The following is a 54,756-nucleotide window of genomic DNA, read 5'->3' as shown; positions in this document are numbered from 1 at the left end:
CGGTGGGTGCCAGCTGCAGGCCGGTTTCCTCGGCCATCTCGCGCATGGCGGCACCGGCCAGCGCGTCGGGGTCGATGGCGGCGGCCGTCACCGGATGCGCCGCCAGCCGTGCCCGGCAGGCGTCCGACAGCGCGTCGCGGCAGCCCTCGCCGTCGCCGGGATCGACTGCGCCGCCGGGAAACACGTATTTCGAGGGCATGAACGCCGCCCCCGCGCCGCGCATCCCCATCAGCACCGACGGCCCGTCCGCGCGGTCGCGGTCGACCAGGATCACCGTGGCGGCGTCGCGGATGCGGTCGGGGGCGGGTTTTGTGTCTTGGGCCGGGGCAGCGGGTGCCAGCCCGGCATCGCCGGGGCTTCGGGGCAGCGGCGCCTCGGTCATGGTTCGGGGGTCCGGTCGGGCTGGCCGCCGAATCCGTGCATCCGCTTGGCCCATTGCATCCCCACGAACCCGCCCTTGATGATCGGCAGCAGGATCAGCGAGGCGACCAGCGCGCCCCCCAGGAAGGTCGCCACCAGCAGCTCGGTCGAGGGGCGGTAGATCATGTAGATCGCCAGCAGCAGCGCGGTGGCGATATGCGAGACGATGAGGATGGTCAGATAGGCCGGCCCGTCATCGGCGCGGTGGTGGTGCAGCGCTTCGCCGCAGCCGCTGCAATGGTCCTTGACCCGCAGATAGCCCGAAAACATCCGCGCGTCCCCGCAGGACGGGCAACGCCCCGAGGCGCCGCGCCGCATCGCTTCCCCGAGAGGCCGGTCGGGAAGCGCCGGATCGCTGAGTGCAGTCATGTCATTCCTTCGGCATTGTTCGGAAGGAAAGATAGGCACTGCCCGCGCCGGACGCCACCGCCATCTGCAACATTTCGCCGCAGAGGTGGGGGGGGGCGGCCTTCTGCGCTGGACACGGCGCATCTAACCATCTGGCAGGAACGCTCGTGGGCGGGGGTTTCCGATCCGCCTTTTATCCGGGCGTTCGGAAGCCTGGAATATCTGGCAAGAGGGCAGCGTGGCGGATCCGGCGTCGCGGTCGGACGGGGGCGGTGCCTCGGGCCGGCCGCGGCCTTCGTCGCTGACAACGGTCCACTACACCATCCGGCGGGAAAACAGCCTTCCATTGCGGGCGCTCGGAAAGCCCCCGGAATATCTCGCAAGAGGGCAGAGCCGCGGACCCAGCGCCACGGCCTGCCCGGGGCACCGCCCCGGGCCGCTGCCGCGGCCTTCCTCGCTGAAAACGGTCCACCGGACCATCCGGCGGGAAAACAGCCTTGGAAGCTGTTTTCTGATCCGCCTCCTATTCCGGGCGCCCGGAAGCCCCGGGATATTTCTGCAAGGAAGAAGGAGCGGGGGCCGCCGAGGACGGAAGGTGGGGCTGTAGGGACGCAGCAGCGAATCGGCACGGCCGGAGGAGGGGGCGACCGGCGTGCGGTCGCCCCCGTCGCGGTTCAGCCGCGCAGGATCGAGCGGCCGGCGTATTCGGCGGTGGCGCCCAGCATTTCCTCGATGCGGATCAGCTGGTTGTATTTGGCCAGCCGGTCCGAGCGGGCAAGGCTGCCGGTCTTGATCTGGCCGCAGTTGGTGGCGACGGCGAGGTCGGCGATGGTGGCGTCCTCGGTCTCGCCCGAGCGGTGCGACATCACCGAGGTGTAGCCCGCGCGGTCGGCCATCATCACCGCGTCCAGGGTCTCGGACAGGGTGCCGATCTGGTTGACCTTGACCAGCAGGCTGTTGCCGCAGCCCTTGGCGATGCCTTCGGCCAGCCGTGCGGGGTTGGTCACGAACAGGTCGTCGCCGACCAGCTGCACGCGATCGCCCAGCCGCTCGGTCAGCAGTTGCCAGCCGTCCCAGTCGTCCTCGGCGCAGCCGTCCTCGATCGACAGGATCGGATAATCGGCGCAGAGCGCGGCCAGATAGTCGACGTTCTCGGCCGAGGTCAGGGTCTTGCCCTCGCCCTTCATCTCATAGCGGCCGTTCTTGAAATATTCGGTCGAGGCGCAGTCCAGCGCCAGCATGATGTCGTCGCCGGGCTTGTAGCCGGCCTTTTCCACCGCCCGCAGGATGAAATCCAGCGCGTCTTGGGCCGAGGACAGGTTCGGGGCAAAGCCGCCCTCGTCGCCGATGCCGGTGGACAGGCCCGCGGCCGAGAGTTCCTTTTTCAGCGTGTGGAACACCTCGGCGCCCATGCGCACGGCCTCGCGGATATTGTCCGCGGAAACCGGCATGATCATGAATTCCTGGATGTCGATGGGGTTGTCGGCGTGTTCGCCGCCGTTGATGATGTTCATCATCGGCACCGGCAGGATGCGGGCGCCAGTGCCGCCGACATAGCGGTAGAGCGGCTGCGAGGTCGCGTCGGCCGCGGCCTTGGCCACCGCCAGCGACACGCCCAGGATCGCGTTCGCGCCCAGTCGGGACTTGTTGGGGGTGCCGTCCAGCTCGCACATCATCAGGTCGATGGCGCGCTGCTCGGTCGCGTCCTCGCCGATCAGGTTCTCGGCCAGCTCGCCGTTGACGGATGCCACGGCTTCCAGCACGCCCTTGCCCAGATAGCGCGCCTTGTCGCCGTCGCGCTTTTCCACCGCCTCATGCGCGCCGGTGGACGCGCCCGAGGGCACGGCGGCGCGGCCCATGGTGCCGTCTTCCAGCGTCACGTCGACCTCGACCGTGGGGTTGCCGCGGCTGTCGAGGATCTCGCGCGCGAAGATGTCGATGATGGCGGTCATGGGGCAAGTCCTGTGCTGAGAGGCGGGATTTGCCCGCGTCTTAGCCGCTTGCCCGCCCCGGAGGAACCCCGTCCGCCGCTGTTTGCGCAACCAGCGCGCGGTTGTAGTCGGAAACATTGTCGGCCGCACGCAGCGGCCGGTCGTCGGGCAGCGCCGGGCGAGTGACATGCAGGTCGGCCCAGATCGGCAGGTGGTCCGAGGCCATGCGCGCGAGCGGCGTGTCCAGCACCCCGCTGGCCGCCACGGTGACGCCGGGCGACACCGCGATCCGGTCCAGCCGCAGCTGCGGCGCCAGCGCCGGCCAGCTGCGCCCCGGGGCGATCACGTCCAGGTCGGTCAGCGCCTCGAGCCCGCGTTCGCCGTGCCATTCGTTGAAATCGCCAGTCAGCACCACCGAGCCGCCGTCCAGCCGTCCCGCCTTGGCCGCCAGCCGCGCCAGCTGCGCCCGGCGGGACGAGCGCATCAGCCCCAGATGCACCGCCATCACCGTCAGCCCCGGCAGGTGCAGCGCCACCGCGCCGCGCGGCTCGATCCCCGGCAGCGCCACGGGGCGCGAGCGTGCCACCGCCGCCAGCTCCGGGCGCAGCAGGATGGTCTGCCCGTGCCAGCCCAGCGACTGGTCCGAGGTGCGCCGGTGCTGCATCGGCACCAGCCCGGTGCGGGCCTGGATCAGCTGGCGGGGCAGGGCCTCGGGGCGGTCGCCCATGCGGAAATCGACCTCTTGCAGCGCCACGATATCGGCGCCCAGTTCGGCGATCACGTCGAGGTTGCGTTCGGGCGCAAACGGGCCGAACGAGCCGCGGCATTTATGCAGGTTGTAGCTGGCAAGTCGAATGCGCATGGGTCTTTCCCGGTCGGTCAGGTGCCGCAATAGGTGACGCGGACTTCCTGTCCCGGCGCGGGCGGATCGGCCAGGTCGGCCCAGTCCGGGCGGTCGTCGAAGGGCTGGGTCACCGCCGCGACCAGCCGGTGGAAGGGCGCGAAATCGCCCGCCAGCCCGGCGTCGATGGCTTGCTGGATGCGGTGGTTGCGGGGGATACGAACGGGGCTGGCGCCGGCCGCAAGCTCAAGGTCGGGGCTGCGCGCCTGCCAGTCCTGCGCCCAGGCGTCGAAGGGGGCGGGGTCGCGGAACTCGTCGCGGGCGGCGCCGGTGGCGAGCCCGCGGAACACCCGGGTGAAATCGGCCTGCTGCGCGGCCATCAGCGCCAGCAGCCGCTCGATCAGCGCCCGGTCGGATTCGGCGGGTTGGGCCAGCCCCAACTTGGCGCCGAAGCGCCTCAGCCAGGCGGCGTCATACAGCGCGGGAAAGCCGTGGACGATGCGGGTGGCCTGCGGCACCGCGGCATCGGGGTCGCCCATCAGCGGCAGCAGGCAGGAGGCAAGCTGCGCCAGATTCCACACCGCCACATGCGGCTGTTCCGACCAAGCATAGCGCCCGGCCCGGTCGATCGATGAAAACACGCGGTCCGGGTGGAACCCGTCCATGAAGGCGCAGGGGCCGTAGTCGATGGTTTCACCTGAAACCGCCATGTTGTCGGTGTTCATCACCCCGTGGATGAACCCCAGCGCCATCCATTGCGCGATGGTCTCGGCCTGCGCCGCGACCACGCGCTCCAGCAGCTGCATGGGGGATTGCGCCTCGGGGTAGTGGCGGGCGATCACATGCTCGGCCAGCGCCCGCAGCCGGTCCACGTCGCCGCGAATGGCGAAGAACTCGAATGTGCCGACGCGGATATGGCTGGATGCCACGCGGGTCAGCACCGCGCCGGGCAGGGGCGCCTCGCGCCACACGGTCTCGCCGGTCAGGGCGGCGGCCAGGGCGCGGGTGGTGGGGACGCCGGCGGCGGCCATGAACTCGCTGACCGCATATTCGCGCAGCACCGGACCCAGCCACGACCGCCCATCGCCGCAGCGCGAAAACGGGGTCGGGCCGGAACCTTTCAGCTGCAGGTCGAAGCGCGCCCCGTCGGGGGCCACCACCTCGCCCAGCAGCACCGCGCGCCCGTCGCCCAGCTGCGGCGACAGCCCGCCGAACTGGTGGCCGGCATAGGCCTGCGCGATGGGCTCGGCGCCGGGGGGCGCGGCGTTGCCCGCCACCATCGCCAGCCCCTGCGGGCCGCGCAGCCAGTCGGGGTCGATCCCCAGCCGCCGCGCCAGCCCCTGGTTCACCGCGATCAGCGCCGGTCCCGGCACCGGGGTCGGCGCGGTCCGCGTATAGAAGCCGGGGCCGAGCCGGGCATAGGAATTGTCGAAGGCGATGGGCTGGGTCATTCCGAGCATGTGGGTAAAGCGGCCGCGGATTGTAAGGGCGGGACGCGTCGGGTGGGGGCTCTGCCCCCGCGCTGCGCGCTCCCCCGGGATATTTGGGACCGCCCGAATCTGCCAGAGCCGCTGCTTGCGAACGGGGGGCGGCGCGCGTATCCCTGCAAGACCATGCCAGGGAAGCCGCGATGAAGTTCCTCGATCTAGCCAAGGTCTATATCCGCTCGGGCGGCGGCGGGGCGGGCTGCGTGTCCTTCCGGCGCGAGAAGTTCATCGAATACGGCGGCCCTGACGGCGGCGACGGCGGCCGCGGCGGCGATGTCTGGGCCGAGGCGGTGGACGGGCTGAACACGCTGATCGATTTCCGCTACCAGCAGCATTTCTTCGCCAAGTCCGGCCAGCACGGCATGGGCAGCCAGCGCACCGGCGCCAGCGGCGACGACATCGTGCTGAAGGTGCCGGCCGGGACCGAGATCCTCGACGAGGATCAGGAAACGGTCATCGCCGACCTGACCGAGCCGGGGCAGCGGGTGCTGCTGGCCAAGGGCGGCAACGGCGGCTTTGGTAACCTGCATTTCAAGACCTCGACCAACCGGGCGCCGCGCCGGGCCAACCCCGGGCTGCCGGGGGTCGAGCACACGCTGTGGCTGCGGCTGAAGCTGATCGCCGATGCCGGGCTGGTGGGGCTGCCGAATGCGGGGAAATCGACGTTTCTGGCGGCGGTATCGAATGCGCGCCCCAAGATCGCCGATTACCCGTTTACCACGCTGGTGCCGAATCTTGGCGTGGTGGGGGTCGACGGGCATGAGTTCGTGATGGCTGACATCCCCGGGCTGATCGAGGGCGCCAGCGAAGGCCGCGGCCTCGGCGACCAGTTCCTGGGCCATGTGGAACGTTCCAACGTGCTGCTGCATCTGGTCGACGGCACGTCCGAGGACGTAGCGGCGGACGCGCGCACCATCCTGACCGAGCTGGCCGCCTATTCCCCGGTGCTGGCGGAAAAGCCCCGCATCACCGTGCTGAACAAGATCGACGCGCTGGACGACGAGACGCGGGCCGAGCGTCTGGCCGCGCTGCAGGCCGAGATCGGCGGCCCGGTGATGACCATGTCCGGCGTGTCCCGCGAAGGGGTGACCGAGGTGCTGCGCGCGCTGTGGGCGCAGATCGAGCCGACCCGTGCCACCCGGGCCGACGATGCGGAGCCGTGGCGGCCATGAGCCTTGCGGCAGAAGCGGCAGTGGCGACCCCGGACATCGCCCGGGCCCGGCGGCTGGTGGTCAAGATCGGCAGCGCGCTGCTGGTGGACGACGCTGGGCTGCGCGAGGGCTGGCTGCGCGGCTTGTGTGCGGATGTAGCCGAATGGCGCGCGCGCGGGGCCGATGTGGTGCTGGTCTCCTCAGGCTCGATCGCGCTGGGGCGGCGGGTGCTGGGCCTGCAGGCGGGGCCGCTGACGCTGGAACAAAGCCAGGCGGCGGCGGCGGTCGGGCAGATCCGCCTTGCCCGCGCCTATGAGGAGATGCTGGCCCCGCATGGGGTGATCACCGCGCAGATCCTGGTGACGCTGGAAGATACCGAGAACCGCCGCCGCTACCTCAACAGCCGCGCGACGGTGGAAACCCTGCTGGGGCTGGGGGTGGTGCCGATCGTGAACGAGAACGACACCGTGGCCACCGACGAGATCCGCTATGGCGACAACGACCGGCTGGCCGCGCAGATCGCGGTGACCTGCGGCGCCGACCAGCTGCTGCTGCTGTCGGATGTGGACGGGCTGTATACCGCAAACCCCAAGACCGACCCCGCCGCCCGGCATCTGCCGGTGGTCGCGCATCTGACGCCCGAGATCGAGGCGATGGGCGGCGACCCCGTCTCGGGGCTGTCCAAGGGCGGGATGAAAACCAAGCTGATGGCGGCGCGCACCGCCGTGTCCGGCGGCTGTGCCATGGCGATCGCCGAGGGTTCGGTGATCCGGCCGCTGTCGGCGGTGGCGCAGGGCGCGCGGGTCACGTGGTTCCTGCCCGAGGGCGACCCGCAGGCCGCCCGCAAGCGCTGGATCGCGGCGATGAAGCCGAGGGGAGAGCTGGTGGTGGACGCAGGCGCCGCAAGGGCGCTGGCCAACGGGCGTTCGCTGCTGCCCGCGGGGGTGCGGCAGGTCAGCGGCGTGTTTCACCGCGGCGATCCGGTGCTGATCCGCGGCCCCTCGGGCGCGGCGCTGGCGCAGGGGCTGGCGCGCTACGATTCCACCGACGCCGCCCGCATCGCCGGAAGGCGCAGCGAGGAAATCGCCGCGATCCTCGGCGGCAACATCCGCGCCGCGCTGGTCCACCGCGACGACATGGCGGTCAATCGCTGAACTGCCGCAGGGGGGCTGTCTGCCCCCCATCGCCTGACGGCGATTCCCCCCGAGGATATTTGCGGACAGAAGAGGCGCGCCGCGGCGGCCCTGTCTTTGGTGTGAAAATATCCCGGGGGATCGTCGTATACGACGATGGGGCTGGCCCCCGCTTGCTGCGGCTCAGGCGCGGCCGTAGGCCTCGGCCATGGCGATCTCGATCGCCTCTTGCGGCGAGGGCTGGCCCCAGCAGGCCAGCTGGAAGGCCGGGTAGAAGCGTTCGCAGGAGTCGATGGCGCGGCGGATCATGTGGTCGATCTGCTCGGTGCCGGCCAGCGCCTCGCCCGCCAGCACCAGCCCGTAGCGCCACACCATCAGCCGCTGCTGCGTCCAATAGGTGAAGCTGCCGTCCCAGACCTCGTCATTGGCCAGGTTCAGCACCTCGTAAAGCGCCGGCATCCGCGCCTGCGGCGGGTCGAGGTCGAAGCTGCAGATCAGCCGCAGCATCTCTTCGCGCGGCGACCAGGCGAGGGTCAGGGAATAGTTGCGCCACTGGCCCTCGACCGCCATCGCGATCTGGTCGTCGGCCAGCCGGTCGAAGTCCCAGGCGCGGCGGGCGGCGACGATCTCGGCGATGTCGATCGGGTGGATCTCGTCGCTGTGGATGAAGTGGTCCAGCTGGGCCATGTTGCGCTCGCCTCTGTATCGGACATCGGGGTTTATCCCCAACCTGTTGTCGCGCCCACAATACCGCGAGGTGCTGGGCCTGCCTCATACCATATATTGGTCTGGCAGAATGGGCGTGAAGTAAAGCGGTATTTCCGCCGCGCTGCGCGGGGACGGCGGATTTTTGCGGCCGTCGGGCGCCGGTTTCCGGGCCGGAAAAGCCGCCGGCGCCTTGCATCATTCGCCCCCTCTTGCCACATCGGGGCGACGACAGGGGCAGGGACCACAGGCAGGACCGACCGTATGCAGAAGATCCCATTGGCCGAGCGGCCCGGCTGGCGCGAGCGCGCGGCCGAGCTTGGCTTCACCTTTGCCGACATGGGCGGCGAGCCCTATTGGGACGAGACCTCGGCCTATCGCTTCACCCTGTCCCAGATCGAGGACGATATCGAGGACCCGTCGACCGAGCTGCACGGGATGTGCCGCGAGGCGGTGGCCCATGCAGTGGGGTCCGAGGAATGGCTGACCCGGCTGGAGATTCCCCGCGCGCATTGGGATTTCGTCGAACGCGCCTGGAGCAATGGCGAGCCCGAGCTTTATGGCCGCTTCGACCTTGCCTATGACGGCAGCGGTCCGGCGAAGCTGTTGGAATACAACGCCGACACCCCGACCTCGCTGTACGAATCCGCCTCGTTCCAGTGGCTGTGGTTCGAGGAAAGCCGCGATGCCGGCGTGCTGGGCCCGGGCACCGACCAGTTCAACCGCATCCACGAGGCGCTGGTCGAACGCTGGGCCGCGATCTGCGCCCCCGGCGAGGACGTGCATTTCGCCGCCGACAAGGACAACCCCGAGGATTACGCCACCGTCGAGGCTCTGGCCTGGGCTGCGCGCGAGGCGGGGCTGGGTGCGCATTTCACCGCGCTGTCGGACATCGGGCTGACCGACGAGGGCCAGCTGGCCGACGACCAGGACCGGGTGATCGGCACCCTGTTCAAGCTGTATCCGTGGGAAGACATGCTGCGCGACGAGTTCGCGCCGAACCTGCAACCCTCGCAGACCCGCTTCATCGAGCCGCCGTGGAAGGCGGTGCTGTCGAACAAGGGGCTGTTGCCGCTGCTGTGGCACCTGTTCCCCGACCACCCCAACCTGCTGCCCGCCTTCTTCCAGGCGGATATTGAGGCCGCGCGGCGGGGCGACGCGACGCCCTTTGCCGACGCCATCGCCGCGGCCGGGCCGGTGCTGGCGCGCGGCCATGTGGTCAAGCCGATCTTCTCGCGCGAGGGCGCCGGGGTGGTGATGGTCGAGGGCGGCAGGGAAACCAGTCGCGCCCCCGACGACAGCTATTCCCACCACCCGCGGGTGGTGCAGGCGCTGGCGCTGCTGCCCGCGTTCGACGGGTTCCACCCGGTGCTGGGCGCCTGGATCGTTGGCGAGGACTGCGTGGGGCTGGGGCTGCGCGAGGACCGCGCCCGCATCACCCACAACCTGTCCCGCTTCAAGCCGCATTTCATCGAAGGGTAAGGCCATGACCGCAACCTCCGACCTCGCCGAAACCGCTACCCCGCGCCGCAAGCGCTCGCGCCATGTCGCGCTGATGCTGGCGGGCGCCGCCGTGCTGACGCTGGCCGCCTGCGAAGAGGACAAGGTCGACGCGCAGGCCTTCCCCGATCTCGACAGCTGCCTGGCGGCGGCGCAGACGGACGGGCTGTGGTTCACGGCGGACGACTGCCGCAACCAGTTCGCCGCCGCGGCGCAGGAACATCTGGAAACCGCGCCGCGCTATGAATCGCGCGAGCTGTGCGAGCAGGAACACGGCGCCGGCGCCTGCGGGGCCGACCCGGCTGCCGGCGGCGAACAGGCCGCACAGGGCGGGGGCGGCGGCTTCAGCTTCATGCCGCTGCTGGTGGGCTACATGATGGGCTCGATGCTGTCGCGGGGCGGCGGCGTCTTCAGCCAGCCGATGGTGCGCACCCCGACCGGCTATTCCACCCCCTCGGGCAACCAGAGCTTCGCCAGCAACTCGGGCGCGGGCAGGGTGCCGGCCACCACCTTCAACCGCGCGCCCTCGACCATCGGCAAGGCGCCGATGACCCGTGCCCAGGTTGCGCAACGCGGCGGCTTCGGCGCCGCCGCCACCTCGCGCACCGCGACCGGAGGCGCCCGCAGCTCGGGCGGCTGAGCCCCCGCGGCTGTTTCATCTTGCCTCGGGTATCTCGGGCCTTCGAGCGCCCGGAATGGAAGGCGGATCGGAAAACAGCCCCCAAGGCTGTTTTCCCGCCGGACGGTCCGGTGGGCCGTTTTCAGCGAGGAAGGCCGCAGTAGGGGGCGGGGGAGAGCTCCGGCCCTGGGGGGGAACGGGAGGCGGATCCGGAAACAGCCCCTGGCTGCCCTCCGCACCCCCGCGCGCGTCCGCCCTTGCACCTTGCCGCCGATAGTCGCAGGGTCCGCCGGTATTTCGTCCGCAAGCAGGCCCGCCATGACTCCCGCCGAACAATCCGTCCGAATCCGCGAAATCTGTGCGCTGGCGCCGGTGATTCCGGTCCTCGTGATCGAGGACGCCGCTTGGGCGGTGCCGCTGGCGCAGGCGCTGGTCGCGGGCGGGCTGCCGGTGCTCGAGGTGACGCTGCGCACCCCCGATGCGCTTGCGGCGATCACCGCCATGGCCGCGGTGCCGGGTGCGGTGGTGGGGGCGGGGACGGTGCTGAACGCGCAGGACGCGCGCTGCGCCGCCGCGGCCGGGGCGCGGTTCGCGGTCTCGCCCGGGCTGACGCCCACGCTGGCCGCCGCCTGCACGGATTCGGCGCTGCCGCTGCTGCCCGGCGTCGCCACCGCGTCCGAGGCGATGGCGGCGCAAGAGGCCGGGTTCGACGCGCTCAAGTTCTTTCCGGCCGGGCCTGCGGGCGGCGCGGGTTATCTCAAGGCCCTGGCCGGGCCGCTGCCGGCGCTGGGCTTCTGCCCGACCGGCGGGGTGTCGGCGCAGAACGCCACCGCCTATCTCAGCCTGCCGAACGTGCTCTGCGTCGGCGGCAGCTGGGTCGCGCCCGAGGCGATGATGCGCGCGGGCGACTGGGCGGGGATCGAGGCGCTGGCCCGCCAGGCAGCCGAGCTGGGCGCGGCCGAGCCGGGCGCCGGGGCGGGAAAATGACCGCCGCGGTCGCCGACACCCCCGAAAACCGGCGCCGCGCCTGGTCGAACCTGTGGGTGCTGACCACCGCGCAGGCGCTGATCGGGGCGCAGATGTCGATGGTGTTCATCACCGCCGGGCTTGCGGGTGCGATGATCGCGCCGAACCCGTGTTTCGCGACGCTGCCGGTGTCGATGACCATGCTCGGTTCGGCAGTATCGGCGCGGCTCTTGTCGGGGTTCATGGCAAGGCACGGGCGGCGGCTGGGGTTCACCCTGGCCTGCATGGTCGCGGCGCTGGGGGCGGGGGTGGCCTTTGCCGGGCTGCAGAAGGGCAGCTTCGTGCTGTTCACGCTCGGCTGCACCCTGATTGGCGCCTATATGTCGGCGCAGGGGTTCTTCCGCTTTGCCGCCGCCGATGTGGCGCCCGAGGCGCTGCAGCCGCGCATGATCAGCCTGGTGCAGGCGGGGGGGCTGGTCTCGGCGCTGATCGGGCCGCAGCTGGCCAGCATCACCGCGGAAGCCTCGGCCGTGCCCTTCGCGACCACCTTTGCCGCCATCATCGGGCTGAACCTGCTGGGGCCGGTGATCTTTTCGATGCTGCGGATCCCGGTGCCCGAGCGGCGCGGCGCGAATGCCCCCGGTGCCGGCGGGCGCAGCACCGCGGAACTGCTGCGCACCCCGGAAATCGCCGTCGCGATCATCTGCGCGATGGTGTCCTATGCGCTGATGAACCTGGTGATGACCTCGACGCCGCTGGCGATCGTGGGCTGCGGCTTCGGCACCTCCGAGGCGGCGAACGTGACGGCGGCGCATATCATCGCGATGTTCGCGCCGGCGTTCTTCACCGGCAGCCTGATCACCCGCTTCGGCGCGGAACGGGTGGTCGCGACCGGGCTGGTGATCCTGGCGGCGGCGGGGGCGGTGGCGCTCAGCGGGGTGTCGCTGGACAAGTTCTACCTGGCGCTGATCCTGCTGGGGCTGGGCTGGAACTTCGGCTTCATCGGCGCGACCGCCATGGTCACCGCCGCCCACCGTCCCGAGGAACGCGGCCGCGTGCAGGGCATGAACGACACCATCGTGTTCGGCGGGGTGTTCCTGGCCTCGCTGTCCTCGGGGGCGCTGATGGGCTGTAGCGGCGGCACCGCCGAGCAGGGCTGGTCGGCGGTTAACATGGCGATGGTGCCGTTCCTGATCCTGGCCGGCGGGGCGCTGATCTGGCTGACCCTGCGCCCGCGCGAGATCGCCTGAAACCGGCAGCGCCGCAAAGGATTGCGCGGCCGGATTGGGTATTTGGGCCAGAAAGAAACCCCCTCTCCCCTCAACGGCAGGGGCTTCTTTCTGGTCCAAATACCCATGCAACCGCGACGCGGGCGCAAGGATGCCGTCCTGGCGAGTGTCAGAACAGCGAGCCCTGGTCCGGTTTCGGGCGCTTGGCGCGTGCAGGGCGCGCGGGCGCAGGCTCGGCCGCGGGGCGCGCCGGAACCCGGCCGTCGTGGAACTCCAGCTCCAGCGCTGCGGCGCTGGCGGCAGCGGCGGCCGAGGTGAGCAGCTGCCCCTCGGGGCCGCGCACGATGGCGAAGCCGCGCTTGAGTGTCTCGGCATGGCCCAGGGTCTGGCGCAGCCGGTCGAGGGATTCCAGCGCCGCGCGGCGTTCCGCCGTCAGCTTCGGGGCCAGCGCGTCGAGCCGCCGTCCGGCCTCGGCCAGCCGGGCGCTTGCGTCCAGCTGGCTGCGCCGTGTCCGGGTCTGCACCGCGTCCAGCCGCGCGGACGCCGAGGCCAGCCGCCGCTGCGCCGCAATCTGCGCCACCCTTACCGCACCCGGGCGCAGCACTGGCAGCGCCGCCCGGCGGCGCTGCAGGTCGCGCGCGGGGGCCTGCGCCAGCGCCATCCCGGCGCGGGTCAGGGCCTCGCGCCGGCTGGCCATGAACTGGCGCAGCGCCGACAGCGGCAGATGCAGCGAATCGGCGCGGTGGCGGCAGTCGCGCACGAAGCCGCGCAGCGCCGATTCCAGCCGCGGCCCGGTCAGGTCCAGCCGCTGCCGCGCCGGTTCCGTCAGCGCCTGCGGCCGCCCCAGCGCGCGGCCGAGATCGCCCAGCCGCTGCGCGGGCAGCTCGATCCGCGCGCGCACGCTGCGCAGCAGCCGCGCCTGTGTCTCGGTCAGCCGCGCGGCCAGATCACCCAGCACCGGCACAGCCATTTCCGCCGCCGCCGTCGGCGTGGGCGCGCGCAGGTCGGCGGCGTGGTCGATCAGCGTGGTGTCGGTTTCGTGGCCCACCGCCGAGATCAGCGGGATTGTCCCCGCCGCCACCGCGCGGACCACCGCTTCGTCGTTGAAGCCCCACAGATCCTCGACCGAGCCGCCGCCGCGGGCGACGATGATCAGGTCGGGACGCGGCACCGGCCCGCCCGGCGCGATCGCGTTCAGCCGGGTGATCGCGTCGGCCACCTGCGGCGCGCAGGCGCTGCCCTGCACCGCCACCGGCCAGATCAGCACCCGCGAGGGAAAGCGGTCGCGCAGCCGGTGCAGGATGTCGCGGATCACCGCCCCCGAGGGCGAGGTCACCACCGCGATCACCCCCGGCAGGAACGGGATCGGCCGCTTGCGGGCGGGGTCGAACAGCCCCTCGGCCGCCAGCGCCCGGCGGCGCTGTTCCAGCATCGCCATCAGCGCGCCCACGCCCGCGGGCTCGACCTGCTCAACGATCAGCTGGTATTTCGACTGGCCGGGATAGGTGGTCAGCCGGCCGGTGGCGATGATCTCCATCCCCTCTTCGGGGCGATGCGCCAGCCTTGCGGCCTGCGCGCGCCAGCAGATCGCGGCGATGCAGGCATTGTCGTCCTTGAGGTCGAAATAGAGGTGCCCCGAGGCCGGGCGCGACACCCGCCCCACCTCTCCGCGCACGCGCACGCGGCCGAACTCGCCCTCGATCACGCGCTTCACCGCGCCGGAAAGCTCGGAAACGCTCAGCGCCGGGGCATTGCCGCCCCCTCCTTCGGGGGTGTCGGTTTCGAACAGGTCCATCCCCGCTAGATGGACCGGCGCGGCGCGCGGGGCAAGCCGCGGGGTCTGGACAGCGCGGCGCGGATCGTTACCCCTTGGGCCCTGAACAAGCTTGGAGGGGAAGGGCCGATGGACCTGACGCATCTGAACCAGCGCGGGCTGGTGCTGGTCGGCTGCGGCCGCATGGGCGGCGCGCTGTTGCAAGGCTGGCTGGCGCGCGGGCTGGCGCCGGGGGCGGTGCATGTCGTCGACCCCAATGCCCCCGCCTGGGTGGCGGAACGCGGGGTTTCGGTCAACGGGGCGCTGCCTGCGGACCCGGCGGTGCTGGTGCTGGCGGTCAAGCCGCAGATGATGGGGGACGTGCTGGCGGGGCTTGGGGGCGCTGCCGGGACGCTGGTGATCTCGGTCGCCGCGGGGGTGACGCTGGCGGCTTACGGGCGCGCCTTTCCGGGGGCTGCGGTGGTGCGGGCGATGCCGAACACCCCGGCCGCGATCGGGCAGGGGATCACCGCCATCGTCGGCAATGCGCAGGCCGATGCCGCGGCGCTGGATCTGGCGCAGGCGCTGATGGAGGCCGTGGGCCGCGTGGTGCGGCTGGAGGATGAATCGCAGATGGATGCGGTGACCGCGGTCTCTGGCTCGGGCCCGGCCTATGTGTTCCACCTGATCGAGACGCTGGCCGCCGCAGGCGCGGCCGAGGGGCTGCCGGCGGAGCTGGCGCTGGACCTTGCCCGCGCCACCGTTGCCGGCGCGGGGGCGCTGGCCATGGCCGAGGGCGGCGATCCCGCGCGGCTGCGCGAGGCGGTGACCTCGCCCGCCGGCACCACCGCGGCGGGGCTTTCGCAGCTGATGGACCCGGACACCGGGCTGGGGCCGCTGATGAGACGCACCGTCGCCGCCGCCGCCGCACGCGGGCGGGAGCTGGGGCAATGAGCGACGCTGCGGCCGCGACCTCTCAGATCGCCTGGGACGATTTCGCCCGCGTCGATATCCGCGTCGGCACCGTGGTCCGCGCCGAGCCCTACCCCGAGGCGCGGGTCCCCGCGATCAAGCTGTGGGTGGATTTCGGCGAGCTGGGCGAAAAGCGCAGCTCGGCGCAGATCACCCGTCATTACGACCCGGCCGAGTTGATCGGGCGGCAGGTGCTCGCCGTGGTCAATTTCCCGCCGCGCCAGATTGGTAAGGTCCGCTCCGAGGTGCTGGTTCTGGGCCTGCCCGACGCGGCGGGCGAGGTGGTCCTGATCGGCCCCGACCGGCCGGTCCCCGATGGGGGGAGGCTTTACTGATGCGGCTGCTGGTGACACGGCGGATGACCGAGCGCGCCGAGGCGGCGATTTCGGCCGAGTTCGACGCCGATTTCCGCGACGAGACCACCCCCCTGACCGAGGCCGAGGCGCTGGAAGCGCTGCGCGACTATGATGCGGTGCTGCCGACGCTGGGCGATCCGTTCAACGCCTCGGTGCTGGGGGCAGGGGGCTTGCGGGCAAGGATGCTGGCCAATTTCGGCGCCGGCTACAACCACATCGACGTCGCGGCCGCACGCGCCGCCGGGATCGTGGTCAGCAACACCCCCGAGGTGGTGACGGAATCCACCGCCGATATCGCGCTGGCGCTGATCCTGATGGTGGCGCGTCGCGCGGGTGAGGGTGAGCGGCTGGTCCGCGCCGGCGGCTGGACCGGCTGGCACCCGACCCAGATGCTGGGCCGCCACGTTTCAGGTGCAACGGTGGGCATCGTCGGCATGGGCCGCATCGGCCAGGCCATCGCCCGGCGCTGCCATCACGGCTTCGGGATGCGGGTGGTGTTCCACAACCGCTCGGTGGTCTCGGGGCTGGAGTTCCCGGCGACGCAGCTGCCGCTGCCCGAGGTGCTGGCGCAGGCGAATTTCGTGGTGCTGGCCGTGCCCGGCGGCGGCGCCAGCCGGCATCTGATCGGCGCGCCCGAGCTGGCGGCGATGCAGCGGGGTGCATTCCTGATCAACATCGCCCGCGGCGACGTGGTGGACGAGGCGGCGCTGATCGCCGCCCTGCAGGACGGCAGGATCGCCGGCGCCGGGCTGGACGTCTATGAGCGCGAGCCGCAGGTTCCCGCGGCGCTGGTCGCGCTGGAAAACGTGGTGCTGCTGCCGCATCTGGGCACCGCCGCCGAGGAGGTGCGCACCGCCATGGCGCTGCGGGCGCTGGACAACCTGCTGGCCTGGCGCGCGGGGCGGGAACCGGGCGACCTTGTGTCCTGAGCCGTCCGCCTTCGGAACCATCCCCGGAACGGAGACGTTCAATTCCCGCAAACGCAACCGCACAACGGAGACTGCGCAATGAATTGGGATGTCATCGAAGGCAAATGGGGTCAGCTCAAGGGTTCGGTCAAGGAACAATGGGGCGACCTAACCGATGACGAGCTGACCGAGATCGACGGCAAGCGCGACAAGCTGGCCGGCAAGCTGCAGGAACGCTATGGCTGGGCCAAGGACGAGGTCGAGACTCGGATGAACGATTTCTTCGGCCGCCACATATGATCCTGGCCATGGCCGGATGAGGAGGAGGCGCCTTGCGGGGCGCCTCTTTTGCATTCATGCGCCTGCGGTGGCGGCGCGGTTGCTAGCGGGGGGTCCACCCCCGGCCGCTGCCGTGGCCTTTCTCGCTGAACACGGTCCACCGGACCATCCGGCGGGAAAACAGCCTTGCGGGCTGTCTTCTGATCCGCCTCCTATTCCGGGCGCTCGGAAGTCCCTAGGATATTTGGGGCAAGATGAAAGGGTTTGAGTGGCGGTGAGGGAAGCGGGCGTGACGGAATACCGGCGTTATGCGGTTTATGATCCGGGGCCGGCGGCGCTGGCAGCGTTCGGGGCAGCGTGGCTGGGCTGGGACCCGCGCCGCGGGTGCGAGACCCGGGGCTTAGGCGGGGCGCTGGCCGCCACCCCGCGCCGCTACGGGTTTCACGCCACCATCAAGGCGCCGTTCCGGCTGGCGCCGGGCTGTTCGCCCGCGGCGCTGGTGGCAGGGTTCGAGCGGCTCTGTGCCGGGCTGGCGCCGGTCGCGGCCGAGCCCGGGTTGCAGCTGCGGCGCATCGCCGGGGTGCTGGCGCTGCTGTTCAAGCCGCAGCCCGCCGCCGTCACCGCGCTGGCCGCCGAGGTGGTGCGCGGGTTGGACGGCTTCCGGGCGCCCCTGACCCCCGAGGACCGCGCCCGCCGCCGCCCCGAACTGCTGACCGCGGCGCAGCGCGCGCTGCTGGACCGCTGGGGCTACCCCTGGGTGATGGAGGAGTTCCGCTATCACATGACCCTGACCGGCGCCCTGTCCGCGGCCGAGGAAGCCGAGGCGCGGCAGCGGTTGCAGCCGCTGCTGGCGGGTCTGCTGCCGCAACCGCATCCGATCACCGCGCTGGCGCTGATGGGCGAGGATGCAGAGCGGCGGTTCCACCTGCTGCACCAGGCCGAACTGCGCGGCTGAGGGGGCCACGGCCCGTAACGCCACTGGCCGAGCTGAGGGGGCAGGAAACCGGGTTGAGCAAGCGCCCGGCCCATGACGCCGCGGCGCCGGGTTGCGGGGCTGAGGGGTGCTCAGGCCGGGGTGCCGAACAGCGCCCGCGCCCGCCGCCAGGCCGGCACCAGCACCGCGTTGCTGAGCGGGATCAGCAGCAGCCCCAGCGCCAGCCCGAAGATCCCGTCCAGCACCGCTGTGACCAGCCAGCCGACCACCGCCGCCGCCTGCGGGACCGCCTGACTCGCCAGCTCGGACCAGTGGCGGATCGTCTCGTAAGGCAGCGAAAAGCCCAGCACCTCCAGCCCGTGCAGCACGATATTGCCCCCGACCCACAGCATCGCCGCAGTGCCGATCACGGTCAGCGCCTGCATGAACCCGGGCATCGCCTTGACCAGCGTGCGCCCGGCGGCGCGCAGCCAGCCGCCGCGGGTGCGCACCAGCGCCAGCCCGTAATCGTCCGCCTTCACGATCAGCGCCACCGCCCCATAGACCGCCGCGGTGATCGACAGCGCCACCACCAGCAGCACCGCCGTGCGCATCGCCAGCCCCTGCCCGGGCGGGATCGCCGCCAGCGCGATGGTCATGATCTCGGCCGAGAGGATGAAATCGGTCTTGATCGCGCCGGCGACCTTGGATTCTTCCAGGTGAGTGGGGTCGTCGGGCTCGGTGGTTTCCGGCGATACGTGCTCGGCATGCGGGACCAGCGCGTGCCAGACCTTTTCGGCGCCCTCGAAGCACAGATAGGCGCCGCCCAGCATCAGCAGCGGCGTGATCAGCCAGGGCGCGAACTGCGACAGGATCAGCGCCGCGGGCAGCAGGACCACCACCTTGTTGAACACTGACCCCTTGGCGATGCGCCAGACAATCGGGATCTCGCGGCTGGCGTCGAAGCCGTGGACGTATTTCGGCGTCACCGCCGCGTCGTCGATCACCGCGCCGGCGGCCTTGGCCCCGGCCTTGGCCGACATTCCGGCCACGTCATCCACCGATGCCGCTGCCACCTTGGCGATTCCCGCCACATCGTCGAGAAGTGCGATCAGTCCGCTCATTCCGCCCGCTTTCGCTGTCCCGGCCCGTCTTCCCCCGCGATCTGCGTGCGTCCCCGGACCCACCGGCCAACGCGCGCACCCGTCGCGAGGTTCAGCGCCCGTGCATCAGGTATCACGCCTTGCGCACGCGGCAAGGATGTTCCATCACCGGGCCTGAGGACTGAAAGGACGTGGAACGATGGCCGATCTGGATGTGAACGCGAAACCCACCGAAGAGATCGACCTTCGCGACGTCTTCGGCATCGACAGCGACATGAAGGTCAAGGGGTTCGCGCAGCGCACCGACCGGGTGCCGGATCTGGACCCGACCTACAAGTTCGACCCTGACACGACTTTGGCGATTCTGGCTGGGTTCGTCTATAACCGCCGGGTGATGATCCAAGGCTATCACGGCACCGGCAAATCCACCCATATCGAGCAGGTGGCGGCGCGGCTGAACTGGCCCTGCGTGCGGGTGAACCTGGACAGCCATGTCAGCCGCATCGACCTGATCGGCAAGGATGCGATCAAGCTGGTGGACGGCAAGCAGGTCACGGTCTTCCACGAGGGCATCCTGCCCTGGGCCCTGCGCAACCCCACCGCCATCGTGTTCGACGAATACGACGCCGGCCGCGCCGACGTGATGTTCGTGATCCAGCGCGTGCTGGAGGCCGACGGCAAGCTGACCCTGCTGGACCAGAACGAGGTCATCACCCCCAACCCGTATTTCCGCCTGTTCGCCACCGCGAACACCGTGGGCCTGGGCGACACCACCGGCCTTTATCACGGCACCCAGCAGATCAACCAGGGCCAGATGGACCGCTGGTCGCTGGTTTCGACGCTGAACTACCTGTCCCACGACGCCGAGGTCGCGATCGTGCTGTCCAAGAACCCGACCTACAACACCGAAAAGGGCCGCCGCACCATCAGCCAGATGGTGACGCTGGCGGACCTGACCCGCACCGCCTTCATGCAGGGCGACCTTTCCACGGTGATGAGCCCGCGCACCGTGATCGCCTGGGCGCAGAACGCCCGCATCTTCGGCGACAACATCGGCTATGCCTTCCGCCTGACCTTCCTGAACAAATGCGACGAGCTGGAACGCCAGACGGTGGCCGAGTTCTACCAACGCCTGTTCGACGAGGAGCTGCCGGAAAGCGCCGTGGTCAAGGCGGGGTGATGGGGTGCATCTTGCATGACAGCGTCATGACAAGAGAAATTGCAGATGATTCGGTTTCGGGCCTGCGGAAATATCCTGAAATCGAAGCTGCATTTGGGCAGAGCTCTCGAAGACGCCGCAGTTTCCACTGACATAATTGAAGGCGAGGTGACCGAACCGGCTGCGCCGCTGCGCATCCTGCCGGGAATGCTGGACAGGGTGACGCATGGCGTTGCCGGCCACAGCACCGCCTCGCAGGAACTGGCCGTAGCAACGGCCGCGGTTTTCGTTCACGCCCCGGTCGTCAGATACACCCTGCGGGATTGCCTGGTGCACCGCGGAGGCGTCGAATACGCCGGCGGTTTCGTGGCGAAATCGCGAAAGCTCCTCGATCGCCTTCCACTTGAACCCATCGCGACCGAGGCGCGGAAATCCTACTGCATGTCGCTGGTCAGCCATATCTATTTCGGACATTGGCTGACGGACGCCTGTGCGACCGCATTGCTTGCGGATGAAGCCGAGGACGTTATCCTTGATGCGCGTCCCGATTGGCCGGACACTGCCATCTACGCGCGGGCGTTCGGCCTCAGGGCAACCCCGGCCGCTGCAATGCGCGTTGCAGAGCTTCAGCTTTATTCCGATTTCTCTCAGGGCGCGTCGAAGCGCCGGCGCTATGACACGCTCAAGCAGCGTTTGCGGCAATCCGTTCGGATGGATGCGGGCGAATCCCGCCCCGTTTTCCTCAAGCGCGGGGCAAGTGGCGTGGCCCGTCCAATCGCCGGAGAAGCTGCGCTTTGCGAGCGGCTTGCGGCCGCGGGCTATGATATCATCGACCTTGCGGCGACCGATTTCAACGAACGCTATCGACGGCTGGCCGCAGCCTCCGTCGTGGTGACAGTCGACGGGAGCCACGTCAATCATGCGTTTTTTGCAATGCGTGCCGGGGCGGGGGTGGTCAGCCTGATCCCCTCCGACCGGTTCACGATGCGCGAGCGTGGCGTAGCCCACGGCTTTGGCCTGAATTACGGCTGCGTCGTCATGCAGCCGTCGGAAGCCGGCTATGTTGCCGACCCGGAAGAGATATTCCGGACGGTCGATCTTTTTTGAAACTCGGGGCGGCTGCTGGAATCGGCCCGCAGTTCTGGCGGTCTTTGGGCGGCCGGTGACGGGCCGGGCGACAATAGCTCGAACGTGCCTCGATCCATCGTGCGTTTGCCGGTGCTGCCTTTCATAATTCGGCACTTCCGAATTGTGGCGGCAGAGCCTTTGGGCGGTCCCTGCCGAGAGAGCCGTCAGAAACCGCCATTCCCCGATAAGGCGCCGCGTGCAAAGCGGCGCCTTTGCCGGCTTCAGCCCTCGCGCGCGGCCTTGGTCGCCTTGGTCCACCAGACCAGCTCGTCCAGCATCGCGTCCAGCGAGGGCTTCAGGATCCCCTCGATCTCGGTCAGGGGGGCGTTCTGGCCGCCGCTCCAGACCTTGAAGAAATCGCTGCCGCCGATGTGGACGGCGTTGCGCAGCGGCACCATCTGCACCTCGACCATCACGTTGCGCAGATGCTCCAGCGAGCGGGCGCCGCCCATCGAGCCATAGGCCAGCGCGCCGCCGGGCTTGCGGTTCCAGCCCACGTAATCCTGGTCGAAGGCGTTCTTCAGCGCCGCCGGTATCGAGTGGTTGTATTCGGCCAGCACGAACAGATAGCCGTCGAACCCGGCCACCTTCTGCTGCCAGCGCTGCGCGCGTTCGTCCTGTGACGGCACCCAGGCGTTCGAGGCCGCCTCGTCGAAGAACGGCAGGTCATAGTCGCGCAGGTCCACCAGCTCGAAATCCAGCTCGGGGTGGTTGGCGACCTGCTCCATCAGCCAGGCGGCGGGCTTGTCGGCGAAGCGTGCCTTGCGGGTCGAGCTGATGATGACGGCGATTCTGGGCTTGGACATTGCGGTCTCCGTGATTAACTTGGTTTCCATAAGATACTTCGGGTCAGTTAGAGACCTGCGCCGGACCCCGCAAGAAGGCACCACAATGATACCAACCGACACCCATGACACCGGCACCTGCCAGCGCATTAGCGAGCTTCTGTCCCGCATCGGCGACAAATGGACGCTGCTGATCGTGCGCGCGCTGGGGCAGGGGCCGAAACGGTTCTCGGCGCTCAAGCGCGAGCTGGGCAGCATCTCGCAGAAGATGCTGACGCGGACGCTGCGCAACCTGGAACGCGACGGCTTCGTGGACCGCAAGGTGACGCCGGTGACGCCGCCGCAGGTGGAATATGCGCTGACCCCGCTGGGGATGGACCTGTTCCGCCCGATCGCGGCGCTGGCGGAATGGACCTTTGCCCATGCGGATGCGATCGACGCGGCGCGCCATGCCTATGATGCGCGCCACCCCGACCCGGATCATCGGGCGGCGTAATCCATCAGCGCCCGGAACAGCTCGGGCGGCAGGTTCTGCGGGTCGGTGATGGTGATGGTGCTGCCCGGCGGCAGCGCCTCGGGCGCCGCGGGGGCGGCCGGGGCGATTCCCCCGCCGGGATGGCGCGCCAGCGGCGGCAGCGCCGGCATCCCGGCCGGCGCCGCCACCGGCCCCTGCGCGGCCAGCGCCTGCGCCTGCGCCTCGGCCAGCCGGGTATCCAGTGCCTTAGCGCGGTCCGCCTCGATCCGGGCCAGCTGCGCGTTCACCTGCGCCTGCACGTCGGCCTGGATCTGCGCGGTGACCGCCCCCATCTGCGCGTTCACCGCCTCGACCCCGGCCGAGAATCCCTCGCGCCAGGCCGCCTCGGCTGCCGCGCCGCACTCGGGCGACTCGGCCGCAAGCGGCAGGGGCAGCATCGCCGCCACCAGAACCAGCATCGCCCGCATCCCGCCTCCTTTCCGTTCCCGCCAGCCGAACGCACCGCCCACGCGCAGGTTTCATCGCTTCTTTCTGGCGCAAATACCCCGGGGTCCGGGGCAGCGCCCCGGTCCGGCGGCAAAGCTTATGGACAGCCGCCGCCGAACGGCTCAAAACACCGGTATGAAAAGATCCGACAACCCCGCCGATCCGTTCAAGAAGGCCTTGGCCGAGGCGACGCGCGCGCTGGCCGACGAGCATGAGCTGACCGTCACCTTTACCGCCGACCCCTCGGGGGTGGCGGGCGACACCATGCGCCTGCCGCAGGTCAGCCGGCGGATGACCCGCGACGAGATCCTGCAGGCCCGCGGTACCGCCGACGCGCTGGCGATGAAGCTGCGCCACCACGACCCCGCCACCCACGCCCGCTACGCCCCCGCCGGCCCGATGGCGCGCGAGCTTTATGAGGCGATGGAGACCGCGCGCTGCGAGGCCCTGGGCGCGCGCGAGATGCCCGGCGCGCTGTCGAACATCGACGCGAAGATCGGGGCCGAGGCCGAGCGGCGCGGGTTTGCGCAGATCAAGTCGCCCTCGGACGCGCCGCTGGCGGCGGCGGCGGGCTATATCCTGCGTCAGGCCGCCACCGGCCGGCCGCTGCCGCATGCGGCGCAGCATGTCGCCGATCTGTGGCGCCCCTTCGTCGAGCAGCAGGCGGCCGAGGCGCTGGCCGATGTCGGCACGGCGCTGCCCGACCAGGCGGCATTCGCCCGGCTGGCGCGGCGGATGATCGCCGATCTCGGCTACGGCGACCAGCTGGGCGAGGACCCCGACCAGCCCGAACCCGACGCCCCCGACGAGGATGCCGAGCAGCAGCAGGAATCGGGCAGCGAGGAATCCGCCGAACAGGCCGACGCCGAGGATACCGAGGCCAGCCCCGAGCGCAGCCAGGATCGCACCCAGGAGGAGCGCCAGGCCCAGGTGAGCCTGGACGACCAGTCCGACGACGAGCTGGTCGAGGACGCCGAGCAGCCCGATAGCGAGATGCCGCCCGAGCTGCCGCCCCCGGTCAGCGAGGCCAGCCCCGACTACAAGGTTTATACCCAGGCTTTCGACGAGGAGATCCGGGCCGAGGACCTTGCCGACCCGGCAGAGCTCGAACGGCTGCGCGCCTATCTCGACAAGCAGCTGGAACCGCTGCGCGGCGCGGTCAGCCGTCTTGCCAACAAGCTGCAGCGCCGCCTGCAGGCCCAGCAGAACCGCAGCTGGGAGTTCGACAAGGAGGAAGGGGTTCTGGACGCCGGCCGTCTGGCGCGCGTGGTCGCCAACCCGACCACACCGCTGTCCTTCAAGGTCGAGAAGGACACCGAGTTCCGCGACACCGTGGTGACCATCCTCATCGACAACTCGGGCTCGATGCGCGGCCGCCCGATCTCCATCGCCGCGATCTGCGCCGATGTGCTGGCGCGCACGCTGGAGCGCTGCTCGGTCAAGGTCGAGCTGCTGGGCTTCACCACCCGCGCCTGGAAAGGCGGGCAGAGCCGCGAGAAATGGCTCAAGGACGGGCGCCCGGCCGGGCCGGGGCGGCTGAACGACCTGCGCCACATCATCTACAAGGGCGCGGATGCGCCGTGGCGGCGGGTGCGGCCGAACCTCGGGCTGATGATGAAAGAGGGGCTGCTCAAGGAAAACATCGACGGCGAGGCGCTGGAATGGGCGCATCGGCGGCTGGTCCGGCGGGCCGAGGCCCGGCGCATCCTGATGGTGATTTCCGACGGCGCGCCGGTCGATGATTCCACCCTGTCGGTGAACCCGGCGAATTATCTGGAAAAGCACCTGCGCGACGTGATCGCGATGATCGAGCGGCGGCGGCAGGTGGAACTGATCGCCATCGGCATCGGCCACGACGTGACCCGCTATTACCAGCGGGCGGTGACGATCACCGATGTGGAACAGCTGGCCGGCGCCATGACCGAGCAGCTGGCGGCGCTGTTCGAGGCCGACCCCCGCAAGCGCGCCCGCGCCATGGCGGTCGGCGGTCGGCGGGGGTTCTGACGGCAGCGCCGGGACGCGCCCGCCGGGGACAGGAGGTTTCGCGATGCTGAACACCCGTTTGCCGCGTCGTGCGGTGCTGGCGCTGACAGCGCCCGCGGCGCTGTCGGCCTGCGGGCTGACCGCGGCGCGCTTTACGGCCGACCCGCCGCCCGAGGGGGTCGAGGCGGCGCCCCCGGGCTATCATGCGATCCGCGCCTGGGGCGATCTGTCCGGCTCGCCCGAGATTCTGGCGGACGACCCGGCGCATGATCTGCTGACCTCGGCCGCGCGGGTGGACATGCTGGCGCTGTCGGGGGGCAGCGACGGCGGCGCCTATGGGGCGGGGTTCCTCAAGGGCTGGACCGAGCGCGGCGACCGGCCGCAGTTCGATTACGTCACCGGGGTCTCGACCGGGGCGCTGATCGCGCCGCTGGCGTTTCTGGGGCCGGGCTACGACCCGCTGCTGGAACATTTCTATACCGAGACCCGCAGCGCCGACGTGCTGCTGCTGAAGCCGCTGCAGGTGCTGACCGGGGCGCCGGCGGTGGGCGACCCCACGCCCCTGCGCCGCCGCATCGCCGCCATCGTGACGCCGCGGATGGTCGACGCCATCGCGGCCGAGCGCCTGCGCGGGCGGCTGCTGCTGGTCGGCACCACCAACCTGGATGCGCAGCGGCAGGTGATCTGGGACATCGGGCGCATCGCGGCCTCGGGGCAGCCCGACCGGGTGGAGCTGATCCGGCAGGTGCTGCTGGCCTCGGCCTCGATCCCCGGGGCGTTCCCGCCGGTGCCGATCGAGGTGGTGGCGGACGGGCAGCGCTATTCGGAACTGCATGTCGACGGCGGTGTGACCCACGGCATCTTCGCCTATCCGCCCTCGGTCCGGCTGCCGCGGCGGCGGGGGCAGCAGCGCAACCTGTGGGTGATCCGCAACTCCAAGCTGGCGCCCGAGCTGCGCGCCACCAAGGGCTCGGCCGTGGCGGTGGTGGAACGCGGGCTTGATACGATGATCAAGTCGCAGGCCCACAGCGACATGGACACCATCGCCCGGCAGGCGCGCCGCGACGGGTTCCGGCTGCGGATGACCGCGGTGCCGCCGGATTTTCCCTATATCTCCAGCGTGCCGTTCGATCCGCTCTACATGCAGACGCTGTTCCGCACCGGATACGCCGCCGGGCGCTCGGGCCGCGCCTGGGCCGACGATATCGCGCCGCTGATGGGGGCGGTCGTGGCGCAGACGGCGGGCGAGGGATGACCATGTGGCAGGATTTCAGCAATGCCGCCGACCCCGCCGCCGCGGCGCCGCGGGTGGCGGCGCTGCGCCGGCTGATGGCGCGCGAGGGGCTGGACGCGGTGATCGTGCCGCGCGCCGATGCCTGGCAGGGCGAATACGTGGCCGATGCCGATGCGCGGCTGCGCTGGCTGACCGGGTTTTCCGGCAGCGCCGGTTTCGCCATCGTCACCGCGCTGCAGGCGGGGGTGTTCATCGACGGCCGCTACCGCGTGCAGGTGCGGGCCGAGACCGACCCGGCGATCTTCACCCCGGTGCCGTGGCTGGAAACCTCGGCCGCCACCTGGCTGCGCGAGGCGCTGCCCCATGGCGGCGCGCTGGGGTTCGATGCGTGGCTGCACAGCCGTGCCGAGATCGAGGCGCTGTCCCGCGGGTTGGACGGCAGCGGCGTCACCCTGCGCGCGATTGCGAACCCGGTCGATGCGATCTGGCCGGACCGCCCGGCGCCGCCGCAGGGGGCCGCGCGGGTGCATGACCCGGCGCTGGCCGGGGTAAGCGCGGCCGAGCGGCGCGGGATCGTGGCGCAGGTGCTGCGCGCGGCCGGGCAGGGGGCGACGGTGCTGACCCTGCCCGATTCCATCGCCTGGCTGCTGAACATCCGCGGCGCCGACATCCCCCGCAACCCGGTGGTGCAAGCCTTTGCCACCGTGGACGCCGAAGGCCGGGTCGGGCTTTACGCCGACCCCGCCAAGTTCGACGCGCAGGTCCGCGCGCATCTGGGCAACGGCGTGACCATTGCCCCGCCCGAGCAGTTCGCCGCCGGGCTGGCGGCGCTGCCGGGCGTGGTGCGGCTGGACCCCGACAGCGCCCCCGAGGCGGTGTTTCGCGCCTTGGAAGCGGCGGGGCGAGAGATCGCCCGCGACCGCGACCCGGTGGCGCTGCCCAAGGCGCGCAAGACCCCGGCCGAGCTGGCCGGAATGCGCGCCGCCCATCGCCGCGACGCGGTGGCGATGATCCGGGCGCTGGCCTGGATCGACGCGCAGGCGCCCGGCCGCTTCACCGAAATCGACGTGGTGCGCGCGCTGGAACGCTTCCGGGTCGAGGCCGGAGCCATCGACATCAGCTTCGACACCATCTGCGGGGCCGGGCCGAACGGCGCCATCGTGCATTACCGCGTGACCGAGGCCACCAACCGCACCATCCGCCCGGGCGATCTGCTGCTGCTCGATTCGGGCGGCCAATATCCCGACGGCACCACCGACATCACCCGCACCATCGCCACCGGCCCGGCGTCCGAGGTGGCGCGCGATGCCTATACCCGGGTGCTGCAGGGGATGATCGGGCTGAGCCGGCTGCGCTTTCCCCGCGGCATGGCCGGGCGCGACATCGAGGCGGTGGCGCGCGCGCCGCTGTGGACGGCGGGGCTGGATTTCGACCACGGCACCGGCCACGGCGTCGGCGCGGCGCTCTGCGTGCACGAGGGGCCGCTGCGGATCTCCCGCCGCTCGGAATTGCCGCTGGAGCCGGGGATGATCTTTTCCAACGAGCCCGGCTATTACCGCGAGGGCGAGTGGGGCATCCGCATCGAGAACCTGATCGCGGTCGAGCCCGCCCCCAGCCCAGACGGCCGCGACATGCTGGGGTTCGAGACCCTGACCCTGGTCCCCATCGACCGCCGGCTGATCGAACCGGGGATGCTCAGCCGGGCCGAGATCGCCTGGCTGGACGCCTATCACGCCAGGGTGCGCACCGAGATCGGGCCGCTGCTGCCCGAGGGGCTGCGCGGCTGGCTGGAACAGGCGACGGCGCCGCTGTAACGGCGCGGGCAGTCGGGGGCGCTGCCCCCGCCGTCTGCGGCCACTGCCGTGGCCTTGTTCGCTGAAAACAGTCCACAGGACTGTTTTCCGGGCGCTTACAAGCCCCCGGGATATTTGGGCCATGATGAAAGCCCCTGTTGCCGCAGGGGCGCGATCTGGTCTTGAGGGCGGCGGGGCGCGGTGGCAGATTTGCGCCGGCCTTGAGGAGTCCGAAAATGCCCATATCCGAGAATGTCCTGTCCGAACTGCGCGCCGTCCTGGGCGAGCGGCTGTCGACCGGCGAATCCGAACGCGCGCTGCATGGGGCGTCCGAGACGTTCCACCGCGCGCCGCCCCCCGATGCGGTGGCGTTTCCGGTCGATACGGGCGAGGTCTCGGCGATCCTGAAGATCTGCAACGCCCATGGCGTGCCGGTGATCGGCTGGGGCACCGGCACCTCGCTGGAAGGCCACGCGCTGGCGATCCATGGCGGGCTGGTGGTGGACCTGATGCGGATGGACCGCGTGCTTGAGATCCGCCCCGAGGACATGCTGGCCGTGGTCCAGCCCGGGGTGACGCGCGCGGCGCTGAACACCGAACTGCGCGCCACCGGGCTGATGTTCCCGATCGATCCCGGCGCCAATGCCAGCCTGGGCGGCATGGCCGCGACCCGGGCCAGCGGCACCACTGCGGTGCGTTACGGCACCATGCGGCAGAACGTGCTGGCGCTCGAGGTGGTGCTGGCCGACGGGCGGGTGATCCGCACCGGCACGCGGGCGGCGAAATCCAGCGCCGGCTATGACCTGACCGCGCTGATGGTGGGTTCGGAAGGCACGCTGGGCATCATCACCGAGCTGACCCTGCGGCTTTACGGTCAGCCCGAGGATATCTCGGCCGCCGTCTGCGCCTTTCCCACCCTGACCGAAGCGGTGACCTGCGTGGCGCAGACCATGCAGATGGGCATCCCCATGGCGCGGATCGAGTTCATGAACCCGCTGGCGATGCGGGCGATCAACCTCGAGCTCGGGGTCGAGCGGTACCCCGAAAAGCCGCATCTGCTGGTCGAGTTCACCGGCTCGCCCGATTCGGTGCGCGCGGATGCCGAGGCGTTCGGCGCCGTGGTGGCCGAAAATCACGGCGAGGGGTTCGAGTGGGCCTCGGACCGCGACGATCGCAACCGGCTGTGGGCGGCGCGCCATGCCTCCTACACCGCCTCGCTGAAGCTGCGGCCGGGGGCGACCGGGGTGGTGACCGATATCTGCGTGCCGATGTCGGAACTGCCCGGCGCGGTGGCGGCGGCAGCCGCGGACATGGAGGAGGCCGGGATCTTCGGCAATATCGTCGGCCATGTCGGCGACGGCAATTTCCACACGCTGATGCTGGTCGAGCCGGGCAACGAGGCCGAGATCGCCGACGCCAAGCGCATCGCCCGCCGCATGGCCGAGCGGGCGCTGAAGGTCGGCGGCACCATCAGCGGCGAACACGGGGTGGGCATCGGCAAGCTGGACCTGATGCGCGACCAGCATGGCGAGGACGCCATTGCCGCGATGCAGGCGATCAAGCGGGCGCTGGACCCCAACAACATCATGAACCCGGGCAAGCTGGTGCCGGGGGTGAACTGACCCGGCGCGGCCCGGCGCGCGTGCAGGCGGCAGGGCCTGACGCGTTCGTGATCCTGCCACGCGACCGCGCCGAAAATCCCGGCGTGGTCTTGGGCATTGGCCTGTGGAATAATCCCCGCCAAAGATACCAAGAAACTTCACGAGGCGGGACATGAGACATTGGATCAGGGCGGCTGCCTTGGTAGCGGTGGCGGCGCTGGCGGCCTGCGGCGGCGGCGGGCATCGCGGCATCGTCGGCGGCACCTATACGGGCGGCGCGGTGCCCGCGTTCGGCGATACCGCGCCCCATGTATGGAAGCACGGCCACCCCTATAACCTGCCGGTGCATGGCGTCGACGTTTCGCGCTATCAGGGCGACGTGGACTGGCATGCGGCGCGCCGGGCCGGGGTCAGCTTCGCCTTCATCAAGGCGACCGAGGGGGGCGACCACTCGGACCCCAACTTCCGCCGCTATTGGGCCCAGACGCGGGCGGCGGGGATCCCGCGCGGCGCCTATCACTTCTATTACTTCTGCCGCGGCGGGGCCGAGCAGGCTGCATGGTTCATCGCCAATGTCCCGCGCGAGCGCGGCGCGCTGCCGCCGGTGCTGGACCTGGAATGGAACCACGCCTCGCGCAACTGCCGCCACAAGCCCTCGGCCGCCGAGGTCCAGCGCGAGGTCTCGGCCTTCATCTCGGTCATCACCCAGTATTACGGGCAGCGGCCGATCATCTACACCACGGTCGATTTCTACCGCGACACCAACATCCGCCACCTGAACGCCGATTTCTGGCTGCGCTCGGTCGCCGACCACCCGCGCGAGACCTATCCGGGCCAGCGCTGGACCTTCTGGCAATATACCGGCACCGGCACCGCGCCGGGGTTCCGGGGCAATGTCGACCTGAACGCCTTTGCCGGCAACCGGGCGCAGTGGAACATGTGGCTGGGCGCAAGGATGCAGCGATAGCGGATGGAGCGGCGCGCCACCCTCTGGGCCGAGTTCGTGGCGCTGTTCGTCGGCGCGCCGCTGGCCATCGCGCTGCTGCTGCCGCCCCGGCTGATGTTCGGGGCGCTGTTCGGTTTCACGCTGGCGGGGCTGGGGCTGCTGTGGTGGACCGGCAATTTCGACTGGCGCAACCTGTTGCGGGGCTGGGGCAGGGTGCGTTGGGGCTGGTCGGCGCTGTTCGGGCTGGCGGTGGCGGCGGTGGGGCTGGCGATCATGCGCTGGGGCAACCCCGGGTTCCTGCCGCATCTGTCGCCCGAAAGGCTGCGGTTCCTGTTGATGCTGTGGTGCCTTTACCCGCTGCTGTCGGCGCTGCCGCAAGAGCTGATCTTCCGCGCGCTGTTCTTTCACCGCTACGGGCGGCTGTTCCCGACCCCGGGCCGGGCGGCGCTGGCCAATGCGGCGCTGTTTTCGCTGGCGCATCTGATGTACTGGTCATGGGTCGTGGCGGCGCTGACCTTTGCCGGCGGCTGGATCTTTGCGCAGACCTACCAGCGCCGCGGCTTTCCGGCGACCTGGGTGCTGCACGCCATCGCCGGCAACGTGCTGTTCACCGTCGGCATGGGCCGGTATTTCTGGTCGGGCAACGTGGTGGCGCCGTTCTAGGCGTCGCTGCTGCTTGACTTGGCGCCGCTGGCGGCGTTGATGCGGGACCGAAAACAAAGGGGACGCGCCATGAACGCCTATCGCAGCCACACCTGCGGCCAGTTGACCGCCACCGACGCCGGGAACCCCGTGCGCCTGTCGGGCTGGGTGCACCGGGTGCGCGACCATGGCGGCGTGCTGTTCATCGACCTGCGCGACCATTACGGCATCACCCAGGTGATCGCCGACAGCGACTCGGCCGCGTTTCCGGTGCTGGAGCGGCTGCGCGCGGAAACCGTGATCCGCATCGACGGCCGGGTGAAGCTGCGCGACGCCAGCCTGGTGAACCCCAAGCTGCCCACCGGCGAGATCGAGGTCTATGCGACCGGGGTCGAGGTGCTGGGCCCCGCGGACGAGCTGCCCCTGCCGGTGTTCGGCGACCACGACTACCCCGAGGAAACCCGGCTGGCCTATCGCTTCATCGACCTGCGCCGCGACAGCCTGCACAACAACATCATGCTGCGGTCGCGGGTGGTGAAATGGCTGCGCGACCGCATGTGGGACGCCGGTTTCACCGAGTTCCAGACCCCGATCATCACCGCGTCGTCGCCCGAGGGGGCGCGCGACTTCCTGGTGCCCTCGCGGCTGCATCCGGGCAAGTTCTATGCGCTGCCGCAGGCCCCGCAGCAGTTCAAGCAGCTGATCATGGTCGCGGGCTTCGACCGCTATTTCCAGATCGCGCCCTGTTTCCGCGATGAAGACCCGCGCGCCGACCGCTCGCCCACCGATTTCTACCAGCTCGACGTGGAAATGTCATTTGTCGAGCAGGAGGACGTGTTCGCCGCCATCCAGCCGGTGATTCAGGGCCTGTTCGAGACCTTCGGCAACGGCCGCCGCGTCGATGCCGACTGGCCGCTGATCCCCTATGCGGAGTCGATGCTGAAATACGGCACCGACAAGCCCGACCTGCGCAACCCGATCGAGATGCAGGTGGTGTCCGACCACTTCCGCGGCTCGGGCTTCGGCATCTTCGCCAAGCTGCTGGAACAGGACGGCACCGAGATCCGCGCCATTCCCGCCCCCGGCGGCGGCTCGCGCAAGTTCGCCGACCGGATGAATGCGTTCGCCCAAGCGCAGGGCCTGCCGGGGATGGGGTATATCTTCTGGCGAAAGGCCGAGGACGGCGTGACCGAGGCCGCCGGCCCCATCGCCAAGGCCCTCGGCCCTGAAAAGACCGAGGCGATCCGCACCCAGCTGGGGCTGGGCGAGGGCGACGCGGTGTTCTTCCTGGGCGGCAAGCCCGAGAGCTTCGAGGCGGTCGCCGGCCGCGCCCGCACCGAGATCGGCCGCGAGCTGGGGCTGATCGACGAGAACCAGTTCAAGTTCGCGTGGATCGTCGATTTCCCGATGTATGAAAAGACCGACGAGGGGAAGATCGACTTTTCGCACAACCCGTTCTCGATGCCGCAGGGGGGCTTGGACGCGCTCAATGGCGACCCGCTGGCGGTCAAGGGCTATCAGTACGACCTCGCCTGCAACGGCTATGAGCTGGTCAGCGGCGCGATCCGCAACCACAAGCCCGAGATCATGTTCAAGGCGTTCGAGCTGGCCGGCTATCCGGCCTCCGAGGTCGAAAAGCGCTTTGGCGGCATGGTCAAGGCGTTCCGCTATGGCGCCCCCCCGCACGGTGGCTGCGCGGCGGGGATCGACCGTATCGTGATGCTGCTGGCGGATGAGCAGAACATCCGCGAGGTCATCATGTTCCCGATGAACCAGCGCGCCGAGGACCTGATGATGGGCGCGCCCAGCGAGCCCACCAACGAGCAGCTGCGCGAGCTGCGGCTGCGGGTGCTGCCGAAGGACGCCTGAGCCCGGGCGGTGCGGGCGGGGGTGCTGCCCCTGCCTTACTGCCGGAAACGGGTGCACCGGACCGGCAGGAATGGCCTTGAGGGCGGTTTCCTGACCCGCCTTCTGTTCCGGGTGCGCGGAAGTCCCGGATATTCAGGGCAAGATGAAAGAGAACGGCGGGCGGCGGCGGTGACGCCAGCCGCAAAAGCATTGCGCCGCTGCGATGGGATCGCGGCGGCCGCTTGGGTGTCAGGGGGAGAGGGGCCGACGGCTCAGGCCGCCATCTCCATCGCCACGGCGACTTCGTGCCAGCCTTTCCCAGATCATCCGCAGGCCGATGAACATGCTGTTCAGCAGGCCGGTCCAGGCGGTTCTGATGAAAGAAGATTTGCGGCGGTGCCGCTGGCCGCAAAAGCATTGCGCCGCTGCGATGGGATCGCGGCGGCGCCTTGGTGTCAGGGGGAGGGGTGGCGGCGGCTCAGGCTGCCATCTCCATCGCCACGGCGACTTCGTGCCAGCCTTCCCAGATCATCCGCAGGGCGACGAACAGAATGATCAGCAGACCGATCCAGGCGATCCAGCGGAAGCGGTTGATCAGCCGCGCGATCCAGGTCGAGGCCAGCCCCATCAGCGCGATCGACAGCACCAGCCCGATCACCAGCACGTCAAGGTGATGGCGCGCCGCGCCGGCTACCGCCAGCACGTTGTCCAGCGACATCGACACGTCGGCGATGATGATCTGCGTCACCGCCTGTCCCAGCGTCTTGCGCTTGCCCTCGGCCGGACGCTCGGCGATGCTGACGTCGGCGTCGGCCAGCGCCTCGTGCGCGGCCACATGGTCATGGCCCGCGCCCGAGCGCAGCTCGCGCCACATCTTCCACGACACCCACAGCAGCAGGATGCCCCCCGCCAGCAGCAGCCCGGTGATCGCCAGCAGCTGGGTGGTGATCAGCGCAAAGCCGATGCGCATGACGGTGGCGGCGCCGATCCCGATCAGGATCGCCTTGTTGCGCTGGTCGCGCGGCAGGCCGGCGGCCGCCAGCCCGATGACGATGGCGTTGTCGCCCGCCAGCACGAGGTCGATTGCGATGACCTGGAACAGCGCCCCGATCCAGTCGCCGGTCAAGAAGTGCATGTCGTTCCTTTCCTGCTGCCTGGCCGGGCGCGGTGACGGCCGGCCCGGGCGTCGCCGCCCCGGTCTGCCGCGCCGCCCAGCCCGCCTGCGGTCGCGGTCCGATAAACCCTGCGCAAGCCGAGCGCAATGGGATCAGTCGCGCCCTGGGATGCGGCAAGCCGCGCGCCCCGGCGCCAGGTCGTTGGGGACGGGAGGCCGGGTGACGGGGCGCGCTTGCATGGAAAAGGCGGGGTCAGGGCCCCGCCTGTCGGTTTGCTGCGGCCCCGGGGCAGCGGCGGGCGAGGTGGTCCCCCGCCCTCATCCGCTGCTGCGTGCCGTCGCGCGGCTCAGTTCGCCGGGGTTCCGGCATCGGGCGCCGCGGGCTGCGGCTGCGGTGCGGCAGGTGCTGGCTGCTCTGCCTGCGGGGCGGCCGCCGGCGCAGAGGGCGCACCCGGGGCGGGGGCCACGGGCGCCGGGGCTGCGGCCGGAGGCTGCGGCGGCGTGCCGGCCCCGCTTCCCGGCACCGGCCCGGGCTGGCCCATGCCCGGCCCGCCGGGCGCCTGCGGGGGCATCCCATGCATCCCGTGCATTCCGCCATGCATCCCGCCCGGCATCCCCATGGGACCGCCCGGCATTCCCGGGCCGCCGCAGGCGGGCTGGGCACCGGCGGGCAGCATCGTCCACACCCCGGTCACCGCGGCGGTGATGGTCAGCTGCCCGGCCTCGATCGGGGTGCTTTGCGCATCGGCGGCGCGGGCCATCATCATCTCCATCGGCCGGGGCCCGCCCGAGCGGGTGGCGTCGGTCAGCGATTGCAGCGGCCCCAGCACCATGCCGGCAGCCTGGGCGATGACCTCGGCACGGCGGCGCGCCTCGACCACGGCGGCGGCGCGGGCCTCATCCTCGGCGGCGGCGGCATCTTCGCGGGTGAAGCTGATGCCGCGCACATCGGTGGCGCCGGCCTCGACCATCGCGTCCAGCAGCGCTCCCAGCTGCGGGATGTCGCGCACCCGCGCGGTCACGATGTTCTGCGCCTGGTAGCCGGTGATCAGCGGCGGCTGCCCCTCGCGCGAATAATCCTGCATCGGCGACAGGTTCAGCCCCTGGGTCTGCAGGTCCTCGGGGGCGATGCCCTGGGCGCGCAGCACCTCGATGATGGCGCTTTGCCTGGTGGCGTTGTCGGCCATGGCCTGGGCCGCGGTCTCGGCCTGGGTGGTCACTCCGATGGACACGGTGGCGAGATCCGGGGCGACATTCGTGCGCCCCTCGCCCTGCACGTCGATCGTGGCCGGCCGCATCGGCGCGCCGGCGGCATAGCCCGGCCCCGCATGGCCCGGCCCGCAATGCCCCATCGGATGGGCCGCGGCCGGGGTCGCCGCCAGCATCGCCAACGCCGCGGCGCCCGCCAGCAGCCCCGCCGACGCCCCGATCAGCCCTGCCGGCGCGCCCCCCGCCAGCCGCGCGGGTGCGCCCCGGGAAAGCGAAAACTTGCGTGAGACCAAAGCCATGTGCATTCCTTTCTTCCGACCCCGCGGCGGGGCCTTCCTGCCATTGCTTCGGCAACGCCGGCTTGGGACGCAAGGGTCCCTCACGATATGGTGTTTCTCTTTGCACGGACGTGCAACTGCGCTATCCATTGGGATGAGCAGTCAACGGACCGGATCGCGATCAACGACGACCGGCCAGAACAGAAAAGCACCGGCCATGAACACGCGGTCCGCGCCCGATTTTGCCCTGTCGTTCAGCAGCGATGCTGTGCATCTGATGGAACGGACGGCCGCGCCCGGCCAGTTCCCGCGCTGGACCGAGGTCTCGGTCGCGCCCTTCGATGCGCCGGATTTCCGGGCCGAGATGGCGCGGCTGCGCCGCCTGGCCGCCAACGGCCCCGAGGCGCTGGTGGCGCTGATCATCCCCGAGGACCAGATCCTCTATACCTCGCTGCCGGCGGCGGCGGGGGCGGATCTGGGCCCGGCGCTGGACGGGCTGACCCCGTATGCGGTGGACGAGCTGTCCTGGGACTGGCGCCCTGCCGGGGACGACCGCCTGCGCGTCGCTGCCGTCGCCCGCCAGACCCTGCGCGAGGCCGAGGATTTCGCCCGCAGCCACGGCTTCGCCGCCGCCGGCTTCCTCGGCGACCCGGCCGAGGGCCAGTTCCCCGCCGCCCCGCAATTCCGCGATGCCGTCGACGCCGAGGAGCTGCCGGCCCCGGCCGCGCAGGGCGATCTGGACCTGAGCGGGGACCTGCCTGAGCCGCCGGCGGAAGCCTCCGGGACCGGAGCGTCGGAGGAGGGCGCCGCGGCGCTGCAGGCCGGGGACGGCGATGACAGTGCCGTGGAGGGCGGGGCTGCGGCTGGGCGGCGGGAGTCTGCGGTGGCCGAGCCCGCCGAGGCGGCTGCGGTCGGGGCCTATGATGAGGCTGCGGCCGAGTTTCCCGAGGCGGTGTCAACCAGGACCTTTCATGCGGTTGCGGCCGAGGTTTCTGCTGTGTCCGAGGCCGGGACCGCTGATACAGCCGTGGCTGGGACCCCCGAGGCGGCGCCGGCCGGGACCATTGGCGCAGCTGCGGCTGAGCCCCCTGCGGCGGTGCCGGGCGGGGCCTCTGATGCAGCTGCGGCCGAGTTCCCCGATGCGACTGGGGGCGAGTTTTCTGATACGGCCGTGGCCGGCGCCCCTGATACGGCCGGAGCGTCGGTTGCAGCCGACACAGCGGCCTCGTCCCTCGTGTCGGAGGCATTGGATGCGGAGACTCCGCACCCCGCGCCTGCCGACGATGCCGCAGGTGCTGCCGGGACGCAGGGTTCCCATCGCCGCGCCGTTATGCCGGCGGCTGATGCCCCGACCTCTCATGCATCCGCTGCAGGTGCGCCTGCTGCTCTTGCGCCTGCGGCCGCAGCATCTGCGCCCCATGCGACAGGCGCAGCGATGCCCGCGTCGGCGGTGCCCGCCAGCGATATCCCGCCTGCTGCCGCTGCATCGGTTGCCCATGCGCTCACTGCCGCTGGGCCTGCTGTCGGTGCGTCTGCCGTCGCCCGGACCTCGCGCGCAGATGCCGAACTGCCTGCGGATGCGTCGCCCGTCGCTGCGGCCGAGGATGCGGTGCCTGCTTCGAAGGCCCCTACCGACGCTGCTGCATTGGCCGATGCTGGTGCACCGGGTGCCGCTGCGTCGGGACGCCATGCGCAGGCTACCGAGACCCTCCCACAGAATTTTCGCCCTCGGGGGAACGTCGCGCCCGCTGATCTCTCGGCTTCTCATGCCGCTGCTACTGCTACGCCTGCTTCGCAGACTGCGGCCGACGCAGCCTCTGCCTCCGCTGCCCGTGCGCCGGGACGCCATGCGCAGATTGACGAGACCTCTGCCACCCTTCCACCGGACTTCCGCACCCGGGGGGACGGTGCGCCCACCGAGCTCTCGGCTTCCCCTGCCGACACTGTCGCCATGCCTGCTTCGCAGACGCCGGCCGCCTCCGCTGCCCGTGCGCCCATAACCGCGGAGCCGGCCTCTGCCGCGGCGCGCCCATCCCGTTCCGCGTCCGCTGCTGCGGCACCCGCGCTACCCGAGGTCACCGCCTTCCTTCCCGATGAGCTTGCCGCCGCGCGGGTCGGGCCGGCCGGGCCGGTGCGCACGGCGCCCCCGCCGCCGCCCTCGGATCTGATCGCCGAGCACGAGGCCCCCATTCTGCCGCGGGTTCCGGCCGAGCTGTCGCCGCGGGCCCGCGCGGTGCTGGACCGGGCCGCCGCGGCGCGGCTGGTGCGGGGTGAGGCCCCGGCGCTGCCCGAACGCCATCCCGGCTCTCGCGGCGGGGTGGGGGCGCTGCTGGTGATGCTGGGGGCGCTGCTGCTGGGGCTGACGCTGATCTGGGCCTTTGTCACCCCCTCGACGCGCGGGCCGGACATGGCCTCGACCCCGGATGTGGCGGGCAGCACCGGTGTTGCCACGACGGCGACCGGGACGGCAGGGCAGGGCGGCCCCCCCGGGGTTGCGGCTGGCACCACTCCTGCGCCTTCTGCACCGCCTGCATCGCCTGTTCCAGCCACCGGCACCGTTGCCGCACCCGCTTCGTCGGGGCCGGAGGGCGGGACCCCAGCCACCGATGCGCGGGCCGCGGCGCCGCTTTCCCCGACTGAGGGCACTTCCGCCGCCAGCGTTCCCGTTGGTGGCGCACCCGCTGTCGATACGCCGGCGGCCGGCACTCCGGCGGCAACCGCCTCTGCCACCGGCGGCGTGGCGGCCGGGTCGCCGGCCCCGGCAGCGCAGGGTAGCGCCACTTCCGCCACCGATCCGGCGGCGGCGCCGGGGACTGCCGCGACGGTGCCCGAAACAGGCGCGGCCGTCGAGACCGCGACTCCGGGAGCCATTGCAACCTCCCCCGCGTCCAGGGCTCCGGCTTCGACGCCCGATTCCACGTCGCCCGCCGCCACGGTCACCGGCGCCGATCCGGCGGCCACTGTCCCTGCAACCCCCGCCGGAACCACGGCGGCGAGTGAAGGCGTAGCGTCCACCGGCACCGCGGCAGACGCCACGCAGCTCGCCGCCCCAACCCCCGCTGGAGCCACCCCGGCCAGCGAGAGCGGCACCCTGGCAGACGCCACGGCGACCGCGCCGAACGCCCCGCCTGCCGCCACCGGCCGGCCGGCGCTCGCGCCGCGGCGGCCCGAGCCTGCGGCCGCGCCGCCTGCGGCGACGGCGGATCAACTGCCGGCGGTGGTGCCGGGGCGGCGGGCGCTGACCCGCTCTGAACGGCCGAGCAGCCGGCCGGCGGCAGTGCGGCAGCAGCAGGCCCCGGCGGCCACCCGCGCGCCCGCGGCCACGGTCCCGGCTGCGACCAGCCAGCCCACGCGCCCGGCGCGACCGCCGCCCCCGGCCGCGCGCCCCGCGCCCGCGGCGCGGCCGCCCGCGCGCCGGGCGGCGCCTGCCGCCGCCGCCTCGACCCCAACCCCCGCTGCGGCTCCCGCTGCGGCCACGGCTCCGCGCCCGTCCAGCGCCCGCCCGGCGCCGCGCCCCGAGGAAGGCTCGGCCAACGAAGCCGCCACCGCGGCCGAGATGACTGCGGCCGAGGCGGTGGCCGCGGATGCGCTGCTGGCCGATCTTTACGCCTTCAACCCTGCGCTGCGGCGGCTGTCGGCGCCCGTCGCCGACCGCGGTCCGCTGCTGGCGCAGGCCCGCCCGGCCCCCCGCCCGGGCCGCGCCGCCTCTGCCGTCGATGCGGCGATTGCCGAAGCGGTGGCCGCCAAGCCCGCGCCCGCGCCGGCCGCGCAGGCCCCCGCCCGCGCCACGGTCGCCGGCAACCGCCCCAGCCCCCGGCCGGGGCGTGCGGGCGCGCCCTCTGAAACCGCAGTGGCCAGCGCCCTGGCCGAGGCCGTTGCCAGCGCCAACCCCGCCGCCGGCCGGCCGCTGGCCAGCGCCGGCGCGCCGCTGCGCAAGCCGGCCCGCGCCGCCACCGCGCTGGCCCCGGTCCGCGACGCCGAGGCCGAGGCGGTCGCCATCGCCGCGGCGGCGGCGATGCGCCCGGTGGCACCGCTGCCCTCGCCCCGCCAGCAGGTGGCCCCCGAGGCCGCGCCCTCTGCGGCCCCGCCGGCCGCCGCCGCCCCGCCGGCCGACGATCTCGCCCAACGCGCCCGCGACGAAGAGCTGCAGCGCCAGGCCGAGGAACGCGCCCGCGCCCGCGCCCAGACCGACGCGCAGGCCGAGGCCCAGGCCCGTGCCGAGGCCGAGGCCCGCGCCCGGGCCCAGGCCGAGGCCGAGCGCCAGGCTGCCATCGCCTCGCAGGGCTCCTACCGCCCGCCCGAGGTGGATGACGAACCCGAGATCGCGCAGAAAGCCGCGCAGGGCACCACCGCCGGCGACGTGGCCCGCAACGCCACCCAGCGCGGGTTCGAGGCCGGCAAGACCCAGGTCATCGGGGTGATCGGCGCCGGCCGCGCCAGCCGCGGGCTGATCCGCCTGCGCAACGGCCGCATCGTCACCGTGCGCATCGGGGACAAGATCGACGGCGGCGCCATCAACAAGATCGGCGACGGCAAGATCACCTATGTCAAGGGCGGCCGCACCTACAACCTGCCGATCATGAACGGCAGGTAAGCCCCCGGGAACCGCGCGGCGCCACTTGCCGTGCGGGCCTTGCGGCAATAGAACCGGCGCAACCCTGCCGGAGGCCAGAATGCTCGACCATCTCACCTATACCGCACCCGGACCCAAGGTCATCGCCGGGGCCAAGGGCGACTGGGAACTGGTGATCGGGCTCGAGGTGCACGCGCAGGTCGCCTCGAACGCCAAGCTGTTTTCGGGGGCCTCGACCGCATTCGGCGCGGAACCGAACAGCAATGTCAGCTTCGTGGACGCGGCGATGCCGGGGATGCTGCCGGTCATCAACGAGTTCTGCGTGGAACAGGCGGTGCGCACCGGGCTGGGGCTGAACGCCGCGATCAACCTGTTTTCCGCCTTTGACCGCAAGAACTACTTCTACCCCGACCTGCCGCAGGGCTATCAGATCAGCCAGCTTTACCACCCCATCGTGGGCGAGGGCGAAATCATCGTCGACATGGCCCCCGGCATCGCCCGCCGGGTGCGGATCGAGCGCATCCACCTGGAACAGGATGCGGGCAAGTCGATCCACGACATGGACCCGAACCTGTCCTTCGTCGACCTGAACCGCACCGGCGTCGCGCTGATGGAGATCGTCAGCCGCCCCGACATCCGCGGCCCCGAGGAAGCGGCGGCCTATGTCGGCAAGCTGCGCCAGATCATGCGCTACCTGGGCACCTGCGACGGCAACATGCAGAACGGCAGCCTGCGCGCCGACGTGAACGTGTCGGTCTGCAAGCCCGGCGCCTACGAGCGTTTCCGCGAGACCGGCGATCATTCCGTGCTGGGCACGCGCTGCGAGATCAAGAACATGAACTCGATGCGCTTCATCCAGCAGGCGGTCGAGTATGAGGCCCGCCGCCAGATCGCCATCATCGAGGATGGCGGCGAGGTGGTGCAGGAAACCCGGCTCTATGACCCCGACAAGGGCGAAACCCGGTCGATGCGCTCGAAAGAGGATGCGCATGACTATCGCTATTTCCCCGACCCCGACCTGCTGCCGCTGGAGATCGAGCAGGCATGGGTGGACGGAATCGCGGCTGCGATGCCGGAACTGCCCGACGCCAAGAAGGCGCGCTTCGTGCGCGAGCTGGGGCTGTCGGAATACGATGCGGGCGTGCTGACCGCCGAGGTCGAGAACGCCGATTACTTCGAGGCCGTGGCCAGGGGCCGCGACGGCAAGCAGGCGGCGAACTGGGTCATCAACGAGCTGTTCGGCCGGCTGAACAAACAGGGGCTGGCGATCGCCGACAGCCCGGTCAGCGCCGCGCAGCTGGGCGGCGTGATCGACCTGATCGCCTCGGGCGAGATCTCGGGCAAGATGGCCAAGGACCTGTTCGAGATCGTCTGGACCGAGGGCGGCGACCCGGCCGAAATCGCCGCCGCGCGCGGGATGAAGCAGGTCACCGACCTGGGCGCCATCGAATCGGCGGTGGACGAGATCATCGCCGCCAACCCGGCACAGGTCGAAAAGGCGCGCGCGAACCCCAAGCTGGCCGGCTGGTTCGTCGGGCAGGTGCTGAAGGCCACCGGCGGCAAGGCCAACCCCGCCGCGGTGAACGAGCTGGTGGCGAAGAAGCTGGGGCTGTAGCCGCCGCTGCGCCTTGCGGTGCCGGCTTTTATGTGGCGGCGCCGATTGCAGCATCCTGCCGGCGCTGCGGCGGCCTGTGCTGCAGGAGGGAAGGGGCTGTCGCCCATGAGAAGCGGCCGCCCGATCTGGAGCAGGGCAGCGGCGCCGGGACGCCGCCGCTGCGGCCGCCAGCGCGCTATTCCGTCACGCCGGCCAAGCGGAGCAACTCGGAAAATTGTTCAGGGGTCAGGACGCTGCGCCAGTGATCCACGCAGGCCGAGCGCATCATTGCCATTTCGGTTTCCTTGGCACCGATCCGGGCGGCGAGCGCCTCGCGCTCGGCGACCGGCGCGCCTGCGGCGATCATCTGGCGCAGTTCCGTCCGCATTGCTACGGTTTCGCGCTCGACGGCGATCCGTTTGGCCGGCATCTCGTCCATCCACGCCTTGACTGCCGCGCGCTGTTCGTCGGTCAGCTGCAGCGCGTCGGCATTTTGCGCCAGCGCCATGGTGATGGCGATCACGGGCTGGGACAACCCGGCCTTCTGCGCGTCGAACGGTTCTTGGGCTGCGGCCGCCAGCGGCAGGGCCATGGCCAGCGCGGCCGAAAACAGGAATCTCTTCATATGTCGCATCCTCTGAATATTCGAATGATCTAATTATAGCTGGAATCCGCTGCCGATGGCGTGCGGCAAAATGCGCATCGGCCACCGCCCCGTTTCGTGAACAGGGGAATCCTGCGCGAGTCTGGCGGGGACAGGCGGGATGGATTAATCCTGACCTGCCCAAACCCAGCGGAGGCTCTCGTGCAGCAACATGAATACACGGTGATCCCGGCCCCGGCCCGCGGCGAAAAGACCCGCGGCGCGCGCACGGGCGCGGAACGCTTTGCCCATGCCCTGACCGTCGAGATCAACCGCATGGCCGCGGCGGGCTGGGAATATATCCGGGCGGAAACGCTGCCCTGCGAGGAACGCAGCGGGCTGACCAGCCGCACCACCGTCTATCACAACGTGCTGGTGTTCCGCCGCCGGCTGCCCTCGCTTGCGACCGTGCCGGAGCCAGAGGCCGCCCCCCGCGCCACCCCGGCCGCGCCCTCAGCATCATTGGCCGAAAGCCCCGCTGCGGCGCCGGTGCCTGCTGCCGAAAGCCGCCCTGCACTGCACGCCGAACTCGACGACCCGGGCGCCGCCACAGCCACAGTCACAGCCGCGCCCGAGACGCCCGAGCCCGGCCCGGCCCCGGCCTTCGTCCAGCGCCCGCCGCTGGCGGCCCGCCCCGACGCCCAAGCGACCGAGCCGTCCAACGGCACCCGGCTGGGCCCCGCCTCTCGCTGACGGCTGCGCCCGGCCGCACCCGGACCCGCTGCGCCGGATGGTGCGGCCGGAGCCTCCGGCGGGGATATTTGGGCAAGGAAGAACGGGCGCGGGCCGGTTTCCACCGGAGCCGCGCCCTTCGTTCATTCGTACTCGACCGGAGAGCCGTCCTCTTCCTCGAACAGCTGCTCGGCATTGGCGGCATCCGCCGACAGCCAGACCTTGCCGCCGTCCAGCGAAGCCACGGCGGCCAGCCGCACATAGTGGTGGTGGCTGCTGTCCTGCCCGTGTTCGGGGTCCTTGCGGGTCATCTTGATGCGGTCGCCGTCCATGTGATCGACCTTGCCGACATGCACCCCGTCGGCGCCGACGATTTCCATGTGTTCCCTGATGTCGCTGGCGTTGACCATGACACTCCTCCTTTGGTGCGGGTGATGCCGGTCAACGCGCGGCCGCCGGAATCGGTCCCGGCCGCCGGTCTTTCACCGTGTCCCAAATATCCCGGGGGAGTCCCGCAGGGACGGGGGCAGCGCCCCCTTGCGGCGGCGACGCAAGCCCGGCCGTCCCGCGGTCAGTGCGGCTGCGCCAGCCCCAGATGCGCCAGCAGCGCCTGCATCGGCGCGGTGGCGGCGGCGCTGCGGTTGGCCAGCAGCGTCGCCTGGCTGGCGTGGATCAGCGCGTCGGGCAGGATCTTCAGGTGGTTGGCGCGCAGCGTCTCGCCCGAGCTGGTGATGTCGGCGATCGCCTCGGCGGTCAGGTTCGCCACCGTGCCCTCGGTTGCGCCCTGGCTGTCGACCAGCTGGTAATCGGCGACCTCGTGTTCGGACAGGAAGGCGCGTACCAGCCGGTGATATTTGGTGGCGATCCGCAGCCGGAACCCGTGGGCGGCGCGAAAATCGCGGGCGATGGCGGCGAAATCGTCCAGCCCCTCGCAGTCGCGCCAGCAGGACGGCACCGCCAGCACCAGATCGGCATGGCCGAAGCCCATCGGCGCCAGTTCCACCACGTCCGAGCGCCAGCCCGCCAGTTTCTCGCGCACCAGATCGGTGCCGGTCACCCCCAGCTGGATGCGGCCGGCGGCGAGTTCGCGCGGGATCTCGCCCGCCGACAGCAGCACCAGCGACAGCCCGTCGATTCCCTCGGCGCGGGCGGCGTATTCGCGGTCCGATCCCGCGCGCGACAGGCGGATGCCGCGGGCGCAGAACCACTCGAAGCTCTGCTCCATCAGGCGGCCCTTGGAGGGCAGGCCCAGCTTCAGCATTCCGCGCCCTCCAGTTCCGCGACCAGCCCGGGGCGGATGATGCCGCCCACGGCCGGGATCGCCGCGCCCGCGCCCAGAACCCGGGTCAGCGCATCATAGCGCCCGCCCGAGGCGACCGGCGGCCAGCCCGCCCGCCCTTCGGCGGTAAAGCTGAAGGTCATGCCGTCGTAATATTCCATGGTCTGCCGCCCGTGACTGGCGTCGAAACGCACCTGCGCCGGGTCGATGCCGCGCGCCGACAGCGCGGCCAGCCGCGCCGCCAACCGCTCGACCGCCGGGGCGATGGCGGGCAGGTGGTCGGCCAGCACCCGCAATTCGTCCAGCGCCGCCGGCGCGGGGCCGGCAACGGAAAACAGCCGGTGCAGCCGCACCCGCCATTCCGGGGGCAGGGGCGGGCCTTCGGCCGCGGCTTCCAGCCGGGCGATGCGGGACAGCATCTCGGCCTCGGTCCGCAGCCCGGTCCAGGGGGCGCCGTTGATCGCGAAGCGGCGCGGAGTCTCGGGCGCGGAAAACCGTTCCAGCAGCCGCTCGAACCGCCGCGGCCGCCAGATGTGATGCGCGAGCATCGCCCGGCGCGGCTCGGACAGCGGCAGCCCGGCCACCGCGTCCAGCAGCAGCTGCATGTCGCCCATGGTGGCGGCCAGCCGGCAGGGGGCGAGGGTGGCATGGAACAGCGCGAACACTTCGGCATCGGCGTCGGGGTCGCGGGAAAACAGCTCGAACCCGGCCTGCAGATATTCGTTGTCGCGGGGGTGGTCGGGACGGGTGTCGCCGTGGTCCTGCTTGCGGAACACCTCGCCCAGATAGCAGTAGCGCGCGGGCTCGGCGCCGCCCGCCATGTGCATCCGCACCACCGGCACGGTGAAATCGGGGCGCAGCACCACCTCGCCCCGGATCGGGTCGGTGGTCAGATAGGCGCGGGCGCGGATGTCCTCGCCATACAAGTCCAGCAGCGTGTCGGCGGGCAGCAGGATGTCGGGGGCGACCTCGATCGCCCCGGCGGCGCGGAACGCCTCGAGGATGCGCCGGCCGGCCGCGGCCTTGGCGGTGCGCGGGATCATTGCGCCCCCGTCTCGCACGCCAGCATCCCGCGGACGGTGGCGACCAGATCGGCGCGGGGGACCTCGACCTGTGCGGGCTGGGATTTCCATTCCTCGACCGAGGCTTGCGCCGCGATCTTCGCGCCCAGGATCAGGTCCTTGACCTGCACCACGCCGCGCGTGGCCTCGTCCGTGCCCTGGATGATGGCGACCGGCGCCGCCCGCTTGTCGGCGTATTTCAGCTGGTTGCCAAAGTTTTTCGGGTTGCCCAGATAGACCTCGGCCCGGATGCCGGCGGCGCGCAGTTCCGCGGCCATGGCGTGGTAATCGCCCATCCGCTCGCGGTCCATGACGGTGACCACGACCGGGCCTTGCGCCTGCGCCCCGGCCAGTCCCTTTTCGCGCAGCGCCGCCAGCAGCCGGTCCACGCCGATGGAGACCCCGGTGGCCGGCACCTTCTGCCCGGTGAAGCGTTCGACCAGATCGTCGTAGCGCCCGCCACCGGCGACCGAGCCGAACTGCCGCTTGCGGCCCTTGTCGTCGAGGATTTCAAAGGTCAGCTCGGCCTCGAACACCGGGCCGGTGTAATAGCCAAGGCCGCGCACCACCGAGGGGTCGATGACCACGCGGTCCGCGCCCATGCCGCCCGCGTCCAGCAGCGCGGCGATCTGGGCCAGTTCGTCCACGCCCTCGGCCCCCACGGCCGAGGCCCCCACCGCTGCGCGCAGATTGTCCAGCGTCGCGGCGTTGGTCGCGCCCTTTGAGGTCAGGAAGGCGATCACCGGCTCGGCCTGCGCCGGGTCCAGCCCCACGCCTTCGATCTCGGCGCCCGAGGCGTCCTTGCGTCCGGTGGTCAGCAGCTCGCGCACGCCAACCTCGCCCACCTTGTCGAACTTGTCGATGGTGCGCAGCACGTCGGCGGCGGTGTCGGGATCGCTGACCCCCATCGAGTCGAGCACCCCGTTCAGCACCTTGCGGTTGTTCACCCGCACAAGGTAATCGCCGCGCGCGATCCCCGCGGCCTCAAGCGCATCGGCGAGCATGGCGATGATTTCCGCATCCGCCGCGACGCTGGCCGCGCCCACGGTATCGGCGTCGCATTGATAGAACTGCCGGTAACGCCCCGGCCCCGGCTTTTCGTTGCGCCAGACCGGCCCCATCGCATAGCGCCGATAGGGCGCCGGCAGCTCGTTGCGGTATTGCGCCGCGACGCGGGCCAGGGGCGCGGTCAGGTCATAGCGCAGCGCCAGCCAGTCGCCGGAACCGCCCCCGGGCACCGCTTCCTCTTGCCAGGCGAACACGCCGGCGTTGGGACGGTCCACGTCGGGCAGGAACTTCCCCAGCGCCTCGACCGTCTCGATGCCGCTGGTTTCCAGCGCGTCGAAGCCGTGCAGATGATAGACCGCGGCGATCCGGTCCAGCATCTCCTTGCGTTCGGTGACGTCCGGCCCGAAGTAGTCGCGAAAGCCCTTGGGCGTTTCGGCGCGCGGGCGGCGCGGTTTGGGGTCCTTGGCCATGGGCATATTCCTGCTGTGCGGGGACCGATTAGCGGAAGGGGGCGGCATGGACAAGTTGCAGGCGCTGGAAGAGCGGATCGCGCATCTTCAGCGGATGGTCGAGGATCTGTCGGACGTGGTGGCGCGGCAGGACGCCACCCTGCGCGCGATGTCGCGCCGGGTCGGGCTGCTGATGGAGCGCGAGGCCGAGCGCGAGCTGGCCGAGGGGCAGGTCCCGCTGGCCGAGCAGCGCCCGCCGCACTGGTAAGGGATTACAGCCCGACCAGCGCCCGGGCGAACTCGTCGGGGGCAAAGGCGTCCAGATCGTCGATCTGCTCGCCCACCCCGATGGCGTGGATCGGCAGGCCGTAGCGGTCGGCCAGCGCGACCAGCACGCCGCCGCGGGCGGTGCCGTCCAGCTTGGTCATCACCAGCCCCGACACATCGGCCATGCGCCGGAACGCCTCGACCTGGCTCAGCGCGTTCTGGCCGGTGGTGGCGTCCAGCACCAGCAGGGTGTTGTGGGGGGCGGTCTCGTCCTTCTTGCGGATGACGCGGACAATCTTGGCCAGTTCCTCCATCAGGTCGGCGCGGTTTTGCAGGCGGCCGGCGGTGTCGATCAGCAGCAGGTCGGCACCCTCGGCCTCGGCCCGCACCATCGCGTCATAGGCGAGGCTGGCCGGGTCAGAGCCCTGCGGCGCCACCAGCACCGGCACGCCGGCGCGGCTGCCCCAGACCTGCAGCTGCTCGACCGCGGCGGCACGGAAAGTGTCGCAGGCCGCGATCACCACGGTCTTGCCCGCCGCGCGCAGCTGGCTGGCCAGCTTGCCGATGGTGGTGGTCTTGCCCGAGCCGTTGACGCCAACCACCAGCACCACCTGCGGTTTCTTGGGATACAGCGGCAACGGCCGGGCGACGGGGGCCATGATGCGGGTGATCTCGTCCGCCAGCGCCTGTTTCAGCTCGGTCGCGCCGATGCGGCGGCCCATGCGGCCCTCGGCGATATTGGCGGTGACGCGCAGCGCGGTCTCGGTTCCCATGTCGGCGGCGATCAGCATGTCCTCGAGTTCCTCGAGCATGGTGTCGTCCAGCTCGCGCCGCGGCTCGGCCGGCGCCGTTTCGCGCCCCAGCAGCCGGCCCATCAGCCCCGGGCGCTCGGGTTCCGGCGCGGGGGCCGAGGGGGCAGGCGGTTCGGCCACCGCGGCTTCGGCGACGATATCATCCAGCCCGGCGCCGATCTTCGACGAGGATTTGGTCAGACGCTCGCGCAGCTTCGAGAAAAACGACATGGCCCCGCCCTTTCACCCGGATGTGGGATTGCCGGATAGCTAGCCATCCGGCGCGCAAAGGGGAACCCCGCCCGGGTGCTTCTTCCTTGCAGAAATATCCCGGGGGCGCGCGCAGCGCGGGGGGCAGAGCCCCCTTCTTCACCCGTTCAGCCGGCGCTGCCAGTCCTCGACGCGGTTGCTGTCCAACCGCCGCGCAGCCAGTTGCCGCCAGCCCGGCGCCAGCGGCGGCAGCGCCGCCATTTCGGCCAGCGCCGCGCGGTCCAGCCGGTCGATATACAGCAGCCGGTGCAGCCGGGTCAGCGTCCAGTTGGGTGCGCGCCGGTCCACCAGCGCCAGCGCGTCGTCGGGGGCGACCTCGCCGGGTTCCAGCACCCGGTAATACCAGCCGCTGCGGCCGGTCTGCTGCACCAGCCGGGCCATGTCCTTGCGGCCGAAGCGCAGGTTCAGCTTCCAGCAGGGCTGGCGGGCCTGGCTGACCTCGATCAGCGCCGAGCCCAGCCGGAACACGTCGCCGACCGCCACGTCGCCCTCGGACAGGCCCTGGGTGGACAGGTTCTCGCCAAAGCCGCCGGCCTGCAGCGCGGGCAGGTCGCCCAACTCGGCGCGCCAGGTCGGGTAATGGCCGGCGTCGTAATGGTGGACGGCCTTTTCGGGGCCGCCGTGGTGGCGGCGGTCGGCCTGTTCGTCGCCGGTGAAACCTTCGGGACCCAGCCGCAGCTTGCGGTCGACCGGGTGCTTGCCGATGGCGCTGAGAACGCCGGGCGCGAGCTCGGCCGCCGGGCCGACATGCAGGGACAGGATCGGAATCATCGCGCGCAGCATGGCAAATGAAAACGGGCGGCGAAAGCCCCGCCGCCCGTCCGGTCCGGTGAAATCGCGATCAGGCGCGGCCGAGATAGATGTCGACCAGCTTGCCCAGCATGTCCAGCGCATCCTCGCGCGAGCGCTGGAAGCTGTTGCGCCCGATGATCGAGCCGTTGCCGCCGCCGTCGCGGATGGCGCGCGCGTCATCAAAGACCGCATCCGCGCCTTTGGCGGCCCCGCCCGAGAACACCACCAGCCGCCGCCCGGCAAAGGCCGCGTCCATGCAGTGCTTCACCCGCGCGGCCTGGGTCGAGATGTCGATCCCCTGTTCCTCATAGACCTTTTTCGCGTCCTTGTTTTCCAGGTGGTCGGTGGACAGCTTGATCTTGATGACATGCGCGCCCAGCAGCGCGGCCATCTGCGCGGCATAGGCGGCGATGTCGATCGCGGTCTCGCCGTCCTTGGAAATCCCCTCGCCGCGCGGATAGGACCAGATCACCGTCGGAATCCCGACCGACGCGGCCTCGGCTCGCAGCGCCGAGATTTCCTCGAACATGTCCAGCGCCATGTCCGAGCCGGGATAGATGGTGAAGCCGATGGCCGCGCAGCCCAGCCGCAGCGCGTCCTGCACGGTCGCGGTCACCGCCTGGTTCTTGCCGGCGGTGTCCGACATCAGGCTGTTGGCGCTGTTGCATTTCAGGATGGTCGGGATCTGCCCGGCGAACGTGTCGGCGCCGGCTTCCAGCATCCCCAGCGGCGCGGCATAGGCGTTCAGCCCGGCGTCGATCGCCAGCTGGTAATGATAATGCGGGTCGTAGCCCGCCGGGTTCTTGGCAAAGCTGCGGGCGGGGCCGTGCTCGAACCCCTGGTCGACGGGCAGGATGATCATCTTGCCGGTGCCGGCCAGCTTGCCGGTCATCAGCATCCGGGCCAGGTTGCCCTTTACGCCGGGGTTCTCGCCCTCGTAGTTGGCGAGGATCTTCTTGACGGTATCGGTCATCTGCATCGGACTGGCTCCGCTGGTTCATGGATTGGCCGTGTCCATAGCAGACGGGCGCCAAAGCGAAAGGCCGGTTGCGCTAACGCCGCCGGTGCGGGCCGGGCGCCGGGGGTGGTGGAACGCCCGGCGGGGGCGGGGCGTTTGATCGCAACCACTGCAACAAAGGACCGGCAGCCATGTCCTACAACGAAAACGACCCGACCCGTTCCGTGCGCAAGCACCGCCCCGCGATCTGGGGCATCATCATCGCCGTGGCGGTGGCGGTGCTGCTGGCGGTGGTGCTGCTGCCCCTGGGCGGCGGCGAGGATCCGCTGACGGGCGAGGTGGTGGCCCCCGGCGGCACTGCCGAGCCGGTCCCCGACACCGCCGTGCCCAACCCCACCGTGACCCCGCCCGGCGGCCAGCCCGCCGAGGACACCGCCCCCGCCGCCCCCGGCGGCGCGGTCACGCCCGCGCCCGCGGAGTAAGCGGCAGGCCCCCGCTTTGCGGCGGGGGCCATGCGTTCCGGCGGCGCGGCTTCGGGACGCAACACTGAGCCCCCGTCCTTGCGGCGGGGGTTGTGCTGTATTCAAGAGGTGAGGGCGGGCAGGACCAGAGCGCCGGGTGAAATAAAGCTGGCCTTCAGCCACGCGCCGCCCACGTTTCGCATCGGTCGGTCAAGCACTACCGTGAACGCCGGCCCATGTCTTTAAGAACGCCATGGGCATTGCAGTATCAGCACCCCTGCACAGGCCGGGAGCCCGTGCCACCGGCAAGGGGTAGTGCAATCCACCGCATCGCTGCCCCTTGGTCCAACCTGTTCTTTACGCTTAGCGGACGGCATCGCCCCATCGGCCTCCGGCGTAGGCTTGGGGCCGATGGGCAAGCGACGGCGCAAATCCGCTGCCGCTGCCGCGCCTAACGCTTCGAGGCGATCAGCGCGGCGACGCCGGGCAGGTCCTTGCCCTCCATCCATTCGAGGAACGCGCCGCCGGCGGTCGAGATGAAGGTGAAGTCGTCCGCGACGCCGGCCTTGTTCAGCGCCGCCACCGTGTCGCCGCCCCCGGCGACCGAGACCAGCCGTCCCTCGCGCGTCAGCTCGGCAGCGGCGGCGGCGGCGGCGTTGGTGGCGGCGTCGAAGGGTTCGATCTCGAAGGCGCCCAGCGGGCCGTTCCAGATCAGCGTGCGGCACTGGCCGAAGACCTCGCGGATCTTCGCCACCGTCGCGGGGCCGGCGTCCAGGATCATCGCGTCGGCGGGGCAGGCGTCGGCGGCGACCAGCTCATGCGGGGCGTTCGCTGCGAACTCGCGCGCCACCACCACATCGACCGGCAGGTGGATGGTGCAGCCCGCGCCCTTGGCGTCGGAAAGGATCTGCCTTGCGGTGTCGGCCAGGTCGCGCTCGGCCAGGCTGCGGCCGACCTCGACCCCCTGGGCCACCAGGAAGGTGTTGGCCATGCCGCCGCCGATCACCAGATGATCGACCTTGCGGATCAGGTTCGACAAGAGATCCAGCTTGGTCGAGACCTTGGCGCCCCCCACCACCGCCACCACCGGCCGCTCCGGGTTCCCCAGCGCCGCGTCCAGCGCGTTCAGCTCGGCCTCCATCAGCAGACCGGCGGCCGAGGGCAGCAGCCGCGCCAGCCCCTCGGTCGAGGCGTGCGCCCGGTGGGCGGCGGAAAACGCGTCGTTGACGTAAACCTGCCCAAGCGCGGCCAGCGAGGCGGCGAAAACCTGCTCATTGGCTTCTTCGCCCGGATAGAAGCGGGTGTTTTCCAGCAGCAGCACGTCGCCGGGCTTGAGCGCCGCGACCGCGCGCTTGGCATCGCCCCCCACCGCTTCGGACGCGAAACCCACCGGCTGGCCCAGGGCGGCCTCGAGCGCGGGCAGGATCTGGCGCAGGCTCATCGAATCGACGCGCTGGCCCTTGGGGCGGTCGAAATGCGCCAGCAGCACCGGAATACCGCCCTTTTCCTGGATTTTCTTGACGGTCGGCACGATCTTTTCGATCCGCGTCGCATCGGTGACCTGGCCGTTTTCCACCGGGACGTTCACGTCCACCCGGGTCAGCACGACCTTGCCGTCCAGCTCCATGTCGTCCAGCGTGTTGAAGCGCGCCATCGGCATTTCTCCTGCAATGCGGGGTCGGCCCGCGTTCGTCACCCGCGTTGTCCGTCAAGCGGTCCAGCGCGTCAACTCTGCGTCAGGACGAGTTGATGATTCCGAGCGGCCCTGTGGCGGCTGGGGCGTTGCGCGGCGGCCGCGCGCGGCCTAGACCTTGCCCCGCACCCAACCAACGGGCACCCAACCAAAGGAAAGATCCGATGGCCGAGATCAAGGACCCCGAGAACACGATCATCATCGAGCTGAAGGACGGCCCGGTGGTGGTCGAGCTTCTGGCCGACGTCGCTCCCCAGCACGTCGCGCGGATGAAAGAGCTGGCGCGGGCCGGCAAATACGACAACGTCGCCTTTCACCGGGTGATCGACGGTTTCATGGCCCAGACCGGCGACGTGGAACACGCCAACATGGAAAAGGGCTGGAACCCCGGGCGCGCGGGCACCGGCGGCTCGGACCTGCCGGACCTGCCGGCCGAGTTCTCGCGCATCCCGCACGCGCGGGGCACGCTGGGCGCGGCGCGGTCGCAAAACCCCAACAGCGCCAACAGCCAGTTCTTCATCAACTTCAAGGACAATGATTTCCTGAACGGGCAATACACCGTCTATGGACAGGTGATTTCCGGGATGGAGCATGTCGACAAGATCGCCCGCGGCGAGCCGCCGGCCAGCCCGGACCGGATGATCTCGGTCAAGGTGGCCGCCGATGCGTAAGCTGCTGCTTTCCGTGGCGCTGGCGGCTGGCGCCGCCGGCATGGCCGCCGCGCAGGACGTGGCGGCGCCGCCGTCCGAGGACGGCCCCGGCCCGAACATGGTGATCGAGGTCGCGGACGCCTCGGGCGCGGCCAAGGGCACCATCGTGCTGGACCTGAACCCGGAAAAGGCGCCCGGCCACGTCGCGCGGCTGACCGAGCTGGCGCGCGCCGGCGCCTATGACGGGGTGGTGTTCCACCGCGTGATCGAGGGGTTCATGGCCCAGACCGGGGACGTCCAGTTCGGCAAGCAGGGCGGCGATCTGTCCCGCGCCGGCATGGGCGGGTCCGAGCAGCCCGACCTCAAGGCCGAGTTCAGCGACCAGAACTTCCTGCCCGGCACCGTCGGTATGGCCCGCAGCCAAAGCCCCGACAGCGCCAACAGCCAGTTCTTCGTCAACTTTGCGGCGACGCCCTCGCTGGACGGGCAATATACCGTCGTGGGCCGGCTGATCGAGGGCTGGGACGTGCTGAACGCGATCAAGAAGGGCGATCCGCGCTTCAACGGCAAGGTGGACGAGCCCGACTACATGGCCAAGGTCACCATCGTCGAATAACGGCGGGGACCGGACCCGGGCCCCTGCCACGGCAAGGCCCGGGTGCAAAGAAAAACCGGCGCGGACAGGGGGCCGGGCCGGTTTTTTCGTTTGGATCGGCGAGTCTCAGCCGCGGCGGGCGGCCGAGCCCTCCAGCGGCTCGAAACGGATCGATTCGCCGCAGCCGCAGGCTTCGGTGACGTTGGGGTTCACGAAGCGGAAGCCGCTGTCGAGCAGCCCGCTTTCATAGTCGATGACGGTGCCGAACAGGAACATCTGCGCGGTGGGCGCGATCAGCACCCGCGCGCCCCCCTGTTCCACCACCTCGTCATTGGGGGCGGCGGCCTGGGCCAGTTCCATCGTGTATTCCATGCCCGCGCAGCCGCCCTTCTTCAGGCCGATGCGCAGCCCTGCCGCGCCCTTGTCGGCCATGAGCCGGGCGATCCGCGCCTCGGCGGCGGGGGTGATGCTGACGGGAGGCTTGCCGGGAATCGAGAACATCGGGGACCTTTCAGGCTGACCCTTTCGGTCGGGTAGCCCTCTACATAGTCAGCCCCTGTCCCGCACTCAAGCAGGCCGCGGGCAGGGCCGGAACGCGAAAGGGCCGCAGCGCGGGGCTGCGGCCCTTGGGGGCAAGGCGGGGGCGTGCGGGTCAGCCGCGCCCGGCCAGTTCGGCCGCGCGGGCGGCGGCGGGGCCGCGGTTCAGCACCGCATAGGCCACGGCCGCGGCGACGAAGGTCACCGGCGCCGACAGGCTGGCCAGCGCGCCGGGGGCGAAATGCAGCACCAGCCCCGCACCCGCACCCAGCAGCCAGGCGCCCAGCCCGGCCGGATTCACCGCCCTTGTGTCGCGCAGGCGGAAGCTGACCCGGTCCTGTTCGGCGCCGGCGCGGCCCTCGGTCAGGATATGGACCAGCGCGATGCCGACCCAAGCCACCACGAAGATGCCCTGATAGGCCAGCGCCTGCAGGATATAGGCGAACACATCGGCCAGCATCAGCACATAGCAGATCGCGCCCACCACGCAGGCCCAGAACACCTTGGGCAGCTTCAGCCGGAACACGGTCTGGACAAAGCTCTCCATGTTGACGGCGGCGAGGTAGTAGTTGGCGGTATTGATCCGCGTCTGGCTGATCCAGACGAAGCCCAGCCCCGCCAGCCCCATCAGCTGGATCAGCGCCAGCACCACCGACACCTCGGTCACCCCGCCCTCGGTGGGCAGGCTGGCCGCCAGGAAGATGCCGACCAGCCCGTTGAGCAGGAACGCCACCAGATAGAACGGCGCGCCGAAGTTGATCCGCGCGTGATAGTCCGCGTCCTCGGCCCGGCCGAAGCGGGCATAGTCATAGGTGAACATCATCAGGATCCAGACGCCCATGAAGGCGACGAAGCAATCCCACCAGCCGCCGGGCTTGGCGCCGCCCTCGGGGCCCAGGTTCAGCCAGGCGTCCGAATAGCCGTATTCCGCCACCGCCAGCACCACCGCCGCCAGAAGCCCGATCAGGTAGAAGGGCAGCAGCACCCCGTTGAGCTTGTCCAGCCAGTTCTGGATCGAGCCGAAGATCAGCGCCACCGAATAGACCACCACGATCAGCGCCGCCAGCGGATAGCCGATGCCGGCATAGCTTTGCAGCGCCAGCGCGATGACCGAGCCCTCGAACACCGCATAATAGATCGCGGTGGCAAAGAAGATCAGCGTGGCGAT

Annotated in this window: 51 protein-coding genes (2 of these 51 only partly in view); 28 read left to right on the top strand and 23 right to left on the bottom strand. The window is 70.6% G+C overall.

The genetic code is table 11. The features are described from left to right. The 5 genes from RSP45_RS06260 to RSP45_RS06240 form a co-directional block, all read right to left on the bottom strand. Window positions 1-382: the 5' portion of an NUDIX hydrolase gene (locus RSP45_RS06260; protein WP_415393656.1), read on the bottom strand. 326 nt of this gene lie to the left of the window's left edge; 382 of the gene's 708 nt are visible here — the first part of the coding sequence; its start codon is at window positions 380-382; the stop codon falls past the left edge of the window. Further along, window positions 379-789 carry a DUF983 domain-containing protein gene (locus tag RSP45_RS06255; protein WP_415393655.1) on the bottom strand — a complete coding sequence of 137 codons (411 nt, stop codon included), beginning with the start codon at window positions 787-789 and terminating at the stop codon, window positions 379-381. The genes RSP45_RS06260 and RSP45_RS06255 overlap by 4 nt, the downstream gene beginning before the upstream one ends. Before the next feature lie 653 nt (window positions 790-1,442). Beyond that, window positions 1,443-2,720, bottom strand: coding sequence for a phosphopyruvate hydratase (eno, locus tag RSP45_RS06250; RefSeq protein ID WP_415393654.1), 1,278 nt, complete (start codon window positions 2,718-2,720; stop codon window positions 1,443-1,445). 40 nt (window positions 2,721-2,760) lie between these two features. Further along, complete coding sequence (locus RSP45_RS06245) at window positions 2,761-3,561, bottom strand: endonuclease/exonuclease/phosphatase family protein (protein WP_303730793.1); 801 nt, start codon at window positions 3,559-3,561, stop codon at window positions 2,761-2,763. A gap of 17 nt (window positions 3,562-3,578) precedes the next feature. Further along, window positions 3,579-4,991, bottom strand: coding sequence for a protein adenylyltransferase SelO (locus tag RSP45_RS06240; RefSeq protein ID WP_415393653.1), 1,413 nt, complete (start codon window positions 4,989-4,991; stop codon window positions 3,579-3,581). A gap of 179 nt (window positions 4,992-5,170) precedes the next feature. Between RSP45_RS06240 and obgE the strand changes: the two genes are divergently transcribed. Continuing rightward, window positions 5,171-6,199 carry a GTPase ObgE gene (gene obgE / locus RSP45_RS06235; protein WP_415393652.1) on the top strand — a complete coding sequence of 343 codons (1,029 nt, stop codon included), beginning with the start codon at window positions 5,171-5,173 and terminating at the stop codon, window positions 6,197-6,199. Then, the gene (proB, locus tag RSP45_RS06230) at window positions 6,196-7,332 is read left to right on the top strand and encodes a glutamate 5-kinase (RefSeq protein ID WP_415393651.1); all 1,137 of its coding nucleotides are present in this window, start codon (window positions 6,196-6,198) and stop codon (window positions 7,330-7,332) included. The genes obgE and proB overlap by 4 nt, the downstream gene beginning before the upstream one ends. A gap of 162 nt (window positions 7,333-7,494) precedes the next feature. On the opposite strand, the gene RSP45_RS06225 is transcribed toward proB, so the two are convergent. After that, window positions 7,495-7,998 carry a YbjN domain-containing protein gene (locus tag RSP45_RS06225; RefSeq protein ID WP_415393650.1) on the bottom strand — a complete coding sequence of 168 codons (504 nt, stop codon included), beginning with the start codon at window positions 7,996-7,998 and terminating at the stop codon, window positions 7,495-7,497. A 282-nt stretch (window positions 7,999-8,280) separates the two neighbouring features. Between RSP45_RS06225 and RSP45_RS06220 the strand changes: the two genes are divergently transcribed. The 4 genes from RSP45_RS06220 to RSP45_RS06205 all read left to right on the top strand — a co-directional run bounded on the left by RSP45_RS06220 (window position 8,281) and on the right by RSP45_RS06205 (window position 12,351). Beyond that, the gene (locus tag RSP45_RS06220; RefSeq protein ID WP_415393649.1) at window positions 8,281-9,498 is read left to right on the top strand and encodes a glutathionylspermidine synthase family protein; all 1,218 of its coding nucleotides are present in this window, start codon (window positions 8,281-8,283) and stop codon (window positions 9,496-9,498) included. Window positions 9,499-9,502: 4 nt separating this feature from the next. Beyond that, the gene (locus tag RSP45_RS06215) at window positions 9,503-10,156 is read left to right on the top strand and encodes a DUF1190 domain-containing protein (RefSeq protein WP_415393648.1); all 654 of its coding nucleotides are present in this window, start codon (window positions 9,503-9,505) and stop codon (window positions 10,154-10,156) included. A gap of 297 nt (window positions 10,157-10,453) precedes the next feature. Beyond that, window positions 10,454-11,122, top strand: coding sequence for a bifunctional 4-hydroxy-2-oxoglutarate aldolase/2-dehydro-3-deoxy-phosphogluconate aldolase (gene eda / locus RSP45_RS06210; protein WP_415393647.1), 669 nt, complete (start codon window positions 10,454-10,456; stop codon window positions 11,120-11,122). Further along, window positions 11,119-12,351 (top strand): MFS transporter, encoded by a 1,233-nt coding sequence (locus tag RSP45_RS06205; RefSeq protein ID WP_415393646.1) that lies wholly within the window; start codon window positions 11,119-11,121, stop codon window positions 12,349-12,351. Before eda ends, RSP45_RS06205 begins: the two co-directional genes overlap by 4 nt. A 148-nt stretch (window positions 12,352-12,499) precedes the next feature. Here the strand turns inward: RSP45_RS06205 and xseA are convergent, their stop codons facing one another. Then, window positions 12,500-14,125 carry an exodeoxyribonuclease VII large subunit gene (xseA, locus tag RSP45_RS06200; protein ID WP_415393645.1) on the bottom strand — a complete coding sequence of 542 codons (1,626 nt, stop codon included), beginning with the start codon at window positions 14,123-14,125 and terminating at the stop codon, window positions 12,500-12,502. 108 nt (window positions 14,126-14,233) lie between these two features. Here xseA and proC point away from each other — a divergent pair, with 108 nt between their 5' ends. The 5 genes from proC (at window position 14,234) to RSP45_RS06175 (ending at window position 17,553) form a co-directional block, all read left to right on the top strand. Beyond that, on the top strand, window positions 14,234-15,037 hold the full coding sequence (proC, locus tag RSP45_RS06195) for a pyrroline-5-carboxylate reductase (RefSeq protein WP_415393644.1): 804 nt from the start codon (window positions 14,234-14,236) through the stop codon (window positions 15,035-15,037). Then, window positions 15,034-15,390, top strand: coding sequence for a tRNA-binding protein (locus tag RSP45_RS06190; protein ID WP_415393643.1), 357 nt, complete (start codon window positions 15,034-15,036; stop codon window positions 15,388-15,390). The genes proC and RSP45_RS06190 overlap by 4 nt, the downstream gene beginning before the upstream one ends. Continuing rightward, window positions 15,390-16,340: a 2-hydroxyacid dehydrogenase gene (locus RSP45_RS06185; RefSeq protein WP_415393642.1), complete on the top strand. Its 951-nt coding sequence runs from the start codon at window positions 15,390-15,392 to the stop codon at window positions 16,338-16,340. The genes RSP45_RS06190 and RSP45_RS06185 overlap by 1 nt, the downstream gene beginning before the upstream one ends. Before the next feature lie 78 nt (window positions 16,341-16,418). Next, a complete protein-coding gene (locus RSP45_RS06180) occupies window positions 16,419-16,619 on the top strand; it encodes a CsbD family protein (protein ID WP_415393641.1) in 201 nt (66 codons plus the stop codon). A gap of 247 nt (window positions 16,620-16,866) precedes the next feature. After that, entirely contained in the window at window positions 16,867-17,553 is a 687-nt protein-coding gene (locus tag RSP45_RS06175; RefSeq protein ID WP_415393640.1) for a DUF1045 domain-containing protein, read from the top strand. 110 nt (window positions 17,554-17,663) lie between these two features. On the opposite strand, the gene RSP45_RS06170 is transcribed toward RSP45_RS06175, so the two are convergent. Continuing rightward, complete coding sequence (locus RSP45_RS06170; RefSeq protein ID WP_415393639.1) at window positions 17,664-18,635, bottom strand: DUF808 domain-containing protein; 972 nt, start codon at window positions 18,633-18,635, stop codon at window positions 17,664-17,666. Window positions 18,636-18,813: 178 nt separating this feature from the next. Between RSP45_RS06170 and cobS the strand changes: the two genes are divergently transcribed. Further along, a complete protein-coding gene (gene cobS / locus RSP45_RS06165; protein ID WP_415393638.1) occupies window positions 18,814-19,794 on the top strand; it encodes a cobaltochelatase subunit CobS in 981 nt (326 codons plus the stop codon). 45 nt (window positions 19,795-19,839) lie between these two features. Continuing rightward, complete coding sequence (locus tag RSP45_RS06160) at window positions 19,840-20,880, top strand: glycosyltransferase 61 family protein (protein ID WP_415393637.1); 1,041 nt, start codon at window positions 19,840-19,842, stop codon at window positions 20,878-20,880. Between the two features lie 242 nt (window positions 20,881-21,122). Here RSP45_RS06160 and RSP45_RS06155 read toward each other — a convergent pair whose 3' ends face one another. Beyond that, the gene (locus tag RSP45_RS06155; RefSeq protein ID WP_415393636.1) at window positions 21,123-21,707 is read right to left on the bottom strand and encodes an NADPH-dependent FMN reductase; all 585 of its coding nucleotides are present in this window, start codon (window positions 21,705-21,707) and stop codon (window positions 21,123-21,125) included. A gap of 85 nt (window positions 21,708-21,792) precedes the next feature. Between RSP45_RS06155 and RSP45_RS06150 the strand changes: the two genes are divergently transcribed. Beyond that, the gene (locus RSP45_RS06150; protein WP_073060348.1) at window positions 21,793-22,182 is read left to right on the top strand and encodes a winged helix-turn-helix transcriptional regulator; all 390 of its coding nucleotides are present in this window, start codon (window positions 21,793-21,795) and stop codon (window positions 22,180-22,182) included. On the opposite strand, the gene RSP45_RS06145 is transcribed toward RSP45_RS06150, so the two are convergent. Beyond that, window positions 22,167-22,628, bottom strand: a complete 462-nt coding sequence (locus RSP45_RS06145; protein ID WP_415393635.1) for a hypothetical protein — start codon at window positions 22,626-22,628, stop codon at window positions 22,167-22,169. The two genes, RSP45_RS06150 and RSP45_RS06145, sit on opposite strands and share 16 nt — an antisense overlap. A gap of 154 nt (window positions 22,629-22,782) precedes the next feature. Here RSP45_RS06145 and cobT point away from each other — a divergent pair, with 154 nt between their 5' ends. The 7 genes from cobT to aspS all read left to right on the top strand — a co-directional run bounded on the left by cobT (window position 22,783) and on the right by aspS (window position 32,715). Then, window positions 22,783-24,651: a cobaltochelatase subunit CobT gene (gene cobT / locus RSP45_RS06140; RefSeq protein WP_415393634.1), complete on the top strand. Its 1,869-nt coding sequence runs from the start codon at window positions 22,783-22,785 to the stop codon at window positions 24,649-24,651. 43 nt (window positions 24,652-24,694) lie between these two features. Next, window positions 24,695-25,885: a patatin-like phospholipase family protein gene (locus RSP45_RS06135; protein ID WP_415393633.1), complete on the top strand. Its 1,191-nt coding sequence runs from the start codon at window positions 24,695-24,697 to the stop codon at window positions 25,883-25,885. A gap of 2 nt (window positions 25,886-25,887) precedes the next feature. Beyond that, window positions 25,888-27,678: an aminopeptidase P family protein gene (locus RSP45_RS06130; protein ID WP_415394008.1), complete on the top strand. Its 1,791-nt coding sequence runs from the start codon at window positions 25,888-25,890 to the stop codon at window positions 27,676-27,678. 215 nt (window positions 27,679-27,893) lie between these two features. After that, the gene (locus RSP45_RS06125; RefSeq protein ID WP_073060334.1) at window positions 27,894-29,279 is read left to right on the top strand and encodes an FAD-binding oxidoreductase; all 1,386 of its coding nucleotides are present in this window, start codon (window positions 27,894-27,896) and stop codon (window positions 29,277-29,279) included. Between the two features lie 151 nt (window positions 29,280-29,430). Further along, window positions 29,431-30,225 carry a GH25 family lysozyme gene (locus RSP45_RS06120; RefSeq protein ID WP_415393632.1) on the top strand — a complete coding sequence of 265 codons (795 nt, stop codon included), beginning with the start codon at window positions 29,431-29,433 and terminating at the stop codon, window positions 30,223-30,225. 3 nt (window positions 30,226-30,228) lie between these two features. Further along, window positions 30,229-30,867: a type II CAAX prenyl endopeptidase Rce1 family protein gene (locus RSP45_RS06115; RefSeq protein ID WP_415393631.1), complete on the top strand. Its 639-nt coding sequence runs from the start codon at window positions 30,229-30,231 to the stop codon at window positions 30,865-30,867. A 69-nt stretch (window positions 30,868-30,936) separates the two neighbouring features. Beyond that, entirely contained in the window at window positions 30,937-32,715 is a 1,779-nt protein-coding gene (gene aspS, locus RSP45_RS06110; RefSeq protein ID WP_415393630.1) for an aspartate--tRNA ligase, read from the top strand. Between the two features lie 457 nt (window positions 32,716-33,172). On the opposite strand, the gene RSP45_RS06105 is transcribed toward aspS, so the two are convergent. Then, entirely contained in the window at window positions 33,173-33,829 is a 657-nt protein-coding gene (locus tag RSP45_RS06105; RefSeq protein WP_415393629.1) for a TerC family protein, read from the bottom strand. Window positions 33,830-34,155: 326 nt separating this feature from the next. Further along, the gene (locus RSP45_RS06100; protein WP_415393628.1) at window positions 34,156-35,316 is read right to left on the bottom strand and encodes an SIMPL domain-containing protein; all 1,161 of its coding nucleotides are present in this window, start codon (window positions 35,314-35,316) and stop codon (window positions 34,156-34,158) included. A gap of 196 nt (window positions 35,317-35,512) precedes the next feature. Here RSP45_RS06100 and RSP45_RS06095 point away from each other — a divergent pair, with 196 nt between their 5' ends. Next, window positions 35,513-39,889, top strand: coding sequence for a hypothetical protein (locus RSP45_RS06095; RefSeq protein ID WP_415393627.1), 4,377 nt, complete (start codon window positions 35,513-35,515; stop codon window positions 39,887-39,889). Between the two features lie 79 nt (window positions 39,890-39,968). Continuing rightward, on the top strand, window positions 39,969-41,483 hold the full coding sequence (gene gatB, locus RSP45_RS06090; RefSeq protein WP_415393626.1) for an Asp-tRNA(Asn)/Glu-tRNA(Gln) amidotransferase subunit GatB: 1,515 nt from the start codon (window positions 39,969-39,971) through the stop codon (window positions 41,481-41,483). Window positions 41,484-41,658: 175 nt separating this feature from the next. Here gatB and RSP45_RS06085 read toward each other — a convergent pair whose 3' ends face one another. Then, window positions 41,659-42,054 (bottom strand): Spy/CpxP family protein refolding chaperone, encoded by a 396-nt coding sequence (locus RSP45_RS06085; protein WP_415393625.1) that lies wholly within the window; start codon window positions 42,052-42,054, stop codon window positions 41,659-41,661. A 213-nt stretch (window positions 42,055-42,267) separates the two neighbouring features. Between RSP45_RS06085 and RSP45_RS06080 the strand changes: the two genes are divergently transcribed. Next, on the top strand, window positions 42,268-42,798 hold the full coding sequence (locus RSP45_RS06080) for a DUF4177 domain-containing protein (protein WP_415393624.1): 531 nt from the start codon (window positions 42,268-42,270) through the stop codon (window positions 42,796-42,798). Between the two features lie 122 nt (window positions 42,799-42,920). Here RSP45_RS06080 and RSP45_RS06075 read toward each other — a convergent pair whose 3' ends face one another. From RSP45_RS06075 to hisS, 4 genes are all read right to left on the bottom strand, one after another. Further along, entirely contained in the window at window positions 42,921-43,187 is a 267-nt protein-coding gene (locus RSP45_RS06075) for a DUF2171 domain-containing protein (RefSeq protein WP_073060301.1), read from the bottom strand. A gap of 161 nt (window positions 43,188-43,348) precedes the next feature. Next, window positions 43,349-44,038 carry an ATP phosphoribosyltransferase gene (gene hisG / locus RSP45_RS06070; protein ID WP_073060296.1) on the bottom strand — a complete coding sequence of 230 codons (690 nt, stop codon included), beginning with the start codon at window positions 44,036-44,038 and terminating at the stop codon, window positions 43,349-43,351. Continuing rightward, a complete protein-coding gene (locus tag RSP45_RS06065; protein ID WP_415393623.1) occupies window positions 44,032-45,099 on the bottom strand; it encodes an ATP phosphoribosyltransferase regulatory subunit in 1,068 nt (355 codons plus the stop codon). The genes hisG and RSP45_RS06065 overlap by 7 nt, the downstream gene beginning before the upstream one ends. Beyond that, window positions 45,096-46,595, bottom strand: coding sequence for a histidine--tRNA ligase (hisS, locus tag RSP45_RS06060; protein ID WP_415393622.1), 1,500 nt, complete (start codon window positions 46,593-46,595; stop codon window positions 45,096-45,098). Before hisS ends, RSP45_RS06065 begins: the two co-directional genes overlap by 4 nt. A 46-nt stretch (window positions 46,596-46,641) precedes the next feature. On the opposite strand from hisS, the gene RSP45_RS06055 reads away from it, so the two are divergent. Continuing rightward, window positions 46,642-46,842 (top strand): SlyX family protein, encoded by a 201-nt coding sequence (locus tag RSP45_RS06055; protein ID WP_415393621.1) that lies wholly within the window; start codon window positions 46,642-46,644, stop codon window positions 46,840-46,842. Window positions 46,843-46,846: 4 nt separating this feature from the next. Here RSP45_RS06055 and ftsY read toward each other — a convergent pair whose 3' ends face one another. The 3 genes from ftsY to RSP45_RS06040 form a co-directional block, all read right to left on the bottom strand. Further along, a complete protein-coding gene (ftsY, locus tag RSP45_RS06050) occupies window positions 46,847-47,863 on the bottom strand; it encodes a signal recognition particle-docking protein FtsY (RefSeq protein WP_415393620.1) in 1,017 nt (338 codons plus the stop codon). A gap of 138 nt (window positions 47,864-48,001) precedes the next feature. Then, window positions 48,002-48,685 carry an MOSC domain-containing protein gene (locus tag RSP45_RS06045; protein ID WP_415393619.1) on the bottom strand — a complete coding sequence of 228 codons (684 nt, stop codon included), beginning with the start codon at window positions 48,683-48,685 and terminating at the stop codon, window positions 48,002-48,004. A gap of 58 nt (window positions 48,686-48,743) precedes the next feature. Next, complete coding sequence (locus RSP45_RS06040; protein ID WP_415393618.1) at window positions 48,744-49,673, bottom strand: class I fructose-bisphosphate aldolase; 930 nt, start codon at window positions 49,671-49,673, stop codon at window positions 48,744-48,746. Window positions 49,674-49,843: 170 nt separating this feature from the next. On the opposite strand from RSP45_RS06040, the gene RSP45_RS06035 reads away from it, so the two are divergent. After that, on the top strand, window positions 49,844-50,134 hold the full coding sequence (locus tag RSP45_RS06035; RefSeq protein ID WP_073060277.1) for a hypothetical protein: 291 nt from the start codon (window positions 49,844-49,846) through the stop codon (window positions 50,132-50,134). Between the two features lie 430 nt (window positions 50,135-50,564). Here RSP45_RS06035 and RSP45_RS06030 read toward each other — a convergent pair whose 3' ends face one another. Then, window positions 50,565-51,767 (bottom strand): phosphoglycerate kinase, encoded by a 1,203-nt coding sequence (locus RSP45_RS06030; RefSeq protein ID WP_415393617.1) that lies wholly within the window; start codon window positions 51,765-51,767, stop codon window positions 50,565-50,567. A gap of 203 nt (window positions 51,768-51,970) precedes the next feature. Between RSP45_RS06030 and RSP45_RS06025 the strand changes: the two genes are divergently transcribed. Continuing rightward, window positions 51,971-52,477 carry a peptidylprolyl isomerase gene (locus tag RSP45_RS06025; protein ID WP_415393616.1) on the top strand — a complete coding sequence of 169 codons (507 nt, stop codon included), beginning with the start codon at window positions 51,971-51,973 and terminating at the stop codon, window positions 52,475-52,477. Beyond that, window positions 52,470-53,072 carry a peptidylprolyl isomerase gene (locus RSP45_RS06020; protein ID WP_415393615.1) on the top strand — a complete coding sequence of 201 codons (603 nt, stop codon included), beginning with the start codon at window positions 52,470-52,472 and terminating at the stop codon, window positions 53,070-53,072. The genes RSP45_RS06025 and RSP45_RS06020 overlap by 8 nt, the downstream gene beginning before the upstream one ends. Window positions 53,073-53,177: 105 nt before the next feature. Here RSP45_RS06020 and RSP45_RS06015 read toward each other — a convergent pair whose 3' ends face one another. Both RSP45_RS06015 and RSP45_RS06010 read right to left on the bottom strand, forming a co-directional pair. Then, on the bottom strand, window positions 53,178-53,552 hold the full coding sequence (locus tag RSP45_RS06015; RefSeq protein ID WP_415393614.1) for a HesB/IscA family protein: 375 nt from the start codon (window positions 53,550-53,552) through the stop codon (window positions 53,178-53,180). A gap of 151 nt (window positions 53,553-53,703) precedes the next feature. Continuing rightward, window positions 53,704-54,756: the 3' portion of a purine-cytosine permease family protein gene (locus RSP45_RS06010; RefSeq protein WP_415393613.1), read on the bottom strand. Its footprint extends 315 nt past the window's final position; only the last 1,053 of its 1,368 coding nucleotides appear in the window; its start codon lies off the right edge, out of view; the stop codon is at window positions 53,704-53,706.

The organism is Paracoccus sp. SJTW-4 (assembly GCF_047716885.1).
GTDB lineage: Bacteria > Pseudomonadota > Alphaproteobacteria > Rhodobacterales > Rhodobacteraceae > Paracoccus > Paracoccus solventivorans.
Note: the sequence above shows the minus strand (reverse complement) of the source record. Positions and strands in the feature narration are given on the sequence as shown.

What these genes read in the sequence shown, in the direction of transcription:
- proC (WP_415393644.1), top strand. Translation starts at nt 14,234, where the DNA reads ATGGACCTGACGCATCTGAACCAGCGCGGGCTGGTGCTGGTCGGCTGC.
- RSP45_RS06040 (WP_415393618.1), bottom strand. Translation starts at nt 49,673, where the DNA reads ATGCAGATGACCGATACCGTCAAGAAGATCCTCGCCAACTACGAGGGC.
- RSP45_RS06130 (WP_415394008.1), top strand. Translation starts at nt 25,888, where the DNA reads ATGTGGCAGGATTTCAGCAATGCCGCCGACCCCGCCGCCGCGGCGCCG.
- RSP45_RS06055 (WP_415393621.1), top strand. Translation starts at nt 46,642, where the DNA reads ATGGACAAGTTGCAGGCGCTGGAAGAGCGGATCGCGCATCTTCAGCGG.
- RSP45_RS06215 (WP_415393648.1), top strand. Translation starts at nt 9,503, where the DNA reads ATGACCGCAACCTCCGACCTCGCCGAAACCGCTACCCCGCGCCGCAAG.
- RSP45_RS06160 (WP_415393637.1), top strand. Translation starts at nt 19,840, where the DNA reads ATGATTCGGTTTCGGGCCTGCGGAAATATCCTGAAATCGAAGCTGCAT.
- aspS (WP_415393630.1), top strand. Translation starts at nt 30,937, where the DNA reads ATGAACGCCTATCGCAGCCACACCTGCGGCCAGTTGACCGCCACCGAC.
- RSP45_RS06105 (WP_415393629.1), bottom strand. Translation starts at nt 33,829, where the DNA reads ATGCACTTCTTGACCGGCGACTGGATCGGGGCGCTGTTCCAGGTCATC.
- hisS (WP_415393622.1), bottom strand. Translation starts at nt 46,595, where the DNA reads ATGGCCAAGGACCCCAAACCGCGCCGCCCGCGCGCCGAAACGCCCAAG.
- RSP45_RS06245 (WP_303730793.1), bottom strand. Translation starts at nt 3,561, where the DNA reads ATGCGCATTCGACTTGCCAGCTACAACCTGCATAAATGCCGCGGCTCG.
- RSP45_RS06120 (WP_415393632.1), top strand. Translation starts at nt 29,431, where the DNA reads ATGAGACATTGGATCAGGGCGGCTGCCTTGGTAGCGGTGGCGGCGCTG.
- RSP45_RS06135 (WP_415393633.1), top strand. Translation starts at nt 24,695, where the DNA reads ATGCTGAACACCCGTTTGCCGCGTCGTGCGGTGCTGGCGCTGACAGCG.
- RSP45_RS06030 (WP_415393617.1), bottom strand. Translation starts at nt 51,767, where the DNA reads ATGGCGCGCTTCAACACGCTGGACGACATGGAGCTGGACGGCAAGGTC.
- RSP45_RS06125 (WP_073060334.1), top strand. Translation starts at nt 27,894, where the DNA reads ATGCCCATATCCGAGAATGTCCTGTCCGAACTGCGCGCCGTCCTGGGC.
- RSP45_RS06025 (WP_415393616.1), top strand. Translation starts at nt 51,971, where the DNA reads ATGGCCGAGATCAAGGACCCCGAGAACACGATCATCATCGAGCTGAAG.
- RSP45_RS06255 (WP_415393655.1), bottom strand. Translation starts at nt 789, where the DNA reads ATGACTGCACTCAGCGATCCGGCGCTTCCCGACCGGCCTCTCGGGGAA.
- ftsY (WP_415393620.1), bottom strand. Translation starts at nt 47,863, where the DNA reads ATGTCGTTTTTCTCGAAGCTGCGCGAGCGTCTGACCAAATCCTCGTCG.
- RSP45_RS06170 (WP_415393639.1), bottom strand. Translation starts at nt 18,635, where the DNA reads ATGAGCGGACTGATCGCACTTCTCGACGATGTGGCGGGAATCGCCAAG.
- gatB (WP_415393626.1), top strand. Translation starts at nt 39,969, where the DNA reads ATGCTCGACCATCTCACCTATACCGCACCCGGACCCAAGGTCATCGCC.
- RSP45_RS06240 (WP_415393653.1), bottom strand. Translation starts at nt 4,991, where the DNA reads ATGACCCAGCCCATCGCCTTCGACAATTCCTATGCCCGGCTCGGCCCC.
- RSP45_RS06225 (WP_415393650.1), bottom strand. Translation starts at nt 7,998, where the DNA reads ATGGCCCAGCTGGACCACTTCATCCACAGCGACGAGATCCACCCGATC.
- RSP45_RS06065 (WP_415393623.1), bottom strand. Translation starts at nt 45,099, where the DNA reads ATGATCCCGCGCACCGCCAAGGCCGCGGCCGGCCGGCGCATCCTCGAG.
- eda (WP_415393647.1), top strand. Translation starts at nt 10,454, where the DNA reads ATGACTCCCGCCGAACAATCCGTCCGAATCCGCGAAATCTGTGCGCTG.
- proB (WP_415393651.1), top strand. Translation starts at nt 6,196, where the DNA reads ATGAGCCTTGCGGCAGAAGCGGCAGTGGCGACCCCGGACATCGCCCGG.
- RSP45_RS06155 (WP_415393636.1), bottom strand. Translation starts at nt 21,707, where the DNA reads ATGTCCAAGCCCAGAATCGCCGTCATCATCAGCTCGACCCGCAAGGCA.
- RSP45_RS06190 (WP_415393643.1), top strand. Translation starts at nt 15,034, where the DNA reads ATGAGCGACGCTGCGGCCGCGACCTCTCAGATCGCCTGGGACGATTTC.
- RSP45_RS06150 (WP_073060348.1), top strand. Translation starts at nt 21,793, where the DNA reads ATGATACCAACCGACACCCATGACACCGGCACCTGCCAGCGCATTAGC.
- obgE (WP_415393652.1), top strand. Translation starts at nt 5,171, where the DNA reads ATGAAGTTCCTCGATCTAGCCAAGGTCTATATCCGCTCGGGCGGCGGC.
- eno (WP_415393654.1), bottom strand. Translation starts at nt 2,720, where the DNA reads ATGACCGCCATCATCGACATCTTCGCGCGCGAGATCCTCGACAGCCGC.
- RSP45_RS06015 (WP_415393614.1), bottom strand. Translation starts at nt 53,552, where the DNA reads ATGTTCTCGATTCCCGGCAAGCCTCCCGTCAGCATCACCCCCGCCGCC.
- RSP45_RS06085 (WP_415393625.1), bottom strand. Translation starts at nt 42,054, where the DNA reads ATGGCCCTGCCGCTGGCGGCCGCAGCCCAAGAACCGTTCGACGCGCAG.
- RSP45_RS06045 (WP_415393619.1), bottom strand. Translation starts at nt 48,685, where the DNA reads ATGCTGCGCGCGATGATTCCGATCCTGTCCCTGCATGTCGGCCCGGCG.
- hisG (WP_073060296.1), bottom strand. Translation starts at nt 44,038, where the DNA reads ATGCTGAAGCTGGGCCTGCCCTCCAAGGGCCGCCTGATGGAGCAGAGC.
- RSP45_RS06115 (WP_415393631.1), top strand. Translation starts at nt 30,229, where the DNA reads ATGGAGCGGCGCGCCACCCTCTGGGCCGAGTTCGTGGCGCTGTTCGTC.
- RSP45_RS06020 (WP_415393615.1), top strand. Translation starts at nt 52,470, where the DNA reads ATGCGTAAGCTGCTGCTTTCCGTGGCGCTGGCGGCTGGCGCCGCCGGC.
- RSP45_RS06205 (WP_415393646.1), top strand. Translation starts at nt 11,119, where the DNA reads ATGACCGCCGCGGTCGCCGACACCCCCGAAAACCGGCGCCGCGCCTGG.
- RSP45_RS06095 (WP_415393627.1), top strand. Translation starts at nt 35,513, where the DNA reads ATGAACACGCGGTCCGCGCCCGATTTTGCCCTGTCGTTCAGCAGCGAT.
- cobS (WP_415393638.1), top strand. Translation starts at nt 18,814, where the DNA reads ATGGCCGATCTGGATGTGAACGCGAAACCCACCGAAGAGATCGACCTT.
- RSP45_RS06220 (WP_415393649.1), top strand. Translation starts at nt 8,281, where the DNA reads ATGCAGAAGATCCCATTGGCCGAGCGGCCCGGCTGGCGCGAGCGCGCG.
- cobT (WP_415393634.1), top strand. Translation starts at nt 22,783, where the DNA reads ATGAAAAGATCCGACAACCCCGCCGATCCGTTCAAGAAGGCCTTGGCC.
- RSP45_RS06100 (WP_415393628.1), bottom strand. Translation starts at nt 35,316, where the DNA reads ATGGCTTTGGTCTCACGCAAGTTTTCGCTTTCCCGGGGCGCACCCGCG.
- xseA (WP_415393645.1), bottom strand. Translation starts at nt 14,125, where the DNA reads ATGGACCTGTTCGAAACCGACACCCCCGAAGGAGGGGGCGGCAATGCC.
- RSP45_RS06035 (WP_073060277.1), top strand. Translation starts at nt 49,844, where the DNA reads ATGTCCTACAACGAAAACGACCCGACCCGTTCCGTGCGCAAGCACCGC.
- RSP45_RS06145 (WP_415393635.1), bottom strand. Translation starts at nt 22,628, where the DNA reads ATGCGGGCGATGCTGGTTCTGGTGGCGGCGATGCTGCCCCTGCCGCTT.
- RSP45_RS06075 (WP_073060301.1), bottom strand. Translation starts at nt 43,187, where the DNA reads ATGGTCAACGCCAGCGACATCAGGGAACACATGGAAATCGTCGGCGCC.
- RSP45_RS06185 (WP_415393642.1), top strand. Translation starts at nt 15,390, where the DNA reads ATGCGGCTGCTGGTGACACGGCGGATGACCGAGCGCGCCGAGGCGGCG.
- RSP45_RS06180 (WP_415393641.1), top strand. Translation starts at nt 16,419, where the DNA reads ATGAATTGGGATGTCATCGAAGGCAAATGGGGTCAGCTCAAGGGTTCG.